Consider the following 50879-nt stretch of genomic DNA (forward strand, 5'->3'; position numbering starts at 1 on the left):
TCTCGCGGCCCTTCTCGGGGAACTGGCGGCCATATTCGCCGGCGCGAACACCCATCAGCGAGAAGCCCTTGATCAGGGCCAGGTTGACCGGCAGCACGGGCAGGCGTCCGGAGGTGAAACCGATGGACAGCAGCCGTCCGTCAAAGGCGATGCAACGCACGCTCTCGTCGAATACGTCCCCGCCCACAGGATCATAGATGATGTCGGCGCCCTTGCCGCCGGTGATGGCCTTGACCGCCTCGCGGAAGCCGCCGGTGACATTGACGGTGGCCTCGGGGCCATAGGCCTCGGCGACGATGGCCAGCTTCTCATCCGAGGCCGAGGCGGCGATCACCTTGCAGCCCAGGTGGCGGGCGAGGTCCACAGCCGCCAGGCCGACGCCTCCGGCCGCCCCATGCACCAGCACCCACTCGCCGGGCTCGGCGCGGGCGCGGCGCACCAGGGACACATAGGCGGTGAGATAGGCCGTCGCATAGCCGGCCGCCTGGCTGAACGAGAGACCTTCGGGCTTGCGGCGCAGGCCCTTGGCGGGTGTGACGGCGAACTCCGAAAAGCCGCCGATCCGCGCGCCGCCGACGACCGCTTCGCCGATCTGGAAATCCTCAACGCCGTCGCCGAGGGCCTCGACCTCGCCTGAAATCTCCATGCCGGGAATGAAGGGGAGGGGCGGCTTGTGCTGATACTCGCCGCGGGTCTGCAGCAGGTCGGGGAAGTTCACCGCCGCAGCGCGCACCCGGACCCGCACCTCGCCGGGTCCGGGCGCCGGCGTCTCGATCTCTGTCAGGACGCAGCCGCCATAGTCGGCCGCCAGGGCCTCGACCACCAGGGCGCGCATCAGCGGGCGCTCGCCGGTTTCGGCTGGGCCTGGGGCAGGCCCTTCAGCCCCGAGAGGATGAGGGCGGTGGAGAAGGCCGTGGCGCCCGCCACGTCCACAGGCCTGCGGCTCACCATCTGCTCGCCGACCTCACGGGCGATGGCGATGCAGGCGCCCGCCAGATAGTCGGCGTCGGCGGCCGGCGCCGCGCCGCGGGCGATTTCGTCGAGAATGGCGGCGCGGACCTCGTTGAACACCGCCTCCATCTCCGGCGTCTGGCCGTGGACGTAGAGATGTTCCTCAGCTTCCCGCCGATCGGCCCACTGCTGGTGTTCGTCGGCCAGGAACTGGAAATAGGCCTGGAGAGCTGCGCGCACGAAGCCTTCGAAATCGGCGTTCTGGCTGCGCAGGGCCTTGAGAATCGGGGCGAACCGCCGGGCGCCGTCATCGGCCAGGGCGGCGAACACCTCCTCCTTGGACTTGAAGTAGTTGTAGAAGGTGCCGGCGGCCAGGCCGGTGCGGCGAATGATGTCGCGGACGGTGCACGGCTCGTAGCCGATCTCGCCGAACACCTCGCGCGCGGCGTCCAATATGGCGGTCCGGTTCTGGACCTTGGTCTGGGCGCGCTTGCCGACTGGAAGAATGGCGAGGTGGGACATGCGACTCCGTACGCAAAACTGACGGGCGTCATTCTAGGGCCTGGTCTGGCCAAGCGCCACCGATCTGCGTCGCCCATTCGTCCGTATGGCGCTTTTCATCCCCTGCGCCTGACCTTTGGGCGGCTAAGCCTGCCCCGCGGCGGCGTGGGCCTCAGGCAGGGGGGGCGACGCCAGGGCCACAGCCCAGCCGGCACTGTCCCCAGGCCTGGGGACATTCATCGGAGGCCCCCTCCGCCAGGCAGAAGTAGTAGGTCTGGGCGCAGGACAGCCGACACGCCTGGGCGTTCGGCGCCGGGGGCTGTGACATCAGCGCCGGTCCCGCCAGGGGCCGCAGGTTCAGGTTCGCGGCGCCCGGGTCCGGGGTTTGGTCGCCTGCGGCGGCGGCGGCGGCCTGCGAGGCGCCAGGCGCCAGGGCCCCAGCTCCCCGCAGGCCCAGGGCGCCAGCGCCGGGGCGGGTGGGATCCAGGCGTCCATCGGTCTGGGCCGACGCAGGCAGGCTTGTCAGCGCGACCAGGAGAAGGGCGAGAGCGAGACGCATGGGATCACCCTGGCGCCTAGCCGTTAAGACCCGATTAACCACGTTTGATCCGGCTGGATTTCTCGGGATCAGACTGTGCGCTTGGCGCGGTCCTTCTCGTTGGTGGTCTGGATCGCCTTGCGGGCGGCCTGCCACTCGTCATCGCCCCAGGCGCGCAACCGCGAGAAGTTGCTGCCGGTGGCCTGCCAGGACGCCCCGTCGATGGCGATGGTCTGGCCGTTCACATAGGCTGACAGCGGGTGCAGCAGATAGACCGCCAGATTGGCCAGTTCCCGCATGTCGCCGACCCGGCCCATGGGATTGCCGCTCATGTCGCCATAGGCGCCGCCGGTGTCCTCGCCCTGACCGGGATTGAGCCGCGCGCTCATGCCCTCGGTGGGGAAGGGACCGGGGGCGATGTTGTTGAAGCGGATGCCGTACGAGCCCCATTCGACCGCCAGCGACTGGCTCATGGCCGCGATGCCGGCCTTCGACATGGCCGAGGGCACGGTGTAGGGGCCGCCGTTCCAGATCCAGGTGACGAGGATGGAGACCACCGAGGCCTTGCGCCCTTCGGCGATCCAGCGCTTGCCGCAGCCTTGCGTGACGAAGAAGGCGCCGCGGAAGACGATGTTGGAAATGGCGTCGAAACCCCGGGGTGAGAGGTCCTCGGTGCGGCTGATGAAGTTGCCCGCCGCATTGTTCACCAGGCCGGTCAGGGCGCCGCCGTCGGCCCAGATCTGGTCCAGCATGGCCTCGATGGCGTCGGGCACGCGGATGTCGCAGGCCAGGCCCACGCACTTGCCGCCGTGGGCCGCCATCAGTTCGCTGGCGGTCTCCTCCACCACGCCGCCGCGGCGCCCGCAGATATAGACCTCGGCCCCCAGCATCAGGCAGGCCTCGGCCATCACCTTGCCCAGCCCCGTGCCGCCGCCGGTGATCAGGATCCGCTCGCCGGTCATCAGGCCGGGGCGAAACATCAGGTCGTCCATCGAAAACTGGGCCATGGGGCGTCCTCCGCTGTTTTCGACAGTGCGGACCTGTGACGCCCCGTCGGTCAAGTCCCGGCGCGGACGGCGGTTTCCGGCGCGCAGACGAAAGAAGCGCGCGGAGCCCGCGCGCTTCGATCATCTCCAGTAAGCGGGGAAGGCCTTTAGAACTCTTCCCAGCCCTCTTCCTGGCCGGCAGGCGCCATGGCCAGGGCCGTGGCCCCGCGGGTCGCGGCGCGGGGCGTTGGCGCGGGCTGGCGCGCCGGCCGCGGAGCCGGGGCGGGGGCGGGGGCGCGATGGGCGGCAGGCTGGCCCGAAGACACCCTGAACCGGCCCACCAGCTTGGCGAGTTCGCGGGACTCATCGGCCAGCACACGGCTCGCGGCGGTGGATTCCTCGACCATGGCGGCGTTCTGCTGGGTGACGTGGTCCATTTCATTGACCGCCGTATTGACCTGGGCGAGGCCGAGCGCCTCCTCCTTGGCCGAGGCGGCGATCTCGCTGACCAGCCCGTTGATCTCGGCCACCTGGGTGACGATCCGTTCCAGGGCCTGGCCGGTCTCGCCCACCAGGCCGACCCCCTGCGACACCTGTTCGGTGGAGGCGCTGATCAGGGCCTTGATCTCCTTGGCGGCCTCGGCCGAGCGCTGGGCCAGGGCCCGGACTTCGGAGGCGACGACCGCGAAGCCGCGGCCGGCGTCGCCGGCCCGCGCGGCCTCGACCCCGGCGTTCAGGGCCAGCAGGTTGGTCTGGAAGGCGATCTCGTCGATCACCCCGATGATCTGGCTGATCTGGGACGAGGACTGCTCGATCTGGCCCATGGCGGCCACGGCGCGACGGACGATGTCACCCGAACGCTCCGCGTCGGCCCGGGCCGAGATGACGGCCTCCCGGCCCTGGTCAGCGCTGCTGGAGGTCTTCTGGACGGTGGCCGTGATCTCGTCGAGGGCCGCGGCGGTCTCTTCCAGAGTGGCGGCCTGGTGCTCGGTGCGGCGGGACAGGTCGTCGGCGCCGGACGAGATTTCGGTCGCCCCCGACGTGATCGCCCCGGTCGTCGAGGCGATGGCGCCCATGACGTCTTCCAGCTTGGCCACCGCGGCGTTGAAGTCGTCGCGGAGCTTTTGATATTCGCCGGGGAAGTCGGTCTCCAGCCGGTAGGTGAGGTCGCCGTCGGCTAGGTGCGACAGGGCCTGGGCCAGCTCGCCGACCACGCGGGCCTGTTCCTCGGCCACGGCCGCAGCGGCCTCGGCGCTCTGGCGGCGGGTCTCTTCGGCGGAGTGGCGGGTGGCTTCCTGATCGGCGCGCAGCTGTTCCATCTGGAGCTGGTTATCGCGGAATACGGTGAGGGAGCGGACAATGGCGCCCAGTTCGTCCTTGCGGGCCAGGGCGTCGAGATTGACCCCGTTGTCGCCCCGCGACAGGCGCTCGGTGGCGCCTGCGATACGCTGGACAGCCCGACGCATGGTCAGCACCGACATCAGCGCCAGGGCGCCGGCCGCCAGCAGGGTGACCAGGACAACCGCCATGGTGACATTGCGGGCCAGGGTGGCGCGCGCCTCGCTGGCGGCGGCCCGGGCGTCGGTGGCGGCCTGGGTCTGCTCGACGATGGCGCCCAGATTGGCAGTCATCTGCGTATATTGCTCTTCGAACGGCGCGGCGAAGCCGGCGGCGGTGGTGAAGTCTACCGAGAGCATGGCCACGATGATGTCCAGGGCGTCGTGGGTCTCCTTCAGATCCTGGATCAGGGTGTCGAAGGCCGCGTGCTGGCTGGCCGGCGCGGCGGCCTTGGCGGTGGCCGCATCAGCGGCGATGGCGTTCACCTCCGCCAGCATTTCCTGGGCCTGCGCTTCGATGGTTTCGACCTCCAGGGCCGCGGCCTGTTTGGTCAGCAGGAAGTAGAGGTCCCCATGGACGGCGTTGATCCGCTCCGAAATCCGCTGGATCCTTAGGCTGTTGGGCATGTCGGTGTGAACGACCTGCTGCAGGGCCTGGGTCTGGGCCTGCTGCATGTAGATGGTCCCGCCCGCCACGGCGGCGAGCATGAGCAGCGCAAAGGCCGGCGCGAAGCCGATCTTCACGATCAACGGTAAGTCCACGAGCCGAAAGCGCATTGTCGATCCATCCCCTGACATGCCTGATTCCCATCTGGCGGCGGCATGATGAACGGTAGGTTGCTAACAGTTCCTCACCGAGGGTTGCGTTCTTGCCCAGGCTCGCCCGCCACTCAACTATATAAAGACGGCTCAAGTGCAGGCAGGAGCAGTGGTCGGCAATAATTATGGTTTACGATTATTTACTATCGTTTTCTTGCGTGGATTAGACAATTTTAACCTGAATCCCCGATGGTGCTCTCACTTCCGGTCTAGAAGGAGTGGGTAGGTGAAAAAGATCATCGCAATCGGTGGGGGCCTCTTCGTGAGCCTCGTTCTGGCGAACGCCTCTGTGGCGGCTTCGTTTGAAGAAAGCATGGCTCGTTGTCTGTCGAAGCACGCCAATACGCGTGAAGCGGCGACCGTCATGCTGGAATGCAGCGCGGACAGCGGCAAGCTGTCGGACTGCAAGGTCCTGCAGGACAGCGCTGCGGGCAAGGGTTTCGACAAGGCCGCGCTCTGCGTCGCCGAAGTCCTGCCCATGGGTTCCAAGACGGGCCAGGTTAAGGTCCCGATGCGGTTCCCTGGCAGCTAAGCCAGACAGTTTCGTATTCTTACGATCAAACGCTCCCGTGCTTTGCGCGGGGGCGTTTTTTCTTGGCTGATCAGGCCTTCAGCCGGGCCATCAGGGCCTGGGCCGCCGCTGGGGCGCGCACCTTGCCTTCGCTGATGAAGAAGGCGAACACCTCGCGGGCCTTGGTCCTTGGCGTCTGATCCAGCATCGGCAGGTCGTCGGGAACGTCGCCGGCCGCATAGGTCTGCAGACGATCCGCCCACTGATCGAGGGCCTTGGGGCCATAGCCGGTCTCGATCTCGTCGGACCCCGCCATCAGCCGGGCATAGATGAAGTCGGCCACCGGATCGGCGATCATCGGAAACTCGGCGTGCTCGGTCAGGCAGACCGCCACATTGCGCGCCCGGCACATGGCCAGGAAGGCGGGATCGGCGAAGCTTGCGTGCCGCACCTCGACCGCATGGCGCAGGGGCAGGCCCGCCAGCGTCGTCGGCAGCAGATCCAGGAATCCCTCGAAATCCTCGGCGTCGAACCGCTTGGTGGCCATGAACTGCCAGAGGATCGGCCCCAGTCGGTCGCCCAGCTCGACGATGCCCTGGTTCAGGAACTTTCCCACCGACTCGCCAGCGTCTTTCAGCACCTTGCGATTGGTGCAGAAGCGCGAGGCCTTGAGGGTGAAGACAAAGCCCTCAGGGGTCGCGGCGGCCCATTTGGCGAAGCTCTCGGGCTTCTGGCTGGAATAGTAGGTCGAGTTGATCTCGATGACCGGAAGGTGCGCGCTGGCATAGGCCAGTTCGTCGGCCTGCCGCAGGCCCTGGGGGTAGAAGACGCCCCGCCAGGGCTCGAAGGTCCAGCCCCCGATCCCTGCGCGCACCCGTCCGGTCATTGTTCATCGTCCTTTTATTTGCGCGCCGCCGCGGTGGCGTCGCGGGCGGCCTTGAATTCCGAGCCAGCTTTCCACTCCGGCCAGTCGCTGGAATTGGCCAGTTCCAGCCCGAGCTGCAAGAGCAGTTCGGCGTCCTGGGCCATGCCCTCCAGATTCCAGTCGGGGCCATATTCGTCGGCCGGCTGGTGGTACTGGGCGGCGGTATAGTTCCGCGACCAGGCCTGACCGGCCTCGACGCCGCCTTCGACCAGATCCTGGCCGGAGCGGAACGAGATCGATGGCACGCCGGCGCGCACGAAGGGGAAGTGGTCGGACCGGAAGAAGCTGCCGGCCTCGGGACGGGGATCGGGCTTAAACGCCCGACCCTGGGCCGCGCCCTGCGCGATCAGCAGGTCCTGCAGCTGCGAGGCCGCATCGCCGGCTGCGGAGAAGTCCCTGGCCGGACCTGCAGGAGAGGGGGCGTCGAGGTTCAGGACCGCCACCGTGGTCTCGAGGGGATAGAGCGGATTGGCGGCGTAGTATTCCGAGCCCAGCAGGCCCTTCTCCTCGGCGGTGACCAGCAGGACGTTCACGGTCCGCTCCGGCGCGGGACCCTGGGCGAAGGCGCGGGCGATCTCGATCACCGCGCCGACACCCGCGGCATTGTCCATCGCGCCATTATAGATGGTGTCGCCATCAGCATCCGGCGCGCCGACGCCCAGATGATCCCAGTGGGACGTATAGAGAATGCGCTCGTCGGGCCGTTCGGCGCCGGCCACTTCAGCCACCACGTTCTGGCTGATGATCTGACGCGCATCCACGTCGAAGGCGGTGGAGAAGGTCACATTCTCCAGCAGGCGCGGCTGGAAGTCCCGGGTCTGGGCTTCGGCCTTGAGGACCTCGAAGTCCAGTCCAGCCCGGGCCATCAGGTCAACGGCCACGTCCCGCTGGATCCAGCCCTCGACCGGGACATGGGCCTTGGCGGGCTCGGCCCGGATGATGTCGAAGATCTCATTGGTGTTGGAGTTCTTGACCGTCGCCCAGCCATAGGATGCCGGCTCGGACTCGTGGACGACCAGCAGGCCCAGCGCCCCATGGCGCGCGGCCTCTTCGTACTTGTAGGTCCAGCGGCCGTAATAGGTCATGGCCTTGCCGCCGAAGTCGCCCTCGCCGGCCTCGTAGTCGGGGTCGTTGACCAGGACCACGACCACCTTGCCCTTGACGTCCATGTCCTTGAAGTCGTCCCAGTCGCGCTCCGGCGCCACGACGCCATAGCCGGCGAAGACGATCGGCGCGTTGTCGATATCGACGCGCTCGGCCCCGTTGGCCGCGGCGCGGATGGCGATCTCCTCGCCCTGGCGCAGGGTGATCGCCGCGCCAGGCGCCAGGATGGTCGCCTCCACCGGGCCTTCAATCTCGAAGCGCGCCAGGGGGACGTCCTGGGTCCAGAGGCGCTGGCCGTCTTTCAGATCACCGGCGGGCTTCAGCCCCGCGGCCTTCAACTGCTCGACCATATAGGCGATGGTCTTGGCCTCGGCCGGGGTGGCCGGGGCGCGACCTTCAAAGGCGTCGGAGGCCAGGACTTCGACGTGCTGGCCGATCCGCTCGCCGGAGATGGAGGGCGCCGCCAGGGCGGGCGCGGTGATCAGGGCCGCGGAGGCGACCGCCGCAAAAAGGAGCGTTTTCATTGAGACTCTGCGCAGGGTTGTGGTTTAGGGCGGAGCCTAGCTGCGGCGCGGGCGCCACGCCACCGGGGATGTTACCTGTGTGACGGCAAGGTCCGAGGTTTGTATCGGCGCTGCAATTCCCGGGTCGCGAACCTGTGGTTTGGGAAGCGCCGCTGTTTAGGCCGCATTACTCCCTGGGGCGATATGATGAGTTCCGATTCGCGGCCGAGGCCTACCAGGACTGCCATGCGTCTGACGTCTTCGCTCGCTCTTTCCGCCCTCCTCGCTCTCGGCGCCTGTGCGACCGCCCGGGACGCCGAGATCGCTCTGCCTGGGGCCTATCCGACCCTGGATGCGAACGCGGCTTCCGCCGGAGCGCTGGACGCCTGGTGGCTGTCCTTTGGCGATCCTGAACTGAACGCCCTGATCGACGAGGCCCTGGCCCTCAGTCCGGACGCCCAGAGCGCGGCGGCCCGCCTGCGCGAGGCCCGGCTGACGGCGACCAGCGCGCTCACCACCTTCCTGCCCCAGGGCCAGCTGACCGGGTCCGCCCGCCAGACCGAGACCGAACAGGTCGACGGCCAGGAGGTCAGCGTTCCGGGCCTGTCGACCTCAGGGACCAGCGAGAGCTATCAGGGGGCCTTCAATGTCAGCTGGGAGCTCGACCTGTTTGGCCGGTTCTTCGCTGTGCGTCGCGCGGCGCAAGGCGACACCGCCGCAGCCCGGTTCGCCTATGAGGGCGCCCGCGCCAGCCTCGCGGCCAATGTCGCCGACGCCTACTTCCAGGCGCGTGGCCTGGCCATCCAGCTCGAGGACGCCCGCGAGAGCGCCCGCGTCCAGCAGTCCCTCTATGACCTGGCTCAACAGCGTGTCGATATCGGCATCGCCGCCCGTTCGGACTCCGACCGCGTGGCCGGCGAGCTTGCCCAGGCCCTGAGCCAGGTGGAGAATCTCGAGGCCGAACTTCAGGCTCAGCAGCGGACCCTGCTGGTCCTGGTCGGCCGCGGGACCGCTCCCCTGGCCGGCGTCTCGACCCCACCCCTGGCCGGCCTTCCGCCGCCGGTTCCCGCCGCCGTGCCGGGCGAACTCCTGGCCCGGCGTCCCGATGTCCGCGAGGCCGAGGCCCGGGTGCGTTCGGCCGCCGGTCGCCTGGCGGTGGCCCAGCTCGCCTTCTTTCCCACCTTCACTCTGACGCCGGGTCTCGGCATCTCGCGCACGGTTCAGCCGGGCTATGAGGCTACGACCCAGAACTGGAGCATCGGGGCCAATGTCACCCAGCCGGTGCTCAACATTCCCCAGCTCCTGCTGGACATGCGCGCCCAGGACGCCCGCACCGAACAGGCGGTGATCGCCTATGAAAAGGTGGTGCAGACCGCCTATGCCGAGGCCGAAAGCGCCCTTGTCCGTCTGTCGGCCGATCGGCGCCGGGTGGATCTGCTCACCGACGGCGAAGCCCGGGCCGAGCGGGCCTATAGGTCAGGCCGGATCGGCTACGACGCCGGTCTGACCGATCTGCAGACGGCGCTCGCCGCCGAACAGACCTGGCGCGCCACCCGCGCCCAACTCACCAGCGCCCAGGTGCAATCCCAGCGCCGGGCGGTCCAGGCCTTCAAGGCCCTCGGCGGCGGCTGGCCGTCGCAGGACCTTCCTCTCAACACCCAAGCCCGCTGAGGCGGACGGCATGATGCAGATCAAGACCCCCCCGGCGACCCGCCGCAAAGCCCCGGCCGCCCTGATCGTGATGATCGCCGGCGCGCTGGCCTTAGCCGCCTGCGGCGAAGAGGCGCCCCGGGAAACCGCCGAGCAGCAGGCGCGCGCCGTGACGGTCGTCCCGGTAGCCGCCCGTTCGATCACCGGCTCCGTCGCCGCCTCGGGGCCGCTGGTCCCGCGGGAGGAGGCCGCCGTCAGCGCCGAGATCGCTGGCTACCGGGTCGCCCGCGTCCTGGTGGAGCCCGGCGCCTATGTCCGCAAGGGCCAGACCCTGGCGGTGCTGGACGGCGCGCTGCTCCAGTCGCAACTGCAGCAGCAGGAGGCGGCGCTGGCCCAGGCCGAGGTGCAGGCTCAGCAGGCTGAAAGCCAGGCCGCCCGTGTCGAGGGCCTCGAAGGCCAGGGCGTCCTGTCCGACGAACAGATTGAACAGCGTCAGTTCCAGGCCCGGAGCGCTCGGGCCCAGGCCCGGGCCCAAGCCGCCGGCCTCGCCGATCTCCGCGCCCGCCAGGCGCGCCTCTCGGTGAGCGCGCCGGTGTCCGGCCTTGTGCTGGCGCGCAATGTCCGCCCCGGCGACCAGTCGGGCGCAGGCACGACCCCGTGGTTCGTCATCGCCCGCGACGGCCTGATCGAGCTGCGGGCCGAGGTGTCCGAGGCCGATCTCGCCCGTATCCGCGAGGGCCAGTCGGTTCAGGTGACCCTGCAGAACGGCGAAGCCGTCCAGGGGACAGTGCGCCTTGTGAGCCCGCAGGTGAACGCCGAAAGCCAGCTGGGCGAGGTCTGGATTCGCCTACCCAACCGTTCCGACATCCGCGCTGGCGGCTTCGCCAGCGCCGCCTTCCAGGGCGGCGGGGCCTCGTCCCTGACCGTACCCGAGACCGCCGTCCGCTATGACGGCGACGGCGCCAGCGTCATGGTGGTGGGCGAGGACAACCGGGTGAAGCGGGTCGCGGTCTCCACCGGCGCCCGCGGCGGCGGGCTCGTCGAGCTCGTCCGCGGGCCTCCGGCCGGCGCCCTGGTGGTGGAGAGCGCGGGCTCCTTCCTGCTGGAGAACGACATGATCCGGCCGGTCCGGGCCTCGGCCAGCGCGGCTGCGCCGGCGGCGAAGTCGGCTGAGGCGCCTGCCGCCCAGCCAGCCAACAAGACCGAGCCGGCGAAATGAGCGACGAACGTCACCTGGGAATCTCCACCTGGGCGATCCGGAACCCGGTTCCGGTCGTCGTGCTCTTCATCGCCCTGACCCTGGCCGGGATGATTTCCTATGGAAATCTGCCGGTGAAGCTCTTCCCCAACGTCCAGTTCCCCATGGTCTCGGTGACCGTGACCCAGAGCGGCGCGGCGCCTGGGGAAATGGAGACCCAGATCACCCGGCCGGTGGAGGACGCCCTGGCCGGCATCCCCAACGTCAAGAACATCTATTCCACGGTGACCCAGGGCGCCTCGGTGACCAATGTCGAGTTCGAACTCGGCGAGGATCTCCAGAAGGCCACCGACGACGTCCGCTCGCGGATCGACCAGACCCGGGCCGTCCTGCCGCGGGAGATCGACGAGCCAACGGTCCAGCGGGTCGAACTCGATTCCCAGCCGATCATGACCTATGCGGTGGCCGCCTCGGGCATGTCCGATGTGGAGCTGTCCTGGTTCGTCGACGACACCCTGGGCCGGGCTCTGCAGGCCAGCGATGGCGTGGCCCAGGTGGCCCGCGTCGGCGGGGTGACCCGCGAGATCAATGTCGTCCTCGACCCCGACCGTCTGGCCGCCCGTGGCCTGACCGCCACCCAGGTCAACAACGCCCTGCGCAGCTTCGATCTCGATGCGCCCGGCGGCCGGGTCACCATCGGCGGCCAGGAACAGAACCTGCGGGTGCTGGGCGCCGTCAGCAGCGTCGAAGCCCTGCGCGAACTGACCATCCCCACCGGCCAGGGCGGCTTCGTGCGCCTGTCCGATATCGCCGATGTGGGCGACGGCGCCTCGGAGCCCCGCGGCTTCGCCCGCCTGAACGGCCAGCCGGTTGTAGGCTTCATGGTCATGAAGACCCGCGACTCCAGCGACGTGGCCGTCGAGGACGGGGTCCTGGAGGCCCTGGCCGAACTGGAGAGCCAGTACGAGGGCGTCACCTTCACCAAGATCTTCTCCTCGGTGGACGAGACCCGGGCGAGCTTCCACGCCACCCAGAACGTCCTGCTGGAGGGCATGGGCCTGGCCGCCCTGGTGGTCTTCGTCTTCCTGCGCAACTGGCGCTCCACGGCCATCGCCGCCGTCGCCATGCCGCTGTCGCTGATCCCCACCTTCTTCGTGATGGATCTGCTGGGCTTCTCGCTGAACATCGTCACCCTGCTGGGCCTGACCCTGGTGATCGGCATCCTGGTCGATGACGCCATCGTCGAGGTGGAGAACATCGAGAAACGGATCGTCGCCGGCATGCGACCCTTCCAGGCCGCGTTGGAAGGCGCCGACGCCATCGGCCTGGCGGTCGTGGCCACCACCGCATCGATCGTGGTGGTGTTTACTCCGGTCTCGTTCATGGGCGGCATGGCCGGCCAGTTCTTCCGGGAGTTCGGCATCACCGTCTCGGTGGCCGTCATCTTCTCCCTGCTGGTGGCCCGCCTGCTCACCCCGCTGATGGCCGCCTATCTGCTCAAGCCTGTGGCCCACCCTCAGGAGCGCAAGCCGTTCAAGGGCTTGTATCGCAACACCCTGGAATGGGCCCTGGACCACCGGATCGTGGCCTGCATCGCCGGCGGGGTGCTGTTCATCCTCTCCCTGGCCTTGATCCCCTTCCTACCCCAGGGATTCCAGCCGGCTGGGGACCCGGACTATCTGTATGTGAACGTCCAGGGACCGCCTGGCGCCACGGCCGATCACATGGAGGGCGTGGTCCGCGACATCACCGGCACCTTCTCCGAGCGGCCCGAGGTGACCAACGTCTTCGCCCAGATCGGCTCGACCGTGGTCGCCCAGGGTCCTGGCGGCGGGGGTGGCGGCGGCAGCGATCTGCGCAGCGGCACCGTCACCGTTCTGCTCAACGAAGGGCGCGACCTGTCCGGCGACGAGATCCGTCGCGAAATGCGCGAAGCCCTGCGGGAAATCCCCGACGCTCGGGTGACCTTCCTCGACGGCCAGGGGCAGGCCGGTCTGCAGATCGTGCTGACCAGCGAAGACCCCGACGCCCTGCGCGATGCGGCCCTTGAGCTCGAGCGGCAGATGCGCGAGGTGCCCGAGATCGCCGAACCCAGGCCTTCGGTGCCGCCCACGGGTCCTGAGCTGATCATCCGGCCCCGCGCCGCCGAGGCCGCGCGCCTGGGCGTCAGCGCCGAACAGATCGCCACCGTGGCCCGGGTCGCCACCGTCGGCGATATCGACGCCAATGTGGCCAAGATGACCATCGGCGAGCGACGCCTGCCCATCCGCCTGCGGCTGCCCGCCGATGCGCGCACCGACCTGGAAGCCATCCGGGGCCTGCGCCTGCCCACAGCCACCGGCGGTGTGACCACCCTGGGCGCCGTGGCCGACGTGGAGTTTCAGGCCGGCCCGGCCCGTATCGAGCGCCTGAATCGCAGGCGTCAGCTCACCGTCCAGGCCGAGCTGAACGGCGTGGAGTTGGGGGACGCTAACCAGAAGGTCCAGGCCCTGCCGATCATGCAGGACCTGCCCGAGGGCGTGGCGCCGGCGGCCACCGGCGAGCTGGAGGCCATGATGGAGCTGTTCGGCGCCATGGGCCTGGCGATCTTCGCGGGGGTCTCGATGATCTTCGCCGTGCTGGTCCTGTTGTTCCGCAGCTTCTTCAAGCCGGTGGTGATCCTGTCGGCCCTGCCCTTGGCGGTAGGTGGCGCCTTCCTGGGCCTGCTGGCCTTCCGGCTGTCCCTGTCGATCCCCTCGATGATCGGCTTCCTGATGCTGCTGGGTCTGGCGGCCAAGAACTCGATCCTGCTGGTGGAATACACCATCGAGCGGGAACGCGAGGGCATGCCCCAGCGCGACGCCCTGATCGAGGCCTGCCGCGAGCGGGCCCGGCCCATCGTCATGACCACAGTGGCCATGGCGGCGGGCATGTTGCCCACGGCGCTGGCCCTGGAAAAGGGAGCGGAGTTCCGCCAGCCCATGGCTGTGGCGGTGATCGGCGGCCTGATCACCTCGACCATCCTGTCGCTGGTGCTGGTGCCGGTGGTCTACGAGATCGTGGATGATTTCGAACGCTGGCTGGCGCCCAAGCTCGGCCGCCTGGTCACCCCCCGGGACGCGCCGGGGCCGGCGGTGCCGGAGGACAGACTTTAGGGTCTAAATCTCGCCACGGATGACCTGGGCGAACTGCTCGGGGTCGACATTGCCGCCGGACAGGACGAGCGCGATGCTCGCCTTGCCGGCGATATCGATCTTGCCGGCCAGCAGGGCGGCCAGCGCTGCGACGCCGCCGGGCTCGACCACCAGCTTCAGCGTTGAGAAGGCGTAGCGCATGGCCTCGGTGATCTCGCGATCGCTGACCAGCGCCACGTTCGCGACGGTTTGTTGCATGACCGGGAAGGTCAGCTCGCCGGGCGCAGGCGATTCCAGCGAGTCGCACAGGGACCGGCCTGTGGGCTTGAAGGTCTGACGCGCGCCGGCCTGCAGGGACTTCAGCGTATCGTCGAAACCCTCGGGCTCGACGCCCACCATGGCGGTTTGCGGGCTCAAGGCCTTCACCGCGGTGGCGAGGCCCGCCAGAAGCCCGCCGCCGCTGATCGGGGCGGCCACCACGTCCAGGGTCGCGCCGGCGGCCCTGGCCTGGGCCACCAGCTCCAGGCCGACGGTTCCCTGGCCGGCGATGATGTGCGGGTCGTCGAAGGCCGGGACCACCACCGCCCCGCGCTCCTGGGCGATCTTGGCGGCGATGGCCTCGCGGCTGTCGGTCAGCCGGTCATAGAAGCGCACCTCCGCGCCATAACCCTTTGTGGCCGCGACCTTCACCGCCGGCGCGTCCTTGGGCATGACGATCAGGGCGGGGACGCCCAGCAGCCGGGCGGCCAGGGCGACGCCCTGCGCATGATTGCCCGAGGAGAAGGCCACCACGCCGCGGGCGCGTTCCTCCGGCCCCAGTTGGACCAGGCGGTTATAGGCCCCGCGGAACTTGAAGGCGCCAACCCGCTGCAGGGTCTCGGCCTTGAGCAGCACCCGCAGACCCATCCTCTCGTTCAGAGCCGGACTCTCGATCAGCGGCGTCTCGATGGCCAGGCCGCGGATCCGGCCAGCGGCCGCCTCAATGTCAGCCAGGGTCACACTCATTTCGCAAACACCATGTCGTCGTTGGCGAAGGCCTTGAATTCCAGCGCGTTGCCGGACGGATCGAGGAAGAACAGGGTCGCCTGCTCGCCGGCCTGGCCCTTGAAGCGGACCTGGGGGGCGATGATGAATTGTGTGCCCGCCGCCTGCAGTCGATCAGCCAGGTCCTGCCAGGCCTCCAAGGTCAGGATCACGCCGAAGTGGCGCACTGGGACCTGCTCGCCGTCCACGGCGCTGGTCTGGCGATGGCCGACTTCGTCGGGCGACAGATGGGCGACGATCTGGTGGCCGTAGAAGTCGAAATCGATCCAGTCGGGGCTGGAGCGGCCCTCGGCGCAGCCCAGCAGATCGCCGTAGAAGGCGCGGGCCTCGGCCAGATCGCGGACAGGGAAGGCGAGGTGGAAGCGGGGTCGGGTCATGGACATCTGAATAGCTTGCCATCAACCGACGCGCGACGGCTTTAACACCTGTCCGGCTGTGCTTATCTGTACGCGGCCCATAGCGATGGGTTTGGGGGCGAATCACGATGCGAAAGCTTGTTGCGACGGCCGGGGCGGTCGTCTGTCTGGCCTGGACCGGGGCGGCCCAGGCCGCCGACCTGCTGGTCGGGATCTATGGCCATGACGTGACCTTCATCGGCGAAGCGATCGGCTCAGGCGCCGCGGGCCGTGAGGACGGGGTCGACCTGCATATCGGCCTGCGCAGCGATCCCATCGAGGCTCTGTGGGGCGATCCCCAGGCCCATGCCTTTGTCTCGATCAACAGCGAGAACACCAGCAACTTCGTGGCCGCCGGCCTCTCCTGGCCGGTGGGAATCACTGAGCGGCTCTATGTCCGCCCGGGCCTGGGCCTGGCCTATACGGACGGGGAGGCGGGCCTGCCGCCGGTCAATGAGCCAGGGCTCACCCCTGATGAAGTCGCGCGGCGCCTGGAGCTCTACAACACCCGCATCGACTTCGGCTCCAAGCTGCTGTTCCAGCCGGAGCTGTCCCTCGGTTACGAATTCAACGAACGGTTCGCCGCCGAACTGTCCTGGGTCCACATCTCCAACGCGCAGATTTTCCACCAGGGCAAGAACCAGGGCCTTGACGAAGCCGGCGTGCGGCTGATTTACAGCTTCTGACCTGCCCCGCGCCGCGAGCGCGCACCCGGCGGGTTCCACAATCGATCACATCCTCTCGCCGAGCCCTGTCGAAGGGCGGGACGGATCCGCTCGGCAGGCGGAAGGATCGTATCTCAATGGCCAATGTGACGGTGATCGGCGCCCAGTGGGGCGACGAGGGCAAGGGCAAGGTCATCGACTGGTTGGCCAACCGGGCCGACGTGGTGGTGCGTTTCCAGGGCGGCAACAACGCCGGCCATACCATCGTGGTAGGGAACAAGACCTACAAGCTCTCCCTGCTGCCGTCGGGCGTCATCCAGGGCAAGCTGTCGATCATCGGCAATGGCGTCGTCGTGGATCCCTGGTCCCTGCTGGACGAGATCGCCCGCGCCCAGGGCCAGGGCCTGGATATCAATCCGGGCAACCTGATCCTGGCCGAGAACGCCACCCTGGTCCTGCCCCTGCACCGGGACCTGGACGGCGCCCGCGAAGCCCGCGCCGGGGCCGGCAAGATCGGCACCACCGGTCGCGGCATCGGCCCGGCCTATGAGGACAAGGTCGGTCGCCGCGCCATCCGCTTCGCCGACCTGGCCGACCGCGAGGCCCTGGAGGTGAAGATCGAGCGCCTGCTCGCCCACCATGGCGCCCTGCGGGCAGGCCTCGGCCTTCCCGAGGCGCGGCCTGAGGAAATTCTCGCCCAGCTCGAAGAGCTGGCGCCGCGCATCCTGCCCTTTGTGAAGCCGGCCTGGCGGGTGCTCGGCGACGCCATCAAGGAAGGCCAGAGGGTGCTGTTCGAGGGCGCCCAGGCGACCCTGCTGGATGTCGACCACGGCACCTATCCCTATGTGACCTCGTCCAACACCGTGGCCGGCCAGGCGGCGGCGGGCGCCGGCGTCGGCCCCACGGCGGGCGGCTATGTGCTCGGCATCGTCAAGGCCTACACAACCCGGGTAGGCGAGGGGCCCTTCCCCACCGAGCTGAACGACGAGACCGGCCGCCTGCTGGGCGAGCGCGGCCATGAATTCGGCACGGTCACCGGCCGGCCCCGCCGCTGCGGCTGGTTCGACGCCGTGCTGGTGCGCCAGTCCATCGCCGTCGGCGGCATCCAGGGCGCCGTCCTGACCAAGCTCGACATCCTCGATGGTTTCGAGACCCTGAAGGTCTGCGTCGGTTACCTCCTGCGCGGCGAAACGATCGACTATCTGCCGGCCGGCCTGCGGGACCAGGCGGCCATCGAGCCCATCTATGAGGAGATGGAGGGCTGGAGCGAGAGCACCCGCGGCGCCCGCTCCTGGAAGGACCTGCCGGCCAATGCGATCAAATATGTGCGGCGCATCGAGGAGCTGATCGGCGCTCCGGCGGTGCTGCTGTCCACCAGCCCCGATCGGGATGACATCATCATGATGCTGGACCCGTTCCAGGGTTAGGCGGAACCTCGGCCGTAAGCGGTTCTTTACGGCCTCATGCCACCTTCGCTCCATTCGTGGAGCGTACCCAAGTGTTCAAGGATGACGGAAAGCTGATCGAGCGCATGGCGCCCGCCCTACAGCGGGTGCTTGTGATCGATCCGTCGCCGCCGGGCGGTCGCATGCTGGCCGATCTCATGCGCAGCCTGACCCATTGCCAGGTCTGGATCGCGCCCTCGGCCGGCAAGGCCATGGAACTGCTGAAGGGGATCGATCCGCAGATCGTCTTCATCGAGCACGCCGAGCGGGGCGGTGTGGACGGCATCGAGTTCACCCGCAGACTGCGCCGCAGCGAAGCCGCCTGCCGTCAGGCGCCCGTGGTCATGATCCTGGCCCAGCCGACCGCCGCCGCCGTACTGGGGGCCCGGGACGCCGGCGTGCATGAATTCCTGCGCAAACCCTTCACCACCGGCGACCTGCTCAAGCGGCTGGAGGCGGTGACGTTGCGGCCCCGGGACTGGGTCGAGGCGGTGACCTATGTCGGCCCCGACCGTCGGCGGTTCAACTCCGGCGACTATACGGGTCCGCTGAAGCGCCGCTCCGATGCGCGGGCCACGCCGGAGAAGTCGCGGGTCACCCAGGCGATCAAGATTCTGAAGTCCGCCGCCGGCGCCCTGCAGAGCGACCCGGTCCAGGCCCTGCGGGCCATGAAGGCTCAGGGCGCGGACCTGCAGTCTGTGGCCGTGAAGACCGGTGACATCAAACTGGCCGGCGCCTCGGCCGAATTCCAGCGCTATCTGGCCACCGTCGTCGATCCTCGCCGGCTCGACCCGGCCCAGGTGGCGTTCCATGTGGCCGCCCTGTCGGCCTTCATGCCGTCCGAGAGTGCGACGGGCGCCAAGCGGGTCGCCTGAAACGAAAACGGCCGGCCCTGATCGGGCCAGCCGTCGACGTTGGTCGTGTCGAGTCGCCCAAGACCTGGAGTCTGGGGCCTGATTCAACGATCAGACGGTTCCGTCTGGTCGCGTCAGGCTTTAGGCGTTGACCAGGTTCCGGTCTTCGGCGGCCGCCTGCATGGTCTTCTGCAGCTTCTCGAAGGCGCGGACCTCGATCTGGCGAACCCGTTCGCGGCTGACCCCATACTGGCCGGCCAGCTCCTCGAGAGTCGTCGGATCATCCTTCAGGCGCCGCTCGGTCAGGATGTGGCGCTCGCGATCGGTCAGCTCGGCCATCGCCTCTTCCAGCAGGCCCATGCGGAGGCCGCGCTCTTCCTTGTCGGCGACCACGGTCTCCTGGCTCGGCGCATTGTCGTCGGCCAGCCAGTCCTGCCATTCGCTTTCGGAGTCCGAACGCAAGGGGGCGTTCAGCGAGGCGTCCGGACCCGACAGGCGCCGGTTCATGGAGATGACCTCCTCGTCCAGCACGCCCAGCTTGGTGGCGATCTGGTGGACCTGATCGGGATGCATGTCGCCTTCTTCGAAGGCGCTGATCTGGCTCTTGGCCTTGCGTAGGTTGAAGAACAGCTTCTTCTGCGCCGCCGTGGTCCCCATCTTCACCAGGGACCAGGACCGCAGGATGTATTCCTGGATCGAGGCGCGGATCCACCACATGGCGTAGGTGGCCAGTCGGAAGCCGCGGTCGGGGTCGAACTTCTTGACCGCCTGCATCAGGCCGACATTGCCCTCGGAGATCACTTCGCCGATCGGCAGGCCGTAGCCGCGATAGCCCATGGCGATCTTGGCCACGAGGCGCAGGTGGCTGGTGACGAGCTTGTGGGCGGCGTCGGAATCCTCATGCTCCTGCCAGCGCTTGGCGAGCATGAACTCGTCGTCCTTGGCCAGCATCGGAAATTTGCGGATCTCGCTGAGATACCGGCTCAGGCCGCCATCTGGCGACATGACGGAAAGCGTGTTCGCTGCAGCCATGATTATCCCCTTTTCCCTGCGGACCTTGAGGACCGTCGCGCAGACGCGCGCGGGTCGATCCGCCCCTCCAACCCTGCCAGATAGGTATTGGTTTCCTGGAGCGGAAGACCGCCGGGGAGGGCGATCCGTCAGGTCCACCGTGCGGACTGAATGTCCCACCTGTGTACTGGGGAATTATTACCCCCCGATCAGGGCGCAAGCAAGGCGATCGTGCCCGTAGGCTTCGGGGAAAAACTCAGAGCGCCGACAGCAAATCTTCAAGCTTGTCCATGTCGGCCGGCAGGGCGCTCTCGAAGCGCAGGGGCTCGCCGGTGATCGGATGGATGAAGCCCAGCACGGCGGCGTGCAGGGCCTGGCGGGTGAGGCCGGCCTCGACCATGGCCGCGCGCACCGGGCCGGCCGGACTGCCCGAGCCATAGATGGGGTCCCCCAGGCAGGGGGCGCCCTTGGAGGCCATGTGCACCCGGATCTGGTGAGTGCGTCCGGTCTCCAGCCGACACCGCACCCGGGCCGCGGTGGGGCGGTCAGAGGGGCCGAACAGGGCGGTGACCTCATAGTGGGTGATGGCCTCGCGTCCGCCGGTGCGCAGCACGGCCATCTTCTTGCGGTCGTGGGCCGAGCGGCCGAGGCGGGATTCTATCGTGCCCTTGCGGGGCTTGGGCGCCCCGCGGGTCAACGCCACATAGGCCCGGTCGATGTCGTGGGCGGCGAACAGGGCCGACAGGCCCTGGTGGGCGGCGTCGGTCTTGGCGCAGACCATGACGCCGGAGGTGTCCTTGTCGAGCCGGTGGACGATACCTGGCCGGGCCACGCCGCCAATGCCGGAGAGACTGGCGCCGCAATGATGCAAAAGGGCGTTGACCACCGTGCCGTCCGGCGTCCCCGGCGCCGGGTGCACCGCCATGCCGGCGGCCTTGTCGATGATGATCAGATGGCTGTCTTCGAACAGCACCGTGAGCGGCAGATCCTGGGGGACCGGCTCGGCGGAGACCACCGCCGGGACGAGGATCTCATAGGCGCCGGCCAGGGCCTTGGCCGACCCGTCGGTAGCCGCCGCCCCGCCCCGGGTGACGGCGCCCTCGGCCAGCAGGGTCTGGATGCGGGCCCGGGAAAGCTCAGGAACCAGGGCCGCCAGGGTCTTGTCCAGCCGTCCGCCGGCCGCTTCGGGGGCGACCTGCACGATCAACAGGTCGCCGTCCTCGTCCTCCCCGGCCGCCGGCGGACCTTCGGCGGAATCAGAGACCATGCTTGCCGGCTGCGCCCTCTTCCTGCCCGGTGATGGAGCCGTCCTTGAACAGGTATTCCCGCAGCTGGCCGTCGAACTGCTCGTCATTGCGGCGGATCCATTCCAGGACCATGGCGGCGTGCTCCATTTCCTCCTTGGCGTTGTGCAGGAGGATCTTCTTGAGCTCGGGGTCATCGCAATCGTCGGCCCGCTGCCGGTACCAGTCCACCGCCTCGAGCTCTTCCATCAGCGATGAGATCGCGTAGTGGAGCTGGAGAGTCTTGGGGCTAAGTTTCTCACGGGGGACGTGAAGGGTCTCGCTGGCCATGCATCATGCTCCTGTCGCAGAAGCGCCTTCTATTGCACGCTCAGAACGCCTGCGCGAGTTGGGGACCACTGGAATGAAGATCGATCGACGCCGGGCCTTGGCCCTTCTTGGATTTGGCGCCGCTGCGCCGCTCACCGCCCGCGCCCAGGGCGCCTATGCCGGCCCCGTCGCCTTCGAGCATGGCGTGGGATCGGGCGATCCGCTGGCCGACGCTGTCGTGCTGTGGACCCGGATCACGCCAAAGGAAGAGGGCGCCGGCCAGATCGCCTATGCGTGGCGGCTCAACCCCATCGACCGCCGCGCCGGAGGCGCCAAGTCGGGCCAGGGCTTCACCGGTCCTGATCGGGACTTCACGGTGAAGGTCGATGTCACCGGCCTCGACGCCGGGCGGGCCTACACCTTCGAATTCGAGGCCAATGGCGTGACCTCGCCCATGGGGCGCACCCGCACCCTGCCGGTGGGCGAGACCCGCGAGCTGGTCTTCGCCGTCGCCTCCTGCGCCCTCTATCCGTACGGCTATTTCAATGCCTACCAGGCCATCGCCGACCTGCCGAAGCTCGACGCGGTGATCCACCTGGGGGACTACATCTACGAGTATGGCGGCGACGGCTCCTACGGGATGAATTCGCCGGTGGCCGCTGAGCGCCGCCACGCGCCGGACCGGGAGATCGTCAGCCTGGCCGACTACCGCCAGCGTCACGCCCAGTACAAGGCCGATCCCCAGCTGCAGGCCGCCCATGCCCGGGCGCCATGGATCGTCTCCTGGGACGACCACGAAACCGCCAACAACAGCTGGATGGGCGGCGCGGAGAACCACAGCCCCGAGACCGAGGGCGACTGGAACACCCGCAAGGCCAATGCGCTGAAGGCCTATTTCGAATGGATGCCGATCCGCGACCCGGCGGCGGGCGGCAGCTTCGAGGCCATGAACCGCAGCTTCCAGTTCGGCGACCTGGCCAGCCTGATCATGCTGGAGACCCGCCTCACCGCCCGCGACGACCAGCTCGACTATGGTCGCGACCTGGCCGTGGTGGACGGCCAGCCGGACGTGGCGGGCTTCCGCGCCAAGATCAACGATCCGGCCCGCCGCATGATGAGCGAGGCCCAGGAAGCGTGGCTGGCCGACGAGCTGGTCGCCTCGGTGCGCAGCGGCCGCACCTGGCAGGTGCTGGGCAACCAGGTGGTGATGGCGCGGATGGATGTGCCGAGCCCGAGCAAGGTGCTGGGCGAAGAGGCCGTGGCCGCGGCCATCGCCGCCCAGCCCGAGGATATCGCCCGGCGCATCGAGCAGATGGAGCGCCTGGCCGCCATGGGCCTGCCCTATGGCCTGGACATGTGGGACGGCTACGCCGCGGCCCGTGAGCGCCTGTATGACGCCGTCGAGGCCGCCAAGGCCCACGCCATCGTCATTTCCGGCGACAGCCACGCCTTCTGGGCCAACGAGCTGCACGACGACGACGGCGCCCTGCGGGCCGTGGAGTTCGGCGCCACGGGCATCACCAGCCCCGGCGCGGGCGACAGCGTGAAGAGCCTGCCGGTGGGCGATCTCTACATGAAGGGCGCCAAGGAGATCATCTATAGCGACCACGACGCCAAGGGGTTCGTCCTGCTGACCCTGACCGCCGATGAGGCCCGCGGGGACCTGATGACGGTCTCTTCGATCTTTTCGAAGGACTACGAAACGGCGGTGCGCAAGGCGTTCACCGTCACGCCCACCGAGGCCGGCGTCACGCCGCTCAAAGCCGTCGAAGGCTGAGGATCAGGCGCGAGCGGCCCGGCTCAGTCGGGTCGCTCGACCAGCCGGCCGTCCTCCACCACCCGATAGAAGCACGACCGGAAGCCCACATGGCAGGCTCCGCCGTCGCCCTGGGGCAGCACCTTGATCCAGACGCAGTCCTGGTCGCAGTCGATGCGGGTTTCCACCACCTGCTGCACCTGTCCGCTGGTCTCGCCCTTGAGCCAGAGCTCGTTGCGCGAGCGGCTGAAATAATGGGCCTGGCCCGTGGACAGGGTCAGGGCCAGGGCCTGGGCGTTCATCCAGGCGAACATCAACACCTCGCCGGTCTCCGCATGGGTGGCGACGGCGGCGATCAAGCCGTTGGTGTCGAAACGCGGGGCGATCACCTCGCCGCGTTCCAGGGCGTGTTTGTCGGAAGCTGTGGGAAATTGGACGGACATGGGCAAACTATAGCCCTCCTCCTGACCCAAGGGGAGGCGTCTGGCGCAGCTTGCGTCCATCGTTGAGGGAGTTGACCTGTCCCATGAGCCTCAGCCGCCGCGCCCTATTGTCCGCCGCAGCCCTCGCGCTGCCGGCGCCCGCCTTCGCCGCCTGGCCCTTCGGGTTTGGCCGCCGTGCGACGCCAGCGCCGACGGACGGCCGCGCCAACTATGCCGGCCCGCCCCTTCGCCAGCAGTTCGGAGGCTGGCAGTTTGACCAGATCCGCACGGCCGTTTCCACCCGTCTGCAGCCGGTGATCCGCGACGGGCTTGAGGATCGCTTCTTCAAGGACCTGGCCGCCGCGACAGGGATCGAGACGGCGACGGCCGCCCTGGCCGAGTCCGGCGGGGCGGTCTGGACCCAGACCTGGACGCGGACCCCTGGCGCCCCGCCGCCGGCCCGGTTCGCCTGGGGCGGCCTTGTCCAAAGTTACACGGCCACCGCCATCCTACAGATGGTCGAGGCCGGCGACCTGGCCCTGGACGCCACGATTGATCGCTGGGCGCCGGACCTGCCCAATGCGCGTTGGATCACGGTGGAGGACCTGTTGGCGGAGACCAGCGGCCTGCCGGACGCCGATCTCGTCGCTGCAGCCGCCCTGCCGCCGGCGTTTGCGCCGGGCGCCGCCTGGGGCGCGTCAAGCGCCAATCACGCCCTCCTCTTGCAGATCATCGCGACGACCGACCAGACGACCTGGGCCGAGTCCTTGGCCAGGCGAATCGCCATGCGCCGGGAGTTGGGCGAGACCGACTTCGTCGGGGCCGGTCCTGGCGGGGTGTCGGCCTCGGCCCTGGACGTGGTGCGGTTCTGGCGTGACCTGCTGGGCGATCGCCTGCATGGGGCTGAGACGACCCAGCGGCGGTTCTACCGGCTCTATCCCATGGGGCCAGGCGGCGAACATCATGGGCTTGGCGTCATGGCCAGCGACCTGGCGGCCGGGCCGTCCGCGTCAGCGGACACCTGGCTCGGATATGTCAGCCGGTCCCCAGGGGCGCCGGCCATGGCAGCCTATTCCCTGGCGACCCGCGCCACCGTGGCCGTGGCGCTGACCGGCGAGGGCTCGCCCGAAACCCTGGCCCAGGGCCTGCTCGGCCTCTTGCGCCCCGCCTGAACCCGTCAAGGTGAACCTCAAGGACCAGATCAAGGCCAGGGTCATGGCCTTCGACGCCTGGGCGCGGCCCTGGGCGGCGCAGTCGCGGGGGCGGGCCTATGCCTATGAATTCCTGCTGTTCGGGCTGAAGCAGGCCTGGGCCTGCCTCTATGGCGGGGCGATGCTGGCCCTGCTGGTGGGCACTCACCTGCTGTGGCCCGATAACGCGGCCCTGGCGCGCTACGACTTCCTGGTGATCGCCGCCATCGCCCTGCAGGTCTTCCTGCTGGCCACCGGGCTGGAGCGTCCGCGCGAAGCGCTGGTCATCGCCATCTTCCATGTGGTCGGGACCGGCATGGAGCTGTTCAAGACCGCCCACGGCTCCTGGACCTATCCCGAAGCCAGTGTGCTGAGGCTTGGCGATGTGCCCCTGTTCTCGGGCTTCATGTACGCCTGCGTCGGCAGCTACATGGCCCGGATCATCCGGCTGTTTGACATCCGGTTCGAAGCCTATCCGCCGCGCTGGGCGCCCTGGCTGCTGGCGGGGCTGGCCTACGCCAACTTCTTCACCCACCACTATGTGGTCGATATCCGCTGGGGGCTGTTCGTCTTTTCAGCGGTGATCTTCGGCCGCACCTGGTTCCAGTTCACGCCCGATCTCGTCGTCCGGCGGATGCCCATGCTGCTGGGGGCCGTGCTGGTGGCCTTCTTCATCTGGATCGCCGAGAATCTCGGCACCTACGCCTCGGCCTGGGTCTATCCCGACCAGCAGGCCGGCTGGACCCCGGTGTCCCTGGCCAAGATGGGATCCTGGTACCTGCTGATGATGCTGAGCTTCGTCCTGGTGACCGTGGTTCATCCGCCGCGGTCGGCGGCCAAGACGGCGCCTGTGCAGGACGCCGCTCTGGCCTGAAGGCTCAGCTCTTGTTGACGAAGTCCAGGAAGCGCTGACGCAGGCTGGCGTCGCTCTTGAACACCCCGGTGAACTGGGTGGTGATGGTGCCCACATGCCGGTGGTGCACGCCGCGGGTGGTCATGCACTGGTGCTGGGCGTCGATCAGCACGGCCACGCCGGCCGGACGCAGGCTGTCGGTGATGGCGTCGGCGATCTGCTGGGTCATGGTCTCCTGGGTCTGGAGACGCTTGGCGAAGATCTCAACCACCCGGGCCAGCTTGGAGATGCCGACCACCCGGTTGGTGGGCATGTAGGCCACGAAGGCCTTGCCCAGGAAGGGCGCCATATGGTGCTCGCAGTGGCTCTCCACCTCGATCCCACGCAGCATGACGATGTCGTCATAGCCCTGCACGTCCTCGAAGGTCCGCGACAGCTCCTTGGCCGGATCGGCGCCATAGCCCTCGAACCATTCCGCATAGGCGTCCACCACCCGCTTGGGGGTGTCGATCACGCCTTCCCGGCGCGGGTCGTCGCCGGCCCAGGCGATCAGGGTGCGAACGGCGGCCATGGCCTCTTCGCGGGTCGGGCGGGCGACGGGGTCCAGGTCGGAGCCGACAGTGGTCCGTTCAGGCGTAATGGCGTCCATGGGCTTGCTGCGGGTCTTTCTGGTGCTGAGTTGCGCCGGAGCGAGGGCTCCGGAAATGACGCGTGCCACCGAGGTACGGCCGGGAAGCTTGAGCAGATGCGCCCCCTGTCTTCCCGCCCGGGCGATCTGTATATGGTTCCCTCAACCGAGCGGGCAACCGTTCCGCAGCGTCAGTATGGTCGATGTCCCTGAATCTCTATGACACCATGGCCCGCGAGAAGCGGCCCTTCGTCCCCGTCGATCCCAAGCGGGTGACGATGTATGTCTGCGGGCCGACGGTCTACAACTACGCCCATATCGGCAACGCCCGGCCGGTGGTGGTGTTCGACGTGCTGTTCCGCCTGCTGCGCCACACCTATGGCGCCGACGCCGTGCTCTACGCCGCCAACGTCACCGACGTGGACGACAAGATCAACGCCAAGGCCCAGGCCGAGGGCGTGGCGATCGACGTCATCACCCAGCGCTATCTCGACATCTACAACCGTGACATGGCGACCCTGGGGGCCCTGGCTCCCACCTTCCAGCCCCGCGCCACCCAGACCATGGACGCGATCATCGCGATGATCGCTCGCCTGGTGGACAAGGGCGCGGCCTATGCCGCCGAGGGCCATGTGCTGTTCAGCACGGAGGCCTATCCCGACTATGGCCAGCTGTCGGGGCGCAGCCTGGACGACATGATCGCCGGCGCCCGGGTCGATGTGGCGCCTTATAAGCGCAACGCCGCCGACTTCGTCCTCTGGAAGCCCTCCAAGCCCGGCGAGCCGGTGTGGGACAGCCCCTGGGGGCCGGGGCGTCCGGGCTGGCATATCGAGTGCTCGGCCATGATCGAGCAGGCGCTGGGCCTGCCCATCGACATCCACGGCGGCGGCAACGACCTGATCTTCCCCCACCATGAGAACGAGCTGGCCCAAGGGGTCTGCGCCGCCCACGGCTGCGAGTCCGGCCACGGAGCCGACTATGCCCGCTACTGGATGCACAACGGCTTCCTGAACTTCGGGTCGGAGAAGATGTCCAAGAGCCTGGGCAATGTGGTGCTGGTCCATGATCTGGTGGCGCAGACGCCCGGCGAGGCGGTCCGCTGGGCCCTGCTGGTCGGCCACTACCGCGCGCCCCAGGAATGGTCGGGCGAACTGCTGGAGCAGGCGCGCAAATCCCTGGACCGGCTCTACGGCGCCCTGCGCCGCTGCGCCGACGTGACCGCCAGCACCGATGCGCCGTCGCCCAGGTTCCTGGCGGCGCTGGAGGATGATCTCAACACCGCCCAGGCCATGGCCGAACTGTTTGCGCTCGCCTCGACCATCGAGACCGGAACCGACGATGCCCGCGCCCAGGCCAAGGGCGAGCTGCTGGCGTCCGGCGCCCTGATGGGTTTCCTGCAGGCCGATCCCGAGGCCTGGTTCCAGGGCGGGGCCGATCCCGAGCTCAGGGCCCGGGTCGAGGCCCTGATCGCTGAGCGGATCGCGGCGCGCACCGCCAAGGATTGGCCGCGGGCCGATGCTATCCGCGATGAACTCAACGCCCTCAATGTGGTTGTCATGGACTCCGCAGAGGGCGCCACCTGGCGGCTCAGGGAGCCGAGCTCTTCGGAGGATTGAGCCATGATGGGCATGAACCGCAACACCAACCCCTTGGCCGCCACCCAGCTGTCGCCGTCCTTCATGCCGGGCTTCGGGTTCGGCAAGCGCAAGGGCGGCGGGGGTGATGGCGTCAAAGGCCTGAAGCTCGAACACCGGATCGGGGTCCAGGCGCCGCCGCAGGCGATCTGGGACCTGATCGCCGACATCCGCGCCTGGCCGGAATGGAATCCGCTCTACACCCGCGCCGAGGGTGTCCTGTCCATCGGCGCGCCGCTGGAGCTGACGCTCGCCCTGCCGGACCAGCCGCCGCGGCATATCGAGCCGGTGGTCATCGACTGGGTGCCGCTGGAACAGCTCCACTGGCGCACCAGCGTCGCCGGCGGCTTCGGCGCGGCGATCCGCTATATCGAGATCGACCAGGTGGATGAGAACGCCTGCATCGTCTCCAACGGCGAACTCTTCCAGGGCCTGTTGGGGCCGGCCTCGGCCAAGCGCGTGCAGCGTCCGCTGAAGAAGGGCTTCGCCGCCATGGGCGAGGCGCTGAAGGCCAAGGCCGAAGCCGCATGGCGCCAGGGCCGCTGACTCCCTAGATCAAGCCCATGATCGATGATCTCTATTCGGCCAGGCTTCTGAAGCTGGCGGCCAACATGCCCCGGGCCGGCCGACTCGCCGCGCCGGACGGCACCTCGGAAAAGGTGGCCAAGCTCTGTGGCAGCCGGATCGTGGTTGACGTGATCCTGGAGGGCGATCGCGTCGCCGACTTCGCCCAGGACGTGAAGGCCTGCGCGCTCGGCCAGGCGGCGGCCGCCGTACTGGGAACCCATGTGGTCGGCGCCAGCCTGACCGAGATCGAGATGGCCCGGGACGCCTTCCGTGCTATGTTGAAGGACGGCGCAGATGCGCCGGTCGGACGTTTTTCGGATCTCTCCATGCTTGCGCCGGTGAAGGACTATCCCGCCCGCCACGCCTCCACGCTTCTGGCGTTCGAGGCGACGGTGGATGCTGTCCGCCAGGCCATGGCGCGAACTAGCCCCGCCGGCGCGGCTTGATTTGACCGCCCCCGCAACGTAATCGCTGCGAGTATTCGCAAGCCTGCGGCCGGCATGACCCCCTACGAATCCTGCGTCAGAGGCGCCCATCGCGCCTACAAGCTGACGCTTTCCCCTCTGATCGGACGCCAGTGTCGCTTCCTTCCGACCTGTTCGGATTATGCGGCTCAGGCCCTGGTCGATCACGGCCCCTGGCGCGGCTCATGGCTTGCGGCGCGGCGGCTGTGCCGATGCAACCCCTGGGGCGGTTCGGGCTATGATCCGCCGCCTCCGCCGCCGGGCCGCTCCGATGAGCCGCCGGCGCGCAAATGGACGTGTGACACATGATCGAGCTCGTATTTCCCGACGGTTCCAAGCGGTCCTTCGAGGCCGGCGTGACCGGACGCCAGATCGCCGCGGGGATCGCCAAGTCCTTGGAGAAGAAGGCCGTGCTGGTGAAGCTGGACGGCCAGCTGCTGGACCTTGAGCGGCCCCTGAACCACGGCGGCGCCTTCCAGATCCTCACGCGGGAGGACCCCGAGGTCCTGGAGACCATCCGCCACGACGCCGCCCACGTGCTGGCCGAGGCGGTGCAGGAGCTGTTCCCCGGCACCCAGGTGACCATCGGCCCGTCCATCGAGGACGGCTTCTATTACGACTTCGCCCGCGACGAGCCCTTCAGCCTGGACGACTTCGAAAAGATCGAAGCCAAGATGCGCGAGATCGTCGAGCGCGACGAGCCGATCCGCCGGGAGGTCTGGGACCGCAACCAGGCGCTGGAACACTTCCGCGGCATCGGCGAGGCCTACAAGGCCGAGATCATCGAAGACCTGCCGGAATCCGAGGAGATCAGCGTCTATTGGCAGGGCGGCTGGAAGGACCTGTGCCTGGGTCCGCACCTGCCGTCCACGCGCCATGTGGGCAAGGCCTTCAAGCTGACCAAGCTGGCCGGCGCCTACTGGCGGGGCGATCACCGCAACGCCCAGCTGCAGCGGATCTATGGCACGGCCTGGGCCACCGAGGCCGACCTGGAGGCCTATATCCAGCGGATCGAGGAAGCCGAGAAGCGCGACCACCGCAAGATCGGCAAGGCCATGGACCTCTTCCACATCCAGGAAGAAGGCAAGGGCATGGTCTTCTGGCACGCCAAGGGATGGACCCTCTATCGCGAAGTCGAGGCCTATATCCGCCGCCGCCTGACCAAGGACGGCTACGAAGAGGTCAAGACGCCCCAGATCCTGGATCGCTCCCTCTGGGAGGCCTCAGGCCACTGGGAGAAGTTCGGCGCTAACATGTTCGTCTGCGAGACGGAGGAGGGCGAGAGCCTGGCCGTCAAACCGATGAACTGTCCCGGCCATGTCCAGATCTTCAACGTCGGCCAGAAGTCCTATCGCGACCTGCCGCTGCGCATGGCCGAGTTCGGCGCTTGCCATCGCTATGAGCCCTCGGGCGCCCTGCACGGCATCATGCGGGTGCGCGGCTTCACCCAGGACGACGCCCACATCTTCTGCCGCGAGGATCAGGTCGAGGAGGAGACGAAGCGCTTCGTCCGCCTGCTGAACTCGGCCTATGCCGATTTCGGTGTCGAGCTGCATTCGGTGAAGCTGGCCCTGCGACCGGATCTGCGGGCCGGCACCGACGAGATCTGGGACATCGCCGAGCAGAAGCTCGAGCGCGCCGCGCGCCAGGCGGTGAACATGGGCGTCGAGCACCTGCCTGGCGAAGGCGCCTTCTATGGCCCCAAGCTCGAATTCCACCTGCGCGACGCCATCGGCCGCACCTGGCAGTGCGGCACGTTGCAGCTGGACTTCGTTCTGCCCGACCGGCTCGATGCTGAGTACGTGGCTGAGGACGGCTCCAAGCAGCGGCCGGTGATGCTGCACCGGGCGATCGCCGGCTCGATGGAACGCTTCATCGGCATGCTGATCGAAAACTATGCCGGCGCCTTCCCGCTCTGGCTGGCGCCCACCCAGGTGGTGGTGGCGACGATCACCTCCGACGCCGACGACTTCGCCCGGACGGCCGCGGCCAAGCTGAAGGCCGCGGGCCTGCGTGTCGAAACCGACCTGCGCAACGAGAAGATCAACTACAAGATCCGTGAGCACAGCCTGGCCAAGGCGCCGGTGATCGCCGTGGTCGGACGGCGTGAGGCGGAGGAGGGCAAGGTCGCCCTGCGGCGCCTCGGATCGCAGGGCCAGGAGATCCTCACGCTGGAGGAGGCCGTCTTGCGGCTTGCCTCCGAGGCGCTTCCGCCTGATGTTGAGCGGGAGGCTCGGGGCGAGGCGGATACCTGGGGGTCCGCCGAGGCCATGGAGGCTGGATGAACGATATCGGCGCATCGTTTGTGGCGGTCGAGACCGCCCCGACGCCGCATGGGATCGCCGAAGGTGCTCGCATCTCGGTGATCATGGTCGTGTACATGACAGGCGAGGCTCTCGAGCAGAGCCTCGCCTGCGTGCTCGACGATCGGCAGGTGGATGAATTCATCGTCGTGGACAACGGCTCGGACGCCCGGGAGGCGGCGATCCTGGACGCCTACGCCGAACGCTACCCACGGATGCGACTGGTGCGCGGCCAGGGCAATGTGGGCTTCGCCCGCGGCGCCAATCTGGGCGCGGCGCGGGCGGCCGGCGAGGTGCTGATCTTCCTCAATCCCGACGCCTTCCTGCAGCCGGGCGGGTCCCGGGCGCTGGCCAAGGCTGTGCTTGACGGCAAGGCGATGCGCCTGGTGGGCGGCCGGGTGCTGAACGCCGACCGCACCGAACAGCGCGGCGCCCGCCGGGGCGAGATCACGCCGATGGCGGCGCTGTTGTCCCTCAGCGGCCTCACCCGCCGGGCCTCGCTGCGTCGCTATGAGGTCCATTGGGAGAATGAGGCGGCGCCGGCCGGCCTCTGCCCTGTGCCGACCATTTCCGGCGCCTTCTTCGCCATGCGGCGGGCCGACTACGTCCGTGTGGGCGGCTTCGACGAGGGCTATTTCCTGCACGTCGAGGACATCGACCTCTGCTGGCGGGTGCGGGAAGCCGGCGGGGAGGTCATGTTCCACCCCAAGGCCGAGGTGATCCATCTGGGCCACACCAGCCGGGCCAGTCCCCTGCGGGTCGAGCTCTATAAGGGTCTGGGCCTGGCCCGCTATTTCCGTAAACGCGCCCATGGCCTGGGCGAGGCCGTGGCCGCCTGGCTGCTCTGGCCCCTGGTGGTCGGCGCCGCCGTGGCCCGGCCGCTGCTCTGGCGGCTGACCGGCCGGGCGATCTAACTAGACCTTCGGAAACCCGCCGGCGCGGCTGACCGAGGCCGCCGGCGGCTTGCCCAGCAGGCCCGCCATCCATCGGGCGGTCGCGATCAGGGCGTCCAGGTCATATCCGGTCTCGAAGCCGGCTCGCTCCAGCATGTAGACCAGGTCCTCGGTCCCGATATTGCCGGTGGCGTCGGGGGCGAACGGACAGCCGCCGAGCCCCCCGCAACTGGCGTCCAGTACGTCGACGCCCGCCTCGACCGCCGCGAAGGCGTTGGCCAGCCCCGTATTGCGGGTGTCGTGGAAATGCATCCTCAAGGTCGCGTCGGGCGCGGCCTTGCGGACCGCGGCGATCCGCTCGCGCACGGTCCAGGGGTCGGCGACGCCGATGGTGTCGGCCAGGGCGATCTCGGCCACGCCCAGCCGCGCGGCTTCGCTGGCCAGGGCCGTCACCTGCTCGAGGCTGACCTCGCCATCGAACGGGCAGCCGAAGGCCACCGACAGGGTCATCGAAAGCGCCGGTCCCCCCTCGGTCTTGCGGCGCTCGACGATGGCGGCCAGGGCGGCCATCTGCTCGGCGGTCGTGGCCCCCTGGTTGCGCACCCCGAAGCCGTCGGTGGCGCAGACCACCACATTGGCCTCGGCGCAGCCGGCCGCCACGGCCCGGTCCCAGCCGCGGGCGTTCAGAACCAGACCGATGGGCGAGAAGTCGTCCGCCTGCGGTGCGGCGGCCATGATCTCCTCGGCGCCGGCCATCTGGGGCACGCGGCGCGGATTGACGAAGGACACGGTCTCGATGCGCTGGGCGCCGGCGCGGCGCAGCCGGTCGATGAACTCGATCTTCTGCGGGACCTCCAGCAGGACCTTTTCGTTCTGCAGGCCATCGCGAGGCCCGACCTCGACGATCTGGATCTTGCGGCTCATGGGCGGCCCCCGATCACACGGCCCGCGGCTGGCGCAGGCCTGGGCTCGGCGTTCATATAGATGCGCAGATGGGTGCGATCGCCGTTGGAATAGTTGAGGCCGCGGACCTCGCGAACCTGACGGACCTGCAGCCCCCGGGCGTCCAGTTCGGCGCGGAAGGCGGCCTCTTCCGAGGCGTCGACCACAGCCGGGCGGAAGGCGCCGATGGCCTGGGCGGCCTGGGCGCCGTCTTCGAGAACGGTGGGCGTGCCCAGGGCGAAGACCAGGCTGGGCTCGGCATAGCCGGCCACGGCGACCGGGGCCGCGGCCATGCCCTGACGGGGCAGGAGGCGTTCGGATTCCATGATCTTCGCCACCCGGGCCGAGCTCCAGAGCGGGGCGAGGCCGGGGATCAGGCCGGCGGCCAGGGCCGCGTGCCCCAGGATGGCCAGCCCCATGGCCGCCACCACGGCCCCCTTCGGGGCCTGGTTGACCAGCATGAAGCCGCCGATAAGACCTGCCGCGGCGAGCAGGCCGCCGGCGGCTGCGGCGGCGGTGACGTCAGCGGTCCCGCCGAACTCGGAGACCAGATAGAAGCAGACGCCCGCCAGGATCAGGCCCGACACGGCGGCCAGGCCGGCTCCGGCCCAGCGGGCGAACGGGCCGACGCCCTCGCGCAGGGCCGCAGCCGCCAGCCAGGCCAGGGCGCCATAGGTCGGCAGGGTGTAGTGAACCAGCTTGGTGGGGGCGAGCTCGAAGACCAGCCAGGTGGGGATCAGCCAGCAGAGCGCGAACCGCACCCCGGGCTCCCGGCGCTTGACCCAGGCCAGGACCAGGGCGGCGGGGATCAACAAGGTCATGGGAAAGGCGAGGAAGCTCAGGCCCAGCAGGTGATAGCCGGGCGGGGCGCCGTGGCTTTCGTGGCTGCCGGCCAGCTTGGGCGCCATGTCGCTCATCAGGGCGGTGGTCCAGAAGCCGCCGTCGGTGGCCACGGTGACCGCCCAGGCCCAGGGGCCCACCAGACCCACCAGCAGGATCGGTCCCCAGCTGAGGCCCAGGCCCTTCAGCCAGTCGATCCTGCGATCCCAGGCGATCAGGGAGAGGCTGGTCAGGGTCACCACCATCAGCCCCACCGGCCCCTTGACCAGCAGGGCGCCCGACAGACCGAGCCAGAAGAGCAGCCGCGTGCGCCAACTGACCGGCGGCCCGCCGCGCGCCGCGCCATAGATCCGGGCCAGGGCCGCCATCATCAGGACGACAGAGCCGCAGAGCACCGCGTCGGTCTTGGCGATGAAGGCCTCGGTGGAGAGCAGCAGGGTCGAGCCCAGCATGGCCCCGGCCATCAGGCCCGCGGGCGCCCCGAAAAAGGCCGCCGCCCCCCAGGCGCAGGCCGCCGCCGCCAGCATGGCCCCCAGCAGCGAGGGCAGGCGATAGGCCCAGATCTCCCGGTCCTCTACGGCCGAGACCATGGAGACGCTGGCGGCCTGCAGCCAGTGGATGCCCACCGGCTTCTTGAACCGTGGCTCATCCTGGAAACGGATCACCACCAGGTCGCCGGTCTCCAGCATTTGCGCCGTCGCCTGGGCGAATCGCGCCTCGTCCCGGTCCAGAGGCGGCATGGCGAACACGCCCGGTAATCCGGCCGCCAGGGCCAGCAGGGCCGCAAACAGGGGGCCTCGCCAACCTTGGCTCGCCCATTGGAGACTGGACTGGAATGTCATGGCGCCGGTGATAGCACGATCCTTTCGCTCGCCATCTTTTCGGCTATGGAGAAGCATGACCCCCAGTCCTGACATTTCCGTGGTCGTCCCGGTCTTTGACGAAGAGGGCGCAGCACCCGCCCTGGCCCGCGAGATCGCCGTCGCCTTCGAGGGCCGCAATGTCGAGATCATCTTCGTCGATGACGCCAGCCGCGACGGCACCCGCGCCAGCCTGCAGGCGCTGAAGGCCGAGCTGCCGCAGCTGCGCGTGCTCAGTCACCGGAGCAATTCCGGCCAGAGCCGCGCCATCCGTTCCGGGGTCCTGGCGGCGCGCGCGCCGGTGATCGTCACCCTTGATGGGGACGGCCAGAACGACCCCGCCGACGGCCCGGCTCTGGTGGACGCCCTGAACGCCGGCGGGCCAGACCTTGCCCTGGTTGGAGGCGAGCGGGTCAGGCGCCAGGACAGCCGCGCCAAGAAGCTCGCCTCCCGGCTCGGCAATGGGGTGCGCAAGCGCCTGCTGGGGGATACGGCCAATGACACCGGCTGCGGCCTGAAGGCCTTCCGGCGGGAAGCCTTCCTGCGGCTCCCCTATTTCGACCACCTCCATCGCTACATCCCGGCCCTGATGCTGCGGGAAGGCTATGAGGTGACCTTCCGCCCGGTGGGGCATCGCCATCGCCAGACGGGGGCGTCGAAATACACCAATCTCGGCCGGCTCTGGGCCTCGGCCTGGGACCTCCTCGGCGTCATGTGGCTGCAGGCGCGATCGCGTCGACCGCAAGGGGTGGACGAAGTCTAGGCTAAGGCTTCCCGCAGAAGGGGCCAGAGCTTCCCGCGCCTCGGCGGCTAGGGTTAAGGTTGGTTCGGCCCTGGGCGACCTTGGCCTGAGGGGGAGATCCAATGCGCATGTTCGCCGCGTTTCCGCTGCTGGCCCTGCCGGTGCTGGTCTACAACCTCGTGGCGCTGACGCTGACTGGCGGCTTTTCGGCGGTCGACGCTCACGCGCGGATGGCCGAGGCCCTGTTCACCATCCGCATGGCGTCCAACATCGACTGGTCGGTCAGCCTGGGGGATCTGCTGTTGGCCGCCGCCCTGGTGGTGCTGTTTATCGAGCTTCTGAAGTCCACCACCAGCCGCCGGGTGGCGATCATCAATCACGCCCTGTCGATGATCCTGTTCATCATCTGCCTGATCCAGTTCCTGCTGGCCCCGGCCTTCGCCACCTCGACCTATTTCCTGATCACGGTGATGGTGCTGCTGGACGTGCTGGCGGGCTTCATCGTGACCATCGTCGCGGCGCGCCGGGACATCGACTTCTCCGGCGGCGACGCCTGAAGCCGAAGGCTGCGCTCAGGTCAGGGCCGTGAAGATCAGGGCCACGAGGGTGATGTCGAAAACGCGGGTGGCCAGGGCCAGCATGGGACGCACCGTGGAAGACGCACATAGGGTCATCTTCGGTTAAGCAAGACCGGCGCCAGTTCGGAGATACGCCTTGGCTTTGTTTTTCGACGCCCAGTGGTTCGACACCCGCCTGGCCGAGCGGGGCCTCAGCCGGCGGGTGCTGGCCGCCGCCGCCGGCATGAGCGAGGCCGACCTGGCGCTGGCCTACAAGGATCAGCGCGAACTTTCCGCCGACGAGGTGGGCGTCTTCGCAGAGGTTCTGGGGGTGAGCGCCGCCGAAATCGCCCGACAGGCCGGGGTCTCCACGCCGCTTCCAGGTGCGGGGCCGGAGGCGCGGATCGCCGCCCTGGAGCGCAAGGTCGCCGCTCTGGAGGCCGATCTTGCCCGGCTGCTCGGCAGGAACGGGCAGGGCTAGCGCCCGCGGGTCGGGGTGTCGCCCTAGATGTCGGTGCGGGTCAGGCCGCCCTTGCGGGCCCGTCGGTCGGCCTGGCCGGAAAACTCGGTCTGGTTATAGGCGTTGCGGGCGGCGTTCAGGGTCGGCGGTCCCCCACGCAGGCCCCGCCGCTGTTCGTTCGCCCCCATGACATGAGCGGTGAAGGTGGCCGGGCCGCCGCTGGTGATCGGCGGCGGCGGGGCCGCGGGCAAGGTCTGGGAAACCGGGACCGGCAGGTTCGGATGCTCTTCCTCAGCCCCGCCCTGCGCCTCATGCGTCCGCGGCCGCACGCGACGAAGGCGCGCGATCTTCCGGAGAGGGTCGATTGGCAGGGTCAAGGGCGGGCTCCTTCGGCCTGAACCCGGCAAGCCTGAACCAGCTTTCTTAATGAAGGCGGAAGCCGGCTCAAATCCCGGCGCATAGCCGTCCGACCGGGTCATCCCTATAAGGCCAGGGCCCTCGTGGCGGACCGGGAGCGCCCCCGGGCAAGATGCGCGTGGAACGCCAAGTTCAAAATGTCGTCCAGTCCCCTCGCCGCCGTCCCGCTCATCTGTCCCCTCGACGGCCTGGCCCTGAGGCCCGAGGCCGGCTGCCTGCGATGCGCCGCCCATCACGCCTTCGATCTTTCGGCGGCAGGCTACGTGAATCTGCTGCCGGCCCAGCACAAGGCGTCTCGCGAGCCCGGCGACAGCAAGGCCATGGTCAGCGCCCGCCGCCGTGTCCTGGAGGCCGGGTTATTCTCTCCGGTCGCCGATCTGACCGCTGAGGCCGCCCACCAGGCCCTGGTCGGCGTGGATCATCTGCTGCTGGTGGACGCCGGTTGCGGCGAGGGCGACTACACCGCCCGGATCACCCATCAACTCCGCGACGGACGCCGGGATCTGCAGGTCGTCCCGGTCGGCGTCGATATCTCGAAGTGGGCGGTGCTGGCGGCGGCCAAGCGGTATCCGGACATGGCCTGGGTCGTCGCCAGCAACCGGCGCCTGCCGGTGGCGCAGGGTTCCGCGGGTCTGATCTGCAGCCTGTTCGGCTTTCCCATGTGGGCGCCATGGTCAGACCTTCAGGAACCCGGCCAGTTGGTCATCACGGTGGACGCCGGGGCTCGCCACCTGATCGAGTTGCGCGACATCATCTATCCGTCGACCCGTGCCCAGGACCCACCGCGGCCGGAGGCCGCGCGATCGAGCGGCTACGAACTCATCGCCGAAACGCGGGCGTCCTATGTGCGCGAGATCGGCGACTGGCGGGTCTTGGACGACATCCTGGAGATGACGCCCCATGGCCACAAGATTTCGCCGGCCGCCCGAGCGCAGATCCAGGACGTCCCCAGCCTGCGGCTCACCTTTGACGCGATCGTGAGGACGTTCCGTCGTCCGTAGGCGCCACCCCGCCCGTCCAGGGCCGGCCTAGTCCTTCGAGGCCAGCTTGTTGATCTGGGCCTGCATGGCGGCCATCTGTTCCTGCAGGGTCTTGAGCATGTCGGTCTGGCCGCCGCCTTCGCCAGGCGCCGCGGCCTCGCTGCGCGGCGCGGCGTCCTCGGGCTTGGGGGCGTAGGCGAAGGGGGTGAACATCTTCATCGCCCGGTCGAACATGGCCAGGTTCTGGCGGATCTGGTCGTCATAGGCGCCCAGCGGCGTGGCCTGGCCCATCTGGGTGAACTGGGTGCGCATTCGCTCCTGCTGCTGGGCGAAGGTGGCCAGGGACAGCTCCAGATAGCTGGGCAGGAAGGCCTCCATGGAATTGCCATAGAAGCCGATCAGCTGGCGCAGGAACTGAATCGGCAGCAGGCTCTGACCCTGGCTCTCTTCTTCGAAGATGATCTGCGTCAGCACCGTACGGGTGATGTCGTCATTGGTCTTGGCGTCATAGACGACGAAATCCACCCCCTGCTTCACCATCTCGGCCAGGTGCTCGAGGGTGACGTAGGAGGAGGAGGCCGTGTTGTAGAGCCGCCGGTTCGCATACTTCTTGATGACCACGCGGTCGCCGCCAGCTTTTCCACCGGCCGCTTTTCCGCTGCTGTCCTGGGTATCAGCCATCCCGTTTCCTTGATTGTTCGGGCCGCGCCTGGGCGGCGGGTCCGGCTTTGCAGCGCAGTATCGCGGATGCGAGGGAAATCGCAAATCACGCGGCCGCGCGCGCCGCGCTTGCCCAAAGCCCGGCGCGTCCTGATAGATAGCAGCGAAGACAGAGGGAGAAGCTTCCTATGACCGATGTGGTGATCGTCTCGGCCGCCCGCACGCCCGTGGGATCGTTCAACGGCGCCCTGGCCAGCCTGCCAGCCCACGAACTGGGCAAGGTGGCGATCTCGGCGGCGATCAGCCGCGCGGGGCTGACGCCGGCCGACATCGACGAGGTGATCCTGGGCCAGGTGCTACAGGCCGGCGCCGGCCAGGGCCCCGCCCGTCAGGCTTCCATCGGGGCCGGCATTCCGGTGGAGGCCCCGGCCTGGAGCCTGAACCAGCTCTGCGGCTCGGGTCTGCGCGCCGTGGCGCTGGCCGCCCAGCAGGTGGCCGAGGGCGCCTCGAAGATCGTCGTCGCCGGCGGGCAGGAAAGCATGAGCCAGGCGCCGCATGCGGCTCATCTGCGCTCGGGCCAGAAGATGGGCGACCTGAACTTTGTCGACACCATGATCAAGGATGGCCTCTGGGACGCCTTCCACGGCTACCACATGGGCCAGACGGCCGAGAATATCGCCGCCCGCTGGCAGATCACCCGGGGCGACCAGGACAATTTCGCCGTCGCCTCGCAGAACCGCGCCGAGGCCGCGCAGAAGGCCGGCAAGTTCGCCGACGAGATCGCGCCCGTGACCCTCAAGGGCCGCAAGGGCGACACCGTGGTCGATCAGGACGAGTACATCCGCCATGGAGCGACGCTGGAGAGCGTGTCTGGCCTGCGTCCGGCCTTCAACAAGGAGGGCTCGGTCACTGCAGCCAATGCGTCCGGCCTGAATGACGGCGCCGCGGCCCTGGTGGTGATGAGCGCCGAGGAGGCCAAGGCTCGCGGCCTTAAGCCGCTCGCCCGCATCGCCTCCTGGGCTCATGCCGGGGTTGATCCCGAGGTGATGGGCACCGGCCCGATCCCGGCCAGCCGCAAGGCCCTGGAAAAGGCCGGCTGGAGCGTCGACGACCTGGATCTGGTGGAGTCCAACGAGGCCTTCGCCGCTCAGTCCATCTGTGTGGTCCGCGAACTGGGGCTCGACGGGGAGAAGGTCAACGTCAATGGCGGCGCCATCGCCATCGGCCACCCCATCGGCGCCTCGGGCGCGCGGATCCTGACCACCCTGCTCTATGAGATGAAGCGCTCGGGCGCCCGCAAGGGCCTGGCTACCCTCTGCGTCGGCGGCGGCATGGGCGTGGCCATGTGCGTCGAGCAGGTCTAGCCGATACGAACAACCCGCCAGGGGGCGTTCAAGCCCCCGGCTCTTAAAGTACGTCAGGGAAGGAATCTCATGGCCAAGGTGGCGTTCGTCACGGGGGGCACGCGCGGGATCGGCCGGGCGATCTGCCAGAGGCTCAAGGCCGACGGCTTCGAGGTGGCCGCCGGCTATTCCGGCAATGAGGCCGCCGCCGAGGCCTGCGCCCGGGATCTGGGCGTCATGGTGGTCAAGGGCAATGTCGGGGTCTTTGCCGACTGCAAGGCCGCCGTGGACCAGGTGGCCGCCGAGCTCGGACCGGTGGACGTGCTGGTCAACAACGCCGGCATCACCCGCGACGGCTTCTTCCACAAGATGGACTCCGAGCAGTGGTCGGAGGTGATCCGGGTGAACATGGACTCCCTGTTCAACATGACCCGGCAGGTGATCGAGGGCATGCGTGAGCGCGGCTGGGGGCGGATCATCAATATCTCGTCGATCAATGGCCAGAAGGGCCAGATCGGCCAGACCAACTATTCGGCCGCCAAGGCCGGCATGATCGGCTTCACCAAGGCGCTCGCGCTCGAGAACGCCCGCAAGGGCGTCACCGTCAATTGCATCGCCCCGGGCTATATCGACACCGAGATGGTGACCGCCGTGCCCGAGGAGGTGCTGAAGGGCATCATCGGCCAGATTCCCGTGGGCCGACTGGGCCGGGGAGATGAGATCGCCGACATGGTGGCCTTCCTGTCCGGGGAGCACGCCGGCTACGTGACCGGATCGACACTGTCGCTGAACGGCGGTCAGTATATGGCCGGCTGACCAGGCCTCCGTCTCAAAAGCGCCCCAGTCCAACGCCATGTGTGATCGCCCATGATGAGCGCTCGCCCCGTGCTGCCCCTGAGGATTCTCGTCGCAGCGACGTTCGCCGCGGCCGGCGTCGCCATGGCCTTTCCGGCCGTGGCCGCCCCCCTCTCTCTGCGCGAAGGCCTGTTTGGCGAAGGCCGCCACGATGGCCGGCGTTTCTCCGCGCCGCCGGTGGCCCGCTATGTGGTCGAGGACGGCGGCGGATTCATCCTCGATCGCTCCACCCCGCGGCCGATGATGAAGTTCGAGAACAGCGCCGAGGTCTGGGTGCTGCAGCCCCAACCGGCGCCCCGCGGCGACATCATCTACAAGAATGATCTGGGGCAGCCGGTGCTCCGGGCCACCCGTCTCGGGGGGCTGACCGTCTTTACGCCGGATCGACCCTCGGGCGCGCCCGCGGCGTTGGCCGGCGGCTCCAGTCCCTTGCGCCTTCCGGTATTGGGGCCCGAGGCGCTGTTGCAGCGCCTGGCCCAGGCCAGCGCCCGGGCGAGCCGCGCGGCGCGGCGGCTGATCCCCTTCGAGGCCGACGCCTCGCCGGAGACCGCGCCCCTGGTGGCTGATGCGGCCATGGTGGCGGCCGAGGCCGTGGTGCGGATGTCGGCCCAGCCCGGCGGTCGGGCGACCCTCAGCGGCGTCAACAAGGTCACCCTGGTCGAGGGCCGCAGGCCCGGCGCCAGCCTGCGGGCCGGGGTCATCCTGATCACCATCACCCCGGAGGATGGGCTGGCGGGCCGGCCCTCGTCGGAGCGGATCGTCGCCGCGGCCGGCTCGCGCTGATCTCGCCTACCCCTTGAAACTATCCTTGGCCGCCCGCACCGCGGCGAAGGCCTCGTGATCGGCCGCCCCGCGGACCCCCAGGGCCGGCGCCAGCAAGGGCGCGCGCAGGAACGGGTTGGTCTGCTTCTCCACGCCGATGCTGGTGGGCACCGTCGGCTCGCCACGTTCGCGGGCGGCGAAGATGTCCCGGGCCCGGGCGGCCAGGGCCGGATCGGAGTCCACCGACAGGGCGAACCGGGCGTTGGCGGCGGTGTATTCATGGGCGCAGTAGACGGTGGTCTGGTCGGGCAGGGCGGCCAGGCGCTGCAGGCTCGCCCACATCTGGTCGGGCTGGCCCTCGAACATGCGGCCGCACCCCAGGGCGAACAGGGTGTCGCCGACAAAGGCGATGTCGTCGGCGGCGTCGTGATAGGCCACATGGCCCAGGGTGTGGCCACCCACCTCCATCACCGAGAACCGGGTCTCGCCCAGATCGACCGTGTCGCCATCGGTCACCTCCCGGTCCAGGGGGGCGATCTTGCGCACCTCGGCCGGGCCAACGATCTTCGCCCCCGTGGCGGCCTGGATCTCGGCGTTGCCGCCGGCATGGTCGGGATGCCAGTGGGTGTTGAGGATCAGCGCCAGGCGCCAGCCGGTCTTGTCCAGTTCGGCCAGGATCGCCTTGGCGTCCGGCGTGTCGACAGCGGCGGCCAGGCCGGTGGCCTCGTCGCGGATCAGGAAGCCGTAGTTGTCGGAGAGGCAGGGAAACTGGTGGACGGTCAGGGCCATGGCGCGCCTCGTCGGGGTCAGGCGGGGCGACAAGGTCGCGGTCCGCAAACTAGGATAGGGTTCGAGTTCCGATCCTAGTCCCATGGGCCAATGCGTCGAGACATCCTTGAGCTGCGCGCCTTTTACGCCTCCGAGCTGGGGCGGGCCGCCCGCGCCATGATCGGCCGCAAGGTCACCGAAGCCTGGGGTTCGGCCTCGGGACAGGACGTGCTTGGACTTGGCTATGCGACCCCCTTCCTTGGAGGCCTGCGTGATCGCGCCCGCCGCACGGTGGCCGCCATGCCGGCGCAGCAGGGGGTGGAGATATGGCCGAGCGCCACCCGAAACCTGGCCACCCTCGTCGATGAGGAGGCGCTGCCGTTCCAGAACGCTCTGTTTGACCGGATCCTGGTGATCCACGCCATCGAGGAGAGCCCCGATCCCGCCAGCCTCCTGCAGGAGGTCTGGCGCGTCCTGGCGCCATCGGGACGGGTGATCATCGCCGTGGTCGCCCGCGACGGTCTCTGGGCCAACGCCGAAAGCACCCCCTTCGGCCATGGACGGCCCTATAGCCGCCGCCAGCTCGCCGCCCTGCTGCGGGAGGCCGAGCTCGAGCCCGCCGGCTATACCCGCGCCCTCTATGTGCCGCCGGTCTCCTGGATGGCCGGCTCCGCGGAGACCCTTGAGCAGGCCGGCTCGCGGCTCTGGCCGCGCTTTTCCGGGGTGCTGCTGATGGAGGCGGTCAAGCAGACCTACGCCCTCAAGGCCAGGCCCCACAGGGTTCGCATCCGGCAGGCGCGACCGGTGCTTTCGCCGGCGCCGGCCATGCGCCAGGGCGATCCCTCGCAACCTTAACCGCAACCCGGCCGTTTGGGGGAGGCGCCTAAGGCGCAGGCGCCCGTCCTCACAAGGCCCCGATGGTCTTGGAGACGCGGGCGGAACGCCCTAGCTTCAGATTGTCAGTTCGGCATTTCGCCGGCCCCCAGCGGAGACCCGTCGCCATGAAGATGATCGTCGCGGTCATCAAGCCCAGCCGCCTCGATGCGGTGCTCGAAGCCGTTACCGAGGCCGGCGCGTCTGGCCTCACCGTCACGGAGGTGCGCGGCTATGGCCGCCAGCGCGGCAAGACCGAAGTCTATCGCGGGGCCGAGTACGAGGTGAAGCTCCTGCCCAAGGTCAAGCTGGAGATCGCCGTGCCGTCGGACATCGCCGACGCCGTGATCGAGGCGGTGGCCCGCACCGCCAACACCGGCAAGATCGGCGACGGCAAGGTCTTTGTCCTCGATCTGGAGCAGGCCCTTCGCATTCGGACCGGAGACCGGGACGCTGCGGCCATCGCCGGTTAGATCGATGGCGTCGTCAGACTGGAAAGGGCTCCAGGCCTACAGCCCTGAATAGAGGCGAGGTTTCGACTCGCTCCGGAAGATCGGCGTTCTCCCGCGCCGCTTCCTTGCCCCAATTCGCCTTGGCATGGCCCCATTGGGTCCCGACTTCCTCCTCATTTGGGGCTCAATTGCTCTCCAGAGCGCCACTTTGGCGAACCGGGAGGGGATATCATGGACAGGCGTTGGTTGAGCGCGGCTGCCGCTGCGCCGCTTTTGCTTGTGGCGGGCGTCAGTGAGGCTGAGACCACGATCAGCACGGCGGTGACCACACCGGTGACCACGGCCACCGCGGCGTCGGGATCGCCGGATGACCTGACGATCTCCAGCTCTGGTTCGGTCAAGCCTTCGGGTGGAACCGCCGTGACTCTGAACAGCAATAACCGGCTGGCCATCGCCGGCGAGGTGACCATCACCGACGCCAACGACGCCACCGCGGTCCTCATCGAGGGCGGCCGCACCGGCGAGGTGACCCTCTCGGGCACGGTGCAGGTCAACGAAAGCTATGTGGCCGAGGACGCCGACGACGATGGCGACCTTGATGGCCCATTCGCGTCGGGCTCCAACCGCTTCGCCGTGCGCGTGAGCGGGGCCGAACCCTTCCACGGCTCCATCGTCCAGACCGCCGGCGCCATCGCCGTCGAGGGCAATGATTCAGCGGGCATCTATACGCAAAGCGCCGTGGACGGTTCGATCCGCTCGGCCGGCAGCATCAACGTCACCGGCGATCGCAGCTATGGCCTGCACGCCGCCGGGACCGTGGGCGGGGACGTGGTCACCACGGGCGGCCTCACCGCCCAGGGGCTGGGCGCGGTCGGCGTCGCCGTGGACCAGAACGTCGGCGGCCGGTTGGTGCTGGGCTCCACTGTCACCGCCACCGGCTATCGCTATACGAGCCGGCCCAGCGACACGAGCATCCTGGACGCCGATGACCTGCTGCAGGGCGGCCCGGCCGTCCGCGTGCGGGGCAGCGTCCAGGGCGGCGTGCTGGTGGATGCGCCGCCGGCCGACAATGACGCCGAAGAAGACGATGAGGACGGCGACGGCGTCGCCGACGCCTCGGAGTCCACCGGCGTCGTCACTGCCTATGGTTCGGCCGCCGCCATCCAGATCGGCGGGCCCGGCGACATCGTGTTGGGCGCGGTCGGAACCGGCGTCGACGCCTATGGCCTGGTGGTCAAGGGCTCGGCCAATGGCATCGGTCTCTATGACGGCGTCAGCGGCCTGGGCGTCGAGATCGGGGGCCAGGGCGGGCAGGTGAACATCACCAACGGGATCAAGGTCGATGGCCTGATTTCCGGCAGCGCAATCGAGGCCGGCGCGGTGGGCCTTCATTTGAAATCAGGCGCCACGGCTCCGGTCATCGCCAACAGCGGCGTTATCCAGGGCCTGGTCACATCAGAGACCGCCGTCGACGTACGGGCGATCCAGATCGACGCTGGCGCGGCCACAGGCCAGCTGACCAACAACGGCACCATTGCGGCCGTCATCACCGGGGCCAAGGGTTCGGCCACCGCTGTGCTGGACGCCGCAGGGACGCTTGGCCTGGTGGAAAACACCGGCCTGATCCGGGCCGCCATAACGCCCGGCGACGAGACGACCGTCGAAGGGCAGGCCATTGCGCTGGACCTGCGGGCCAACACCGCCGGCGTTACGGTCCGCCAGACCGCCCACAGCGTCGAGACGGTCGTCCCGACGATCACCGGCGACGTCCTGTTCGGCTCAGGCCCGGCGCGCATGGAGCTGCTGGCCGGCCAGATGAACGGCGCCCTGGCGTTTGGGGCCGGGGCTGACGCTCTGGTGGTCGATGGCGGGGCGACCTTCAGCGGCGCCCTTACCGACGCTGGCGGCGGGCTTTCCGTGGCCATCGGCGAGGGTCGGCTGACCGCCACCAATGTTACGACCCTTGGACTCACCACCCTTACGCTCGGCGACCAGTCTGAACTCGTCCTCACCGCCGATCCTGTGGGCGGCGCCAGCACCCGGCTCAATGTGGCGGGCGCGGCGGTCCTGGAGGACGGCGCCAAGGTCGGCCTGCGGTTCACCAGCAAGCTGACTGAACCCACCAGCTTCACCCTGATCCAGGCCGCCGACCTGGACGTGCAGGGCGCGCTGGACGACAGCCTGCTCGCCGACGGCCCCTGGCTCTACAGGACCACCCTGCGGGCTGATGAGACGCAGAACCAGCTGATCGCCGATGTCCGCCGGCGCACCGCCGGCGAAGCGGGCCTCGATGCGGCCCAGGCCAGCGCCTATGATGCGGTGTTCGACGCCTTCGACCGCGAGGACGCGGTTCGCGACGCCCTGTTGTCCAAGACCGATCAGGCCAGCTTCGTCGCCCTCTATGACCAGTTCCTGCCGGACTATTCGGGCGCGCTCTTCCGCGTCTTCGCTTCGGCGAACGAAGCGACCGCCCGGGGCATCGACGAGACCGAGGGCCGCCTTCCCGACGGCCAGCGCCGGGCCTGGGTGCAGGAGATCGGCGTCATCCACCGCCAGGACCTCAGCGGTTCGGCGGGCTTTGACGCCGGCGGTTTCGGCCTGGCGGCCGGTGTCGAGAGCGCCGAGGGCTCCATGGGCTCGTTCGGCGTCCACACCAGCTTCCTGAACGTCTCGGTGGAGGAAAACGGCGCGGCGGCAGCCGAGGACCTCACAGGCTCGGCCCTGTCCGGCGGCGTCTATTGGCGCGCCTCGGCCGGCGCCCTGCAGGCCTCGGCCAGCGCCACCGGCGGCTATGCCTGGCTGCAGGGCGACCGCGCCGTGGTCGACACCGACTCAGGGCTGGTCCGCAACGCCAACTCCGAATGGAATGCGGTGATGGGGGCGGCCCATGCCGGCCTGTCCTGGACCGCCGAGGCCGGCCGCTTCCACGCCCGTCCGATGCTGCAGGTGGACTATTTCTACTTCGGCGAGGACGGCCGCACCGAAAGCGGCGGCGGCGAGGCCATCGATCTGGTGATCGACGAGCGCACGAGCCAGCAACTCTCGGCCTTCGCCGGCGTGGCGCTTGGCGCCACCCTGGGCGATGAGGACTCCATGCTGTGGCGGCCGGAGGTCACGGTGGGCTACCGCGCCCTCACTGGCGATGGGCCGGACGCCACCACGGCCCGGTTCGTCAGCGGCGGCTCCAGCTTCACCCTGGCCGCGCCGGAACTGGACGATGGCGCTGCCGTGGTGCGGCTGGGCGTCCGCGGCATGACCCGCTATTTCGACCTCGCCCTGGAGGGCGGCGGCGAACTGCGCGGCGACCACCAGGCCTATGACGCCCGCCTGACGGCCCGCCTGGCCTTCTAGCCGAACAGATCTCCCGTGGCGGCTGGCTCAGGCGCCGGCGGCCGCGGGCGTTCGCGGGTCAGCAGGAAGAGCGCGGTCTCGGCCCGCCAGTTCTCGATGGGGCGCGAGGGATCGATGCTGCGGGCCGGCTGGCCGCGGCTGACCGCGGCGCAGGCCTCGATGCGCAGGCCAAGCTCGTCGCACAGCGCGGTCAGGTCGCGCAGGGTGCAAAGGTGGATGTTCGGCGTCGACCACCAGGGCTCGGGCAGGGCCTTGGTCTCGGGCATGCGGCCCTGGGTCAGCAGCGCCCAGCGCACCCGCCAGTGGCCGAAGTTCGGCACCGAGACAATGGCCCGGTCGGCGATCCGCAGCAGCTCGGACAGCACGTGGCGTGGTTCGCGCATCTGCTGCAGGGTCTTGGACAGGATGGCGTAGTCGAAGGCCTGGGTCGGAAAGTGGTCCAGGTCGCGGTCGCCGTCCCCCTGGACCGCGGCGATGCCCTTGGCTAGGCAGGCGGCCACGCCGCTGGGGCTGATCTCCAGGCCCTGGCCATCGACGCCCTTTTCCTGGGTCAGCAACTCCAGCAGCTCGCCTTCGCCGCAGCCCACGTCCAGCACCCGGGCGTTGGGGCGCACCAGCCGCAGGATCTCCTTGAAGTCCTCCCGCAGGCCGCTCACGCCAGTCCCCCGCGACTGGCCTGGGATTCGAAGAAGCCGCGCAGGGCGGAGTCCAGCACCGGCTCGTCGAGGAAGAAGGCGTCGTGGCCCTTGTCGGTCTCGATCTCGACAAAGCTCGCCCGGCAGCCGGCGGCGTTCAGGGCGCGGACGATGTCGCGGCTCTCGCCGGTGGAATAGAGCCAGTCCGACGAGAAGGAGAGCACGCAGAAGCGCACGTCGCGGGCGCGGCGGAAGGCCTGGGCCAGCACGCCGTCATAGGCGCCGGCCAGGTCGAAATAGTCCACCGCCCGGGTGATGTAGAGGTAGGAGTTGGCGTCGAACCGGTCGACGAACGAGGCGCCCTGGTAGCGGAGATAGCTCTCCACCTGGAAGTCGGGCGCATCGAAGCCCCAGGACAGGCCGTCCCGCTGCAGCTCGCGGCCGAACTTCCGCTGCAGGGCGGCTTCGGACAGATAGGTGATGTGGGCGGCCATGCGGGCCACGGCCAGGCCCTTTTCGGGGCGGACCCCATGAGCCTCGTAGGCGCCGCCGCGCCAGTCGGGATCAGCCATGATCGCCTGACGGCCGACCTCGTGGAAGGCGATGTTCTGGGCCGAATGCCGGGCGGCCGCGGCGATGCAGACGGCCGAGCGCAGCCGGTGCGGATAGTCGGCCGCCCACTGCAGCACCTGCATGCCGCCCATGGACCCGCCGACGGCGGCGAACAGGGTCTCGATGCCCAGGGCGTCCATCAGCATGGCCTGGGCGCGGACCATGTCGGCGATGGTGATTACCGGAAAGGTCAGCCCATAGGGCTTGCCGGTGGCCGGATCGAGGGACGAGGGACCGGTCGATCCCATGCAGCCGCCGACCACATTGGTGCAGATGATGAAATAGCGATCCGGATCGAGCGGCAGGCCCGGCCCGATCACCCGATTCCACCAGCCGGGCTTGCCGGTGATGGGGTGGATCGAAGCCGCATGCTGGTCGCCGGTCAGGGCGTGACAGACGAGCACCGCGTTGGATCGCTCGGCGTTCAGTCGCCCATAGGTCTTGTAGGCGATCTCCAGGGGCGCCAGCGTGGCGCCGGAGTCGAGGCGTAGGGGGGCGTCGGCCGGCAGGCGCAGGGTCCCGCCGTTGGTTTCGATAGCCGGGCTGGCGATGACCGTCTGGCTCATGCCGCCTTGGACCGCCAAGCTCTGCGACTGTCAACCGCTTCGCGTCCTGGCCAGGTCGCGCTATGGAGCAGGCTTGGGCTTATGGAGTGGGAATGCAGCGGCTGATCCTCTTGCGGCACGGCAAGGCCGAGCGCGAGTCATTGAGCGGGGACGATCACGCGCGTCGGCTGACGCCGCGGGGCCGCCGGGACGCCCTGGAGGCGGGCCAGCGCCTGACCGAGATGGGCTTCACCCCCGACCTCGCCCTGGTGTCCGACGCGGCCCGGACGCGGGAGACCTGGGAGTCGCTGAAGCCGGTCTGTGACGCCTGCCAGGTTCGGTTCGACGGGGACCTGTATCACGCCGAGGCCCAGACCGTGCTCGACCGGGTGCGGGATGTCGCCGGCCAGGCCGGAACCGTGCTGGTGGTCGGTCACAATCCCGGCCTGCATGAACTGGTCCTGCGGCTGCTGATCGAGGGCGGGGCGTCCGGCGACCTGCTGAACACCGCCCGTTCGCGGTTTCCCACCTCGGCCGCAGCGGTCTTCCTGTTCGACGGCCAGGGGCGCCCCGTCTATGACGGCCTGATGATGCCGCCGCGGGGAGGATATGATTGACCCGGATCTATAAGATCCTCCGTCGCGAGGAGTGGGACCAGGCCCGGGCGCTCGGCCAGTTCGAAGGCTCGGCTGTGGATCTGGCCGACGGCTATATCCATTTCTCCACCGCCGCCCAGGCGCAGGAAACCGCCCGGCGGCACTTCGCCGGCCAGGATGACCTGGTGGTGCTGGAGCTGGACACCGATGACCTGGGGCCGGGTGTGAAGTGGGAGCCGTCCCGCGGCGGCGACCTGTTCGCTCACCTCTATGGCAGCTTCGAAACCGCCCTGGTCCTGGCGGTCCATGAAGCGCCCCTGGGCGAAGACGGCGTGCCGACGCTGGGAGTCCTGTCTTGAGCGCCCTGCACACCCTGGCGGCCGCCGCTCTGCGTCAGGTGGATCCAGAAACCGCCCACGGCCTGACCATCCGCGCCCTGCAGATGGGGCTTGGTCCCCGGGCGAGCGGTCCTGAAGACCCGATCCTGGCCATCACCTTCTGTGGCCTGTCCTTGCCCAACTGCGTGGGGCTCGCCGCGGGCTTCGACAAGAACGCCCAGGTCTTCGCGCCGATGCTGGCGGCGGGCTTCGGCTTCGTGGAATGCGGCACGGTCACCCCCCTGGCCCAGGCCGGCAATCCGCGCCCCAGGCTGTTCCGGCTGAGCGAGGACAAGGCGGTGATCAACCGCATGGGCTTCAACAATGAGGGCCTGGACCCCTTCGCCGCCCGCCTCGCGCGCCGCCGCCGTGGGGTGGTCGGGGCCAACATCGGCGCCAACAAGGACTCCGACGACCGGATCGGCGACTATGTGACGGGCCTGCGCCGCCTGTGGGGCCTGGCCTCCTATTTCACCATCAACATCTCCTCGCCCAATACGCCGGGCCTGCGCGCCCTGCAGACCCGCGAGGCGCTTCAGGAACTGCTGGGGCGCTTGGGCGAGGCCCGGGACAGCCTGCCGGCCGAGGGCGCGGCGCCGATGTTCCTGAAGGTGGCGCCCGACCTGGAAGAGGCCGAGATCGCAGCCATCTGCGACGTCGTGGCCGACGCCGGCCTCGACGCCGTGATCGTCTCCAACACCACGATCGGCCGGCCCGCCGACCTGCGCTCGTCCCACCGCGGCGAAGCCGGCGGCCTGTCCGGCGCGCCGCTGCTCACGTCCTCCACCCGGGTGCTGCGCCAGTTCCATGACGCCGCCCAAGGCCGTTTCCCCCTGGCCGGGGCCGGGGGCGTGGCCTCGGGCGCGGACGCCTACGCCAAGATCCGGGCCGGCGCCTGCGTGGTGCAGCTCTACTCCGCCCTGGTCTTCCAGGGGCCGGGCCTGGTGACCCGCATCAAGCGTGATCTGGCCGCCCGCCTGCGGGCTGACGGTTTCACCTCGACGGCCGAGGCGGTCGCCGCAAGCTGAGGCGTTGGAACCCGTACCCCTGCGACCGGGCGATGAGCCGCGTTGCCCAATCGGGCGGCGTGCAGTAACGGACAGGCATGGCGGAGCCCCCCTCGCCACCGGAGCCCTCAGGGCCTGACAGGCGCGGTTTCTTCTGGCCGGGCGGCCTTTCCGCACGCCTGCTCATCCTCACCAGTCTGTTCGTGCTGTTCGGTGGCGCCCTGATCGTGCCGCCGACCCTGGCGGCCTTCGAGGAACAGTGGCTGCTGGACCGGGTGCGGGCCGCCGAACTGGCCTCCCTGGCCACCGAGGTGGCGCCCGACGTGGTGGTCAGCGAGCAGCTCTCCTCCGAACTGCTGGAGGTGGCCGGCGTGGAGTGGGTGGCCATCCAGAGCGATGGGGTCCGCCGCCTCGTCCTGCGGGGCGCCAATA

At 68.9% G+C, this 50879-nt stretch carries 50 protein-coding genes and 1 pseudogene; 30 read left to right on the top strand and 21 right to left on the bottom strand.

Going from position 1 to position 50879, the window contains the following annotated elements; genetic code table 11:
* The 5 genes from V7702_RS03630 to V7702_RS03650 all read right to left on the bottom strand — a co-directional run.
* Positions 1–835 (bottom strand): NADPH:quinone oxidoreductase family protein (locus tag V7702_RS03630; RefSeq protein WP_335648785.1); only part of this gene is annotated, 835 nt, incomplete at its 3' end.
* Positions 835–1473, bottom strand: coding sequence for a TetR/AcrR family transcriptional regulator (locus tag V7702_RS03635; RefSeq protein ID WP_335648786.1), 639 nt, complete (start codon positions 1471–1473; stop codon positions 835–837). The genes V7702_RS03635 and V7702_RS03630, both read right to left, overlap by 1 nt.
* A 151-nt stretch (positions 1474–1624) precedes the next feature.
* On the bottom strand, positions 1625–2011 hold the full coding sequence (locus V7702_RS03640) for a hypothetical protein (RefSeq protein ID WP_335648787.1): 387 nt from the start codon (positions 2009–2011) through the stop codon (positions 1625–1627).
* A gap of 68 nt (positions 2012–2079) precedes the next feature.
* Entirely contained in the window at positions 2080–2997 is a 918-nt protein-coding gene (locus V7702_RS03645) for an SDR family oxidoreductase (RefSeq protein WP_335648788.1), read from the bottom strand.
* 146 nt (positions 2998–3143) lie between these two features.
* On the bottom strand, positions 3144–5090 hold the full coding sequence (locus tag V7702_RS03650; protein WP_335648789.1) for a methyl-accepting chemotaxis protein: 1947 nt from the start codon (positions 5088–5090) through the stop codon (positions 3144–3146).
* A gap of 268 nt (positions 5091–5358) precedes the next feature.
* Here V7702_RS03650 and V7702_RS03655 point away from each other — a divergent pair, with 268 nt between their 5' ends.
* Complete coding sequence (locus V7702_RS03655) at positions 5359–5664, top strand: hypothetical protein (protein WP_442958390.1); 306 nt, start codon at positions 5359–5361, stop codon at positions 5662–5664.
* 70 nt (positions 5665–5734) lie between these two features.
* Here the strand turns inward: V7702_RS03655 and V7702_RS03660 are convergent, their stop codons facing one another.
* Together V7702_RS03660 and V7702_RS03665 are read right to left on the bottom strand one after the other, a co-directional pair.
* Positions 5735–6529, bottom strand: coding sequence for a DUF72 domain-containing protein (locus V7702_RS03660; RefSeq protein WP_335648790.1), 795 nt, complete (start codon positions 6527–6529; stop codon positions 5735–5737).
* Positions 6530–6543: 14 nt separating this feature from the next.
* Positions 6544–8196 carry a M28 family peptidase gene (locus V7702_RS03665; RefSeq protein WP_335648791.1) on the bottom strand — a complete coding sequence of 551 codons (1653 nt, stop codon included), beginning with the start codon at positions 8194–8196 and terminating at the stop codon, positions 6544–6546.
* Positions 8197–8421: 225 nt separating this feature from the next.
* On the opposite strand from V7702_RS03665, the gene V7702_RS03670 reads away from it, so the two are divergent.
* Genes V7702_RS03670 through V7702_RS03680 form a run of 3 tightly spaced genes read left to right on the top strand, consistent with a single transcriptional unit; the run spans position 8422 to position 14157 of the window.
* Complete coding sequence (locus V7702_RS03670) at positions 8422–9846, top strand: efflux transporter outer membrane subunit (protein ID WP_335648792.1); 1425 nt, start codon at positions 8422–8424, stop codon at positions 9844–9846.
* Between the two features lie 10 nt (positions 9847–9856).
* Positions 9857–11044: an efflux RND transporter periplasmic adaptor subunit gene (locus tag V7702_RS03675; RefSeq protein ID WP_335648793.1), complete on the top strand. Its 1188-nt coding sequence runs from the start codon at positions 9857–9859 to the stop codon at positions 11042–11044.
* The gene (locus V7702_RS03680) at positions 11041–14157 is read left to right on the top strand and encodes an efflux RND transporter permease subunit (protein ID WP_335648794.1); all 3117 of its coding nucleotides are present in this window, start codon (positions 11041–11043) and stop codon (positions 14155–14157) included. Before V7702_RS03675 ends, V7702_RS03680 begins: the two co-directional genes overlap by 4 nt.
* Positions 14158–14160: 3 nt before the next feature.
* Here the strand turns inward: V7702_RS03680 and V7702_RS03685 are convergent, their stop codons facing one another.
* Together V7702_RS03685 and V7702_RS03690 are read right to left on the bottom strand one after the other, a co-directional pair.
* Positions 14161–15141 (bottom strand): threonine ammonia-lyase, encoded by a 981-nt coding sequence (locus tag V7702_RS03685; RefSeq protein ID WP_335648795.1) that lies wholly within the window; start codon positions 15139–15141, stop codon positions 14161–14163.
* The gene (locus tag V7702_RS03690; RefSeq protein ID WP_335648796.1) at positions 15138–15557 is read right to left on the bottom strand and encodes a VOC family protein; all 420 of its coding nucleotides are present in this window, start codon (positions 15555–15557) and stop codon (positions 15138–15140) included. Before V7702_RS03690 ends, V7702_RS03685 begins: the two co-directional genes overlap by 4 nt.
* A 107-nt stretch (positions 15558–15664) precedes the next feature.
* Between V7702_RS03690 and V7702_RS03695 the strand changes: the two genes are divergently transcribed.
* The 3 genes from V7702_RS03695 (at position 15665) to V7702_RS03705 (ending at position 18560) form a co-directional block, all read left to right on the top strand.
* Positions 15665–16261, top strand: a complete 597-nt coding sequence (locus V7702_RS03695) for an acyloxyacyl hydrolase (RefSeq protein WP_335648797.1) — start codon at positions 15665–15667, stop codon at positions 16259–16261.
* Positions 16262–16377: 116 nt separating this feature from the next.
* On the top strand, positions 16378–17667 hold the full coding sequence (locus V7702_RS03700; RefSeq protein WP_442958391.1) for an adenylosuccinate synthase: 1290 nt from the start codon (positions 16378–16380) through the stop codon (positions 17665–17667).
* A gap of 71 nt (positions 17668–17738) precedes the next feature.
* Positions 17739–18560, top strand: coding sequence for a response regulator (locus V7702_RS03705; protein WP_335648798.1), 822 nt, complete (start codon positions 17739–17741; stop codon positions 18558–18560).
* 120 nt (positions 18561–18680) lie between these two features.
* Here the strand turns inward: V7702_RS03705 and rpoH are convergent, their stop codons facing one another.
* The 3 genes from rpoH to V7702_RS03720 form a co-directional block, all read right to left on the bottom strand.
* Positions 18681–19571, bottom strand: a complete 891-nt coding sequence (gene rpoH / locus V7702_RS03710) for an RNA polymerase sigma factor RpoH (protein ID WP_335648799.1) — start codon at positions 19569–19571, stop codon at positions 18681–18683.
* 235 nt (positions 19572–19806) lie between these two features.
* Positions 19807–20817, bottom strand: a complete 1011-nt coding sequence (locus tag V7702_RS03715; protein WP_335648800.1) for an RluA family pseudouridine synthase — start codon at positions 20815–20817, stop codon at positions 19807–19809.
* On the bottom strand, positions 20807–21124 hold the full coding sequence (locus tag V7702_RS03720) for a ferritin family protein (protein ID WP_300574521.1): 318 nt from the start codon (positions 21122–21124) through the stop codon (positions 20807–20809). Before V7702_RS03720 ends, V7702_RS03715 begins: the two co-directional genes overlap by 11 nt.
* A gap of 73 nt (positions 21125–21197) precedes the next feature.
* Here V7702_RS03720 and V7702_RS03725 point away from each other — a divergent pair, with 73 nt between their 5' ends.
* Positions 21198–22880: an alkaline phosphatase D family protein gene (locus V7702_RS03725; RefSeq protein ID WP_335648801.1), complete on the top strand. Its 1683-nt coding sequence runs from the start codon at positions 21198–21200 to the stop codon at positions 22878–22880.
* Between the two features lie 23 nt (positions 22881–22903).
* Here V7702_RS03725 and hisI read toward each other — a convergent pair whose 3' ends face one another.
* Positions 22904–23302, bottom strand: a complete 399-nt coding sequence (gene hisI / locus V7702_RS03730; RefSeq protein WP_335648802.1) for a phosphoribosyl-AMP cyclohydrolase — start codon at positions 23300–23302, stop codon at positions 22904–22906.
* 83 nt (positions 23303–23385) lie between these two features.
* On the opposite strand from hisI, the gene V7702_RS03735 reads away from it, so the two are divergent.
* Positions 23386–24453, top strand: a complete 1068-nt coding sequence (locus tag V7702_RS03735) for a serine hydrolase domain-containing protein (protein ID WP_335648803.1) — start codon at positions 23386–23388, stop codon at positions 24451–24453.
* 10 nt (positions 24454–24463) lie between these two features.
* Complete coding sequence (locus tag V7702_RS03740; RefSeq protein ID WP_335648804.1) at positions 24464–25345, top strand: DUF817 domain-containing protein; 882 nt, start codon at positions 24464–24466, stop codon at positions 25343–25345.
* Positions 25346–25349: 4 nt separating this feature from the next.
* Here the strand turns inward: V7702_RS03740 and folE are convergent, their stop codons facing one another.
* Entirely contained in the window at positions 25350–25973 is a 624-nt protein-coding gene (folE, locus tag V7702_RS03745; RefSeq protein ID WP_335648805.1) for a GTP cyclohydrolase I FolE, read from the bottom strand.
* A gap of 182 nt (positions 25974–26155) precedes the next feature.
* On the opposite strand from folE, the gene cysS reads away from it, so the two are divergent.
* From cysS to V7702_RS03775, 6 genes are read left to right on the top strand one after another with little or no spacing between them, the layout of a single operon-like run.
* Positions 26156–27568: a cysteine--tRNA ligase gene (gene cysS, locus V7702_RS03750; protein WP_335648806.1), complete on the top strand. Its 1413-nt coding sequence runs from the start codon at positions 26156–26158 to the stop codon at positions 27566–27568.
* 3 nt (positions 27569–27571) lie between these two features.
* Positions 27572–28132 carry an SRPBCC domain-containing protein gene (locus V7702_RS03755; protein WP_335648807.1) on the top strand — a complete coding sequence of 187 codons (561 nt, stop codon included), beginning with the start codon at positions 27572–27574 and terminating at the stop codon, positions 28130–28132.
* Positions 28133–28149: 17 nt separating this feature from the next.
* On the top strand, positions 28150–28599 hold the full coding sequence (locus V7702_RS03760; RefSeq protein WP_335648808.1) for an iron-sulfur cluster assembly scaffold protein: 450 nt from the start codon (positions 28150–28152) through the stop codon (positions 28597–28599).
* A gap of 54 nt (positions 28600–28653) precedes the next feature.
* Positions 28654–28926: a membrane protein insertion efficiency factor YidD gene (yidD, locus tag V7702_RS03765; protein ID WP_300574513.1), complete on the top strand. Its 273-nt coding sequence runs from the start codon at positions 28654–28656 to the stop codon at positions 28924–28926.
* Complete coding sequence (thrS, locus tag V7702_RS03770) at positions 28923–30902, top strand: threonine--tRNA ligase (RefSeq protein WP_335648809.1); 1980 nt, start codon at positions 28923–28925, stop codon at positions 30900–30902. Before yidD ends, thrS begins: the two co-directional genes overlap by 4 nt.
* The gene (locus V7702_RS03775) at positions 30899–31834 is read left to right on the top strand and encodes a glycosyltransferase family 2 protein (RefSeq protein ID WP_335648810.1); all 936 of its coding nucleotides are present in this window, start codon (positions 30899–30901) and stop codon (positions 31832–31834) included. Before thrS ends, V7702_RS03775 begins: the two co-directional genes overlap by 4 nt.
* Here the strand turns inward: V7702_RS03775 and V7702_RS03780 are convergent, their stop codons facing one another.
* Both V7702_RS03780 and V7702_RS03785 read right to left on the bottom strand, forming a co-directional pair.
* Complete coding sequence (locus V7702_RS03780; protein ID WP_335648811.1) at positions 31835–32737, bottom strand: hydroxymethylglutaryl-CoA lyase; 903 nt, start codon at positions 32735–32737, stop codon at positions 31835–31837.
* On the bottom strand, positions 32734–34437 hold the full coding sequence (locus V7702_RS03785) for an ArnT family glycosyltransferase (RefSeq protein ID WP_335648812.1): 1704 nt from the start codon (positions 34435–34437) through the stop codon (positions 32734–32736). The genes V7702_RS03780 and V7702_RS03785 overlap by 4 nt, the downstream gene beginning before the upstream one ends.
* Positions 34438–34492: 55 nt before the next feature.
* Between V7702_RS03785 and V7702_RS03790 the strand changes: the two genes are divergently transcribed.
* From V7702_RS03790 to V7702_RS03800, 3 genes are all read left to right on the top strand, one after another.
* Complete coding sequence (locus V7702_RS03790) at positions 34493–35218, top strand: glycosyltransferase family 2 protein (protein WP_335648813.1); 726 nt, start codon at positions 34493–34495, stop codon at positions 35216–35218.
* A 107-nt stretch (positions 35219–35325) separates the two neighbouring features.
* The gene (locus V7702_RS03795) at positions 35326–35754 is read left to right on the top strand and encodes a hypothetical protein (RefSeq protein ID WP_335648815.1); all 429 of its coding nucleotides are present in this window, start codon (positions 35326–35328) and stop codon (positions 35752–35754) included.
* Between the two features lie 157 nt (positions 35755–35911).
* Entirely contained in the window at positions 35912–36235 is a 324-nt protein-coding gene (locus V7702_RS03800) for a DNA-binding protein (protein ID WP_335648816.1), read from the top strand.
* Positions 36236–36258: 23 nt separating this feature from the next.
* Here the strand turns inward: V7702_RS03800 and V7702_RS03805 are convergent, their stop codons facing one another.
* Positions 36259–36591 (bottom strand): hypothetical protein, encoded by a 333-nt coding sequence (locus tag V7702_RS03805; protein ID WP_335648817.1) that lies wholly within the window; start codon positions 36589–36591, stop codon positions 36259–36261.
* 177 nt (positions 36592–36768) lie between these two features.
* On the opposite strand from V7702_RS03805, the gene V7702_RS03810 reads away from it, so the two are divergent.
* Positions 36769–37632, top strand: coding sequence for a putative RNA methyltransferase (locus V7702_RS03810; protein WP_335648818.1), 864 nt, complete (start codon positions 36769–36771; stop codon positions 37630–37632).
* Between the two features lie 27 nt (positions 37633–37659).
* On the opposite strand, the gene phaR is transcribed toward V7702_RS03810, so the two are convergent.
* On the bottom strand, positions 37660–38292 hold the full coding sequence (phaR, locus tag V7702_RS03815) for a polyhydroxyalkanoate synthesis repressor PhaR (protein ID WP_335648819.1): 633 nt from the start codon (positions 38290–38292) through the stop codon (positions 37660–37662).
* 167 nt (positions 38293–38459) lie between these two features.
* Here phaR and V7702_RS03820 point away from each other — a divergent pair, with 167 nt between their 5' ends.
* The 3 genes from V7702_RS03820 (at position 38460) to V7702_RS03830 (ending at position 41252) form a co-directional block, all read left to right on the top strand.
* Positions 38460–39635, top strand: a complete 1176-nt coding sequence (locus tag V7702_RS03820; protein WP_335648820.1) for an acetyl-CoA C-acetyltransferase — start codon at positions 38460–38462, stop codon at positions 39633–39635.
* Positions 39636–39704: 69 nt separating this feature from the next.
* On the top strand, positions 39705–40430 hold the full coding sequence (locus tag V7702_RS03825) for a beta-ketoacyl-ACP reductase (RefSeq protein WP_335648821.1): 726 nt from the start codon (positions 39705–39707) through the stop codon (positions 40428–40430).
* Positions 40431–40484: 54 nt separating this feature from the next.
* The gene (locus V7702_RS03830; protein WP_335648822.1) at positions 40485–41252 is read left to right on the top strand and encodes a DUF4908 domain-containing protein; all 768 of its coding nucleotides are present in this window, start codon (positions 40485–40487) and stop codon (positions 41250–41252) included.
* A gap of 6 nt (positions 41253–41258) precedes the next feature.
* Here V7702_RS03830 and gloB read toward each other — a convergent pair whose 3' ends face one another.
* On the bottom strand, positions 41259–42020 hold the full coding sequence (gene gloB / locus V7702_RS03835) for a hydroxyacylglutathione hydrolase (protein WP_335648823.1): 762 nt from the start codon (positions 42018–42020) through the stop codon (positions 41259–41261).
* A 90-nt stretch (positions 42021–42110) separates the two neighbouring features.
* On the opposite strand from gloB, the gene V7702_RS03840 reads away from it, so the two are divergent.
* The 3 genes from V7702_RS03840 (at position 42111) to V7702_RS03850 (ending at position 46675) form a co-directional block, all read left to right on the top strand.
* Positions 42111–42854, top strand: coding sequence for a class I SAM-dependent methyltransferase (locus V7702_RS03840; protein ID WP_335648824.1), 744 nt, complete (start codon positions 42111–42113; stop codon positions 42852–42854).
* Positions 42855–43000: 146 nt separating this feature from the next.
* Complete coding sequence (locus V7702_RS03845; RefSeq protein ID WP_300577982.1) at positions 43001–43345, top strand: P-II family nitrogen regulator; 345 nt, start codon at positions 43001–43003, stop codon at positions 43343–43345.
* A gap of 225 nt (positions 43346–43570) precedes the next feature.
* Positions 43571–46675: an autotransporter outer membrane beta-barrel domain-containing protein gene (locus V7702_RS03850; protein WP_335648825.1), complete on the top strand. Its 3105-nt coding sequence runs from the start codon at positions 43571–43573 to the stop codon at positions 46673–46675.
* On the opposite strand, the gene metW is transcribed toward V7702_RS03850, so the two are convergent.
* Entirely contained in the window at positions 46672–47331 is a 660-nt protein-coding gene (gene metW / locus V7702_RS03855) for a methionine biosynthesis protein MetW (RefSeq protein ID WP_305285733.1), read from the bottom strand. The genes V7702_RS03850 and metW overlap by 4 nt on opposite strands.
* Complete coding sequence (gene metX, locus V7702_RS03860) at positions 47328–48488, bottom strand: homoserine O-acetyltransferase MetX (RefSeq protein ID WP_335648826.1); 1161 nt, start codon at positions 48486–48488, stop codon at positions 47328–47330. The genes metW and metX overlap by 4 nt, the downstream gene beginning before the upstream one ends.
* 92 nt (positions 48489–48580) lie before the next feature.
* Here metX and V7702_RS03865 point away from each other — a divergent pair, with 92 nt between their 5' ends.
* The 4 genes and pseudogenes from V7702_RS03865 to V7702_RS03880 form a co-directional block, all read left to right on the top strand.
* Positions 48581–49084, top strand: coding sequence for a SixA phosphatase family protein (locus V7702_RS03865; protein WP_335648827.1), 504 nt, complete (start codon positions 48581–48583; stop codon positions 49082–49084).
* On the top strand, positions 49081–49422 hold the full coding sequence (locus V7702_RS03870; RefSeq protein WP_335648828.1) for a DUF952 domain-containing protein: 342 nt from the start codon (positions 49081–49083) through the stop codon (positions 49420–49422). The genes V7702_RS03865 and V7702_RS03870 overlap by 4 nt, the downstream gene beginning before the upstream one ends.
* On the top strand, positions 49419–50468 hold the full coding sequence (locus V7702_RS03875) for a quinone-dependent dihydroorotate dehydrogenase (protein ID WP_335648829.1): 1050 nt from the start codon (positions 49419–49421) through the stop codon (positions 50466–50468). The genes V7702_RS03870 and V7702_RS03875 overlap by 4 nt, the downstream gene beginning before the upstream one ends.
* A 77-nt stretch (positions 50469–50545) precedes the next feature.
* A pseudogene (locus V7702_RS03880) lies at positions 50546–50879 on the top strand (sensor histidine kinase); the annotation flags it as partial.

The organism is Phenylobacterium sp. (assembly GCF_036963605.1).
GTDB lineage: Bacteria > Pseudomonadota > Alphaproteobacteria > Caulobacterales > Caulobacteraceae > Phenylobacterium.

Coding starts and splice junctions, on each gene's coding strand:
- V7702_RS03635 (WP_335648786.1), bottom strand. CDS start 1,473: ATGTCCCACCTCGCCATTCTTCCAGTCGGCAAGCGCGCCCAGACCAAG.
- V7702_RS03640 (WP_335648787.1), bottom strand. CDS start 2,011: ATGCGTCTCGCTCTCGCCCTTCTCCTGGTCGCGCTGACAAGCCTGCCT.
- V7702_RS03645 (WP_335648788.1), bottom strand. CDS start 2,997: ATGGCCCAGTTTTCGATGGACGACCTGATGTTTCGCCCCGGCCTGATG.
- V7702_RS03650 (WP_335648789.1), bottom strand. CDS start 5,090: ATGCGCTTTCGGCTCGTGGACTTACCGTTGATCGTGAAGATCGGCTTC.
- V7702_RS03660 (WP_335648790.1), bottom strand. CDS start 6,529: ATGACCGGACGGGTGCGCGCAGGGATCGGGGGCTGGACCTTCGAGCCC.
- V7702_RS03665 (WP_335648791.1), bottom strand. CDS start 8,196: ATGAAAACGCTCCTTTTTGCGGCGGTCGCCTCCGCGGCCCTGATCACC.
- V7702_RS03670 (WP_335648792.1), top strand. CDS start 8,422: ATGCGTCTGACGTCTTCGCTCGCTCTTTCCGCCCTCCTCGCTCTCGGC.
- V7702_RS03675 (WP_335648793.1), top strand. CDS start 9,857: ATGATGCAGATCAAGACCCCCCCGGCGACCCGCCGCAAAGCCCCGGCC.
- V7702_RS03680 (WP_335648794.1), top strand. CDS start 11,041: ATGAGCGACGAACGTCACCTGGGAATCTCCACCTGGGCGATCCGGAAC.
- V7702_RS03685 (WP_335648795.1), bottom strand. CDS start 15,141: ATGAGTGTGACCCTGGCTGACATTGAGGCGGCCGCTGGCCGGATCCGC.
- V7702_RS03690 (WP_335648796.1), bottom strand. CDS start 15,557: ATGACCCGACCCCGCTTCCACCTCGCCTTCCCTGTCCGCGATCTGGCC.
- V7702_RS03695 (WP_335648797.1), top strand. CDS start 15,665: ATGCGAAAGCTTGTTGCGACGGCCGGGGCGGTCGTCTGTCTGGCCTGG.
- V7702_RS03700 (WP_442958391.1), top strand. CDS start 16,378: ATGGCCAATGTGACGGTGATCGGCGCCCAGTGGGGCGACGAGGGCAAG.
- rpoH (WP_335648799.1), bottom strand. CDS start 19,571: ATGGCTGCAGCGAACACGCTTTCCGTCATGTCGCCAGATGGCGGCCTG.
- V7702_RS03715 (WP_335648800.1), bottom strand. CDS start 20,817: ATGGTCTCTGATTCCGCCGAAGGTCCGCCGGCGGCCGGGGAGGACGAG.
- V7702_RS03720 (WP_300574521.1), bottom strand. CDS start 21,124: ATGGCCAGCGAGACCCTTCACGTCCCCCGTGAGAAACTTAGCCCCAAG.
- V7702_RS03725 (WP_335648801.1), top strand. CDS start 21,198: ATGAAGATCGATCGACGCCGGGCCTTGGCCCTTCTTGGATTTGGCGCC.
- hisI (WP_335648802.1), bottom strand. CDS start 23,302: ATGTCCGTCCAATTTCCCACAGCTTCCGACAAACACGCCCTGGAACGC.
- V7702_RS03735 (WP_335648803.1), top strand. CDS start 23,386: ATGAGCCTCAGCCGCCGCGCCCTATTGTCCGCCGCAGCCCTCGCGCTG.
- folE (WP_335648805.1), bottom strand. CDS start 25,973: ATGGACGCCATTACGCCTGAACGGACCACTGTCGGCTCCGACCTGGAC.
- cysS (WP_335648806.1), top strand. CDS start 26,156: ATGTCCCTGAATCTCTATGACACCATGGCCCGCGAGAAGCGGCCCTTC.
- V7702_RS03755 (WP_335648807.1), top strand. CDS start 27,572: ATGATGGGCATGAACCGCAACACCAACCCCTTGGCCGCCACCCAGCTG.
- V7702_RS03760 (WP_335648808.1), top strand. CDS start 28,150: ATGATCGATGATCTCTATTCGGCCAGGCTTCTGAAGCTGGCGGCCAAC.
- yidD (WP_300574513.1), top strand. CDS start 28,654: ATGACCCCCTACGAATCCTGCGTCAGAGGCGCCCATCGCGCCTACAAG.
- thrS (WP_335648809.1), top strand. CDS start 28,923: ATGATCGAGCTCGTATTTCCCGACGGTTCCAAGCGGTCCTTCGAGGCC.
- V7702_RS03775 (WP_335648810.1), top strand. CDS start 30,899: ATGAACGATATCGGCGCATCGTTTGTGGCGGTCGAGACCGCCCCGACG.
- V7702_RS03780 (WP_335648811.1), bottom strand. CDS start 32,737: ATGAGCCGCAAGATCCAGATCGTCGAGGTCGGGCCTCGCGATGGCCTG.
- V7702_RS03785 (WP_335648812.1), bottom strand. CDS start 34,437: ATGACATTCCAGTCCAGTCTCCAATGGGCGAGCCAAGGTTGGCGAGGC.
- V7702_RS03790 (WP_335648813.1), top strand. CDS start 34,493: ATGACCCCCAGTCCTGACATTTCCGTGGTCGTCCCGGTCTTTGACGAA.
- V7702_RS03795 (WP_335648815.1), top strand. CDS start 35,326: ATGTTCGCCGCGTTTCCGCTGCTGGCCCTGCCGGTGCTGGTCTACAAC.
- V7702_RS03810 (WP_335648818.1), top strand. CDS start 36,769: ATGTCGTCCAGTCCCCTCGCCGCCGTCCCGCTCATCTGTCCCCTCGAC.
- phaR (WP_335648819.1), bottom strand. CDS start 38,292: ATGGCTGATACCCAGGACAGCAGCGGAAAAGCGGCCGGTGGAAAAGCT.
- V7702_RS03820 (WP_335648820.1), top strand. CDS start 38,460: ATGACCGATGTGGTGATCGTCTCGGCCGCCCGCACGCCCGTGGGATCG.
- V7702_RS03825 (WP_335648821.1), top strand. CDS start 39,705: ATGGCCAAGGTGGCGTTCGTCACGGGGGGCACGCGCGGGATCGGCCGG.
- V7702_RS03830 (WP_335648822.1), top strand. CDS start 40,485: ATGAGCGCTCGCCCCGTGCTGCCCCTGAGGATTCTCGTCGCAGCGACG.
- gloB (WP_335648823.1), bottom strand. CDS start 42,020: ATGGCCCTGACCGTCCACCAGTTTCCCTGCCTCTCCGACAACTACGGC.
- V7702_RS03840 (WP_335648824.1), top strand. CDS start 42,111: ATGCGTCGAGACATCCTTGAGCTGCGCGCCTTTTACGCCTCCGAGCTG.
- V7702_RS03845 (WP_300577982.1), top strand. CDS start 43,001: ATGAAGATGATCGTCGCGGTCATCAAGCCCAGCCGCCTCGATGCGGTG.
- metX (WP_335648826.1), bottom strand. CDS start 48,488: ATGAGCCAGACGGTCATCGCCAGCCCGGCTATCGAAACCAACGGCGGG.
- V7702_RS03865 (WP_335648827.1), top strand. CDS start 48,581: ATGCAGCGGCTGATCCTCTTGCGGCACGGCAAGGCCGAGCGCGAGTCA.